The sequence below is a fragment of the Wolbachia endosymbiont (group A) of Opomyza germinationis genome (assembly GCF_964264765.1).
GTDB classification, from domain to species: domain Bacteria; phylum Pseudomonadota; class Alphaproteobacteria; order Rickettsiales; family Anaplasmataceae; genus Wolbachia; species Wolbachia pipientis.
This window is the reverse complement of sequence record NZ_OZ183482.1, coordinates 634385-692055: the sequence shown is the minus strand read 5'-3', so window position 1 is coordinate 692055 and position 57671 is coordinate 634385. Positions and strand designations below refer to the sequence as shown.

Here is a 57671-nt window from a genome sequence, read left to right as displayed (position 1 = left end):
TAATCCATCATACACCCCTGTGCCCCTACCAATTTCATCAAGTATCACCAAGGAACGGTCCGTTGCCTGATTTACTATCGTTGCTGTTTCGATCATCTCTACCATGAAGGTAGAATAACCAGCTGTTATATTATCCGTTGCGCCAACCCTGCTGAATATCTTGTCAATCACTCCAATATGTGCACTCTCTGCTGGCACAAATGACCCCATGTGAGCTAAAATTGCAATGAGAGCGTTTTGCCTCAAGAAAGTGCTTTTTCCAGCCATATTAGGACCAGTAATTAGATGTATACCAGCTAAATTGATGCTATTTGCAATGAATTTATCGTTAACTTCAACCACTGGATGTCTTCCGCTACAGATATTGAACTCTTTGCTGTCATCAATAATGGGTTTTACGTAATTATTTTGCACTGCAAGCTCTGCAAATGCGGTTCTAATATCAAGTTTTGCCAAAGCATTTGCAGCAAGAGCAATTTTTTCAGATTCTTTAGCGACTTCACTACACAGTTCACTAAAAATTTTCATTTCTAAGCCGATTGCAGCATCACGTGCCGTAAGAATTTTATTTTCTAGTTCTTTCAATTCATTAGTAGTGTAGCGCATGCTATTTGCTAAGCTTTGCCTATGAATAAATATATCCGAAGTTATTTTGTGATTTGCCGACACTTCAACGTAATAACCAAGTATGTTGTTGTGTAATATTTTGAGTGCGGCAATGCCAGTAAGATCGCGATAAGATTCACGGAGCTTAGTTACCAACTTGTTACTGTTGTTCAATATATAAGATAACTCAGATAATTCTGAGTTGTATTTTGAGTGAATAAATCCTCCTTCTTTCACGGAACTGAGGTTATTATCGAGTATAGCACTATTTAACAGTTCAAATAGGTCTTTATGATTGCCAAGGCTTTTATGTATTGTGCTTAGTTCACTCTCGTCTGATTTTACTGTTATTCCAGCGCGTGACGCTGGCTGGATCTCAGTTTGGATGACATATTGTTGTGGGAGAGATCCATTTTCACCTGATTCAATTTTACATAAGAACTCAGACAATTCTAAAGTCTTTCCTAGGCCTATTTTCAATAGGTTCATATCCTTTGGTGAACCACGCCCTAGTATTAAGCGCGATAAAGACCTTTCAATATCCGGAATGTTAGATAATATCTCTCGTATTTTTCTGCGTGAATCATGATTATTTACAAAAAATTGAGCGGTGCTGAGCCTCAAATTGATTGCCTTGGAGCAAGCAAGGGGTGAAGCGAGCATTTGTTTGAGCAGGCGTCCACCAGAAGCTGTAACTGTATGATCAATAACTGAAATTAGTGAACCTTTCTTTTCACCAAATTGAGTTGAAAACAACTCAAGATTTCTCCTTGCTGAAGCATCAATAAGCATGAAATTTTGTTGCTTATAGGTTTTTGGGAATTCAAGCCTTGGAATAGAGCCCCTTTGTGTTACTCTGACATATTCAAGCAGTGCACCACACGCCATGATTTCTACTTTGCTGAAATTTCCTATACTCCCAAGTTCCCTGATTTTATAAAACTCGCATAATGTTCTGTGAGATTTACTATACTCAAAAAAGCTCTGTGCGTGTTGCGTAATTGATATTTTATAATTTTTTAAAATCGATCTAATTTTTTCATCCTCAGTGAATTTTTCAGAAATTAATAATTCTCTTGGTGATATACGCAATAAATCACTATCTAGAGCTTTCAAACTCGTTAAAGTGTGAAAAAATTTTCCCGTCGATAATTCAAGCCAACTAATAGCATATTCGTCATTTTGTTCAACTATGGATGCGAGATAATTATTGCTTTTATCCTCCAGTAGTGAATCTTCTATAATTGTACCTGGAGTTACAACTCGCACTACATCACGTTTTACTATGGATTTATAGCCCCTCTTTTTTGCTTCATCAGCAGTTTCTAATTGATCACAGATTGCTACTTTGAATCCTAAATCTATTAGCTTGTGCAGGTAAGATTCACTACTGTGTGCTGGCACTCCACACATTGGTATTTCTTGCCCACACGAATTACCTCTCTTAGTGAGCACTATATTCAGCAATTTCGCAGCTTTAATAGCATCATCGAAAAACAATTCATAAAAATCTCCTAGCCTATAAAATAGCAGATGATCTTTGTATTGAGCTTTCAGGTTCAAATACTGCTCCATCACAGGGGTGTTTTTTTCTTTTACGAAGCTCATAATATTTTTTAATATATTGTATTGATAAACGTTATTATAGATTATATTGCACATGTGAATAACATAAATTTTAAATAGGTGTATAGAGGGGAAAATTTAAAACAATTAAATTTCTTGGATCCAAGTAGTCAGGACACTTGGATGACATAAAGAGTAGGAGTATTTGATGATAAAAAAACAAAAACACAGTTGTCATTCCAGCGCGTGACGCTGGAATCCAGAATATCCTAATTACAAGGTTTATTATTTAGTTTGAAAAATACTATAGCTTTTTCTATGTAAGTTGTGGCCCCTTTTTACCATTTGCGACAGTTGTATCATCAACAGATATTTCAGAGCTAACAGTGCTAATAGTTTTTTCTATCGCTTTAGCCTGTTCATAGTCTTGACTCAAAAAATACATGGCCAGTCCAATAGCTATACTAGCAACAAGAGAAGATGCTATCATTACACCTAGTATCATACCACCAGAAAGACTTACTGCAACACACACACCAGCTCCAAGTACAACACCAAGAAAACCACCAATTATTACGCCAGGCACCAAACTGCCTACCATAGCGCTTTCTTTTTTCGTATTAGCTTGTTTTTTCATACTTTTAATAAGCACTTCTTTTGTTTTTCCTTGAGCTAAATCTGAAGGAACTTTATTATCCGCGTTTTGTATCAAAGGATTTGCACTATATGTAACAAGCAGGGTGGTTATTTCTTCAGTTTTATTACCTATAACTGCATGATGTAGTAATGTATTTCCCTCTTCATCTTTAAAGTTTATATGAGTACGAAATTCTTCATCTAGATTTCTTATTGGGTTGTTTTTTGCATATATCCTAGATTGTATTGCTCCATCTAAGTATTGTATTACTTGTTCTAGTGATTGCTCGCCAGGATTTTGTATAAAATGAAGCAGAATTTCGTGTACTATCGCTTCCTTTGTAGTTTGTGGGCATTGTAAAGCGTAATTAAATGTCTGTGTAGTAATAACTTCTTCTTTTCTTTTTTTAAGAACAACCCTTAAATCTTCAATCGCCTTTTCACCATCTTTTATTCCAAGAATTATTGAATCCAAATTATTTATCATGCTATCCTCCTTGGTTTGATTGTATTACTCATTAATAAATAATATAATAAATCCTGCTAAAAGTCAAGCAATTAATTAATAAGTTAATATAATCCTCCAAAAGGAGCTCCTTACTTTTTGTTCAGCATGTCCATTGGATCAGACTCTTTAAGCTTGCTGTTTGCTGAATTTATTCATCACAATAGCTACAATGTGCTATCGAAGTTCTCTGTAATCTTAGTTGGTTCTTCTAGAATATTCAAAATATCAGTTGCACAATAAACCCGATCTCTCTTTCCTTGAGAAGTTTGTGAAACGATGCCTAAATCTTCAAGCTTTACGATTGCTCTTTGGGCTGTTGTAAATACGACACCTAAGTTTTCAACCACTTTCCTTATAGTAAAGTAAGGGTTTAAAGACTATTCACTAAATCATTGTCCCATTCAAATTTTGGTGGCAAGGGGCTTGGTATAAATGCCTGATAACCAGCGAATACTTTGCCTGATGGTGATCCTTTAATATACATTCATTCAACCTAGCACACTATTTTTATAGTATATATTATTTTCAAATAAAGTCAAAAATGAAAATAAGGCTTTATCTTATTTGCGTGCATGAAAATAAGAAACTCTCTTATTATTGATTTTGCTCAAAAACGAAAATAGAAGAAGCTGCTGAACTTTATATATCCTGTTTTTCTGGAGAACTGCTATAAAACTTCTGAGTGAAGTCACTTAATTTTTACACATCTATTGTAGAGTAAGAAGAACCGAATTTGAAACAAAAATGCTAACTGATGCTTGGACTTTACTGACACTTACACTACTTGAAACTATACTTAGTGTAGACAATTTAATCTTTATTTCTCTAGCAATAGATAAGGTACCAAATGCGCTGAGAGAAAGAGTGCGCCTTATGGGCCTTGGATTAGCACTATTAATGCGTTTTGTAATACTATTTTTTACATCATCTATATTATCAATGCAAAAACCTATATTTCACACTGCATCAGCAAGGGATTTACTTATGATCGCAGGGGGATTATTCCTTATTGTTAAGAGCTCTATGGAGTTACGGGATGACATCTTTGTATGTAAGAAAAATAAAAAGAAAGCAAACGTTAAATCAAAATTTTTTTTAGTTGTGCTACAAATTATATTAATAGATTTAGTTTTTTCGGTTGATTCGATATTAACTGCTATAGCACTAACTTATAACATGGTAATAATTGCTACAGCATTTACATTTTCCATGCTAGCAATGCTGTTTTTATCAAGTTATACCGCCCAGTTAATCAAATCTAACCCAGGGTTAAAAATAATCGCCATTTTATTTGTTTTACTTGTCGGTGTGTACCTCATACTTCATGGATTTCATATAGAATTACCAAAAGGATATTTGTATTCTTCATTTATGTTTGCACTGCTTGTGGAAATTATAAGCAAAATAAAGAAAATTAACCGTCATACCGCGATTCATTCGCGGTATCTCTAGATCCAGCTAACAAGCAGCGGGATCTTTTTGATTTACTCCCACTCAATAGTTGCGGGTGGTTTAGAAGTGATATCATAAACAACTCTATTTACTCCGGGAACATTATTAACAATTATACTGCCGACATTGCGTAAAAAATCCCAAAATACTAGCAAGTGTTGATCCTTATCTTCAAATGGAAATGCATCGGCTGTCATACCATCAGATGATGTTACAGCCCTTAAAGCACAAACATATCCATACGTACGACCATCTCCCATAACGCCTACAGTTTTTATTGGTAATAATACAGCAAAAGCTTGCCATATCTTATCATATAGATCGTAATTTTTCATCGTATTAATATATATTTCATCTACTTCTTGCAATATTTGCACCTTTTCTTTATCGACTTCACTTATAATCCTCACTGCAAGTCCGGGTCCAGGAAATGGATGTTGAAATATTATCTCGTCTGAAAGCCCAATTTCTTTTCCAAGTAGCCTTACCTCATCTTTAAAGAGGTAACGTAAAGGCTCCACTAACTTCAGATTCATCTTTTCTGGCAACCCACCAACATTATGGTGAGACTTAATTGTACTAGTGTTGTCTGAGGCATGCCCTGACTCAACTACATCAGAGTAGATGGTACCTTGCATCAAAAAATCCACATCACCTATTTTTTTTGCTTCTTCTTCAAACACTTCAATAAAAGTGTTACCGATAATTTTTCGCTTTTCTTCTGGATCAGTTATTCCCTTCAACCTACTCAAAAATAAATTTGATTTATCAACGTAATTTATCGGAATCTCTTTCAACATAGCGATGGTTTGGTTCTTGCGTAACAACCCAGTATCGATAAAAATACAGTTCAATTGTTTTCCTATAGCTTTATGTGTGAGAGCCGCTGCAACGCTTGAATCAACCCCACCACTTACTGCAGCGATTACTTTTTTCTCTCCTACTACATTTTTGATTTTTTCCTTTTGCTCCTCAATAAACGACTTCATTGTCCAGTCTCTTTTGCAATTTGCAATATCCAAGAAGTTAGAGAGCAATTTACTGCCATTTGTTGTGGGCTTAACCTCAGGATGGAACTGAGTACAGTAAATCTTCCGCTGTTCGTTGACAATCATTGCAATTGTTTGATTTATCACACCTGATGCGATAACAGTAAATCCCTGTGGTATAGTATCAACACTGTCCGCATGGTTCATTAATACATCCACTTCAGAATTAACATCCCAGGTATCCTTTACAATGGGGGATTCTTTTAGTATCTTGATTTTAGTTCTACCAAACTCCTGTTTGAAACTCTCTTTTACTTTTGCTCCAAAATAATGACAAATGAGTTGCTGTCCATAGCATATTCCAAGTATAGGAACGCTTGTTGCCTCATTAAGTTTTATAATTTCATGTACTACTCTACTTGTTTCAGAACAATCATCATTTACAGATTGTGGTCCTCCAGAGAGAATAAACCCATTGAATTTTGATATTGTTTCAAAACTGATGTTGCTTGGAAATATCTCACAATAAACACCCATTCCTCTTACTTGTCTTGCGATAAGCTGTGTAAACTGTGAACCAAAATCAATAATGGCAATTGCTGACAATTTGCTCCTCCATATTATTTAAAATGATATCTGATAATAAAGAAAATAATGGAGTAAGTAAACCAAGACCTGTTTAAAAGCTTTAACGCGTGGTACAAGTTAGCTATATAGCTAATTTTCCTACACCATACCGCTGCGGCGCTAACTAGTAGCGGAATGACAGCAATCTACGTCATACCGCCGCAGTATCTCAGCCGCTAACAAGTAGCGGGATTATCTTCATGCTGCCACGAACCGTCATACCACCGCGAACCGTCATACCGCGATTCATTCGCGGTATCTCAGCCGCTAACAAGAGATCCCGCTAACAAGCAGCGGGATGACGAGGTATAAACTTTATCGTCATGCCACCGCGAACCGTCATACCGCGATTCATTCGCGGTATCTCAGCCGCTAACAAGAGATCCCGCTAACAAGCAGCGGGATGACGAGGTATAAACTTTATCGTCATGCCACCGCGAACCGTCATACCGCGATTCATTCGCGGTATCTCGGCCGCTAACAAGTAGCGGGATGACGATTGTCGTTTAGCCATAAATATTTAAGAAATTTACCAAATGAAAAAAAAGGCAAAAGAAGCCCCGTAGTTGGCTAATTACTTACATTATACTTTCAAGTATGGCGTTTTTTTATTCTAAACGCTTAATAACCGCGACTCAGCTGCTTTTAAATGCAACTAACCTTAGCTATAAATGTTTAAGAAATTTACTAAACAGAAAAAAAGGCAAAAGAAACCCTAGGGTAGCTAGTTATTCACTATCCATTTTTTAAGTTGGCGTTTTTTTATGTTTTAAACGCTTTATAAGCGCGTTTCAGCTTATGTAGGTAGAAGTTTGATAAAGACATAAGGTGCACATAGTGCAAAAAATTAAACATGAGACGCCAGATACGTGAGTTTTTTTGTCATTTAATCTGTACAGAGAAGATAAATAAATAGCTTCAATTTTATGATAAGAGGGCTGGCGGAGTTTGTCAAGGAAGTTTTTTCGTTTCTATTCCCAATAAAAGTGCGTTATATGGTTATGCAAGAAGTCTATTTACCCATTTGCTTAACTTTCTCTCTACTTTTTCTGAGTAAGGCCGCTATTGGCATGACAGACATTCATCGTAGTCAATATCTGTTTTTTGTTGCAATATTTCACTTTTTTTGAATATGTCATGCGAGACCTTATCGGCTCTCTGCATTGATTGTGATCTGCAGTAATATAAGCTCTTCAATCCTTTTTTCCAAGCAAGCATGTGTATTTTGTGCAAGTAACGTTTATGTACGTTGGCAGGTAAGAACAGATTTACTGATTGAGATTGACAAATATACGAAGTTCTATCACTTGCATGTTCTATAATCCATCTTTGGTCAAGCTCGTACGCTGTTTTAAATGTCAATTTTTCATGCTCACTAAGAAAATCTAAATGCTGAACGGAACCCTCGTTTGTTGAAATTGAAGACCATATTTTATCATTGTCTTGATTTTTTTCTGCTAATAGTTTTTGCAAGAATTTATTTCGCACTACAAATGAGCCTGTAAGTGTCTTTTGTATGAATACGTTTGCTGCGTATGGTTCTATTCCAGGGGAGGTATTACCTGCAATAATGGAGATCGAGGCAGTAGGAGCAATAGCGAGTTTGTGTGTAAACCTTTCCATTAGATCAACTTCTTTGGCATCAGAACATGCTCCCTTTTCTTCTGCTAATTTTTTAGAAACTATATCTGCTTGCTCGCGTAAATACTTAAATATTTTTTTATTCCATTGTTGTGCTGTTACTGATTCAAAAGGAACCATTTTGCTTTGTAAAAATGAGTGAAAGCCCATCACACCAAGACCAATACTGCGTTCTCTGGCTGCAGAATATTTTGCTCGCTGCATTTCATTCGGTGCTTTATTTATGAAATCTTCCAATACATTATCAAGAAAGCGCATTATATCTTCTATGAAGAGTTTATTGTCTTTCCATTCTTCGTAGTACTCAAGGTTTACGGATGATAGACAACACACAGCAGTGCGTGACTTATTCAGGTGATCATAACCTGTGGTTAAAGTTATTTCACTGCATAGATTTGACATCTTGATGTCTAAGTTGAGCTTTTTGTAAGATTCTGGCTTATTGTTATTTGTTGCATCAAGGAAAATAATGTAAGGTTCTCCAGTTTCAACTCTTGCTGTTAATATTTTGATCCATATATCCCGCGCTTTTACAGTTGAAATAACCTTATTGTTGTGAGGGCTTATTAAATTCCATTCTTGATCATTCTCAACAGCCTGCATAAATTTATCTGTTACTATTACAGCATGATGTATATTTAACGCTTTGCGATTTGGGTCACCGCCTGTTGGCTTGCGTAAATCTAGAAACTCTTCTATCTCCGGATGAGATACAGGAAGGTAGACTGCTGAACTTCCTCGCCTTAGGGATCCCTGACTAATTGCAAGTGTTAGAGCATTTTGCACTACAATAAATGGAACAATTCCTGATGTTTTGCCGCTACCCTTTACGCTTTCGCCTATTGAGCGTAAATTTCCCCAATAACTACCTATGCCTCCTCCACGTGCAGCAAGCCAAACATTTTCGTTCCATAGATCAACTATTCCCTGCAAGCTGTCTTCGGTTTCATTAAGAAAGCAAGAGATAGGTAACCCTCTCTTAGTGCCACCATTGCTGAGTATTGGTGTTGAAGGCATGAACCACAAGTTGCTCATGTAGTCATAAAGACGCTGCGCATGTTCTTTATTATCAGAATAGTAATTAGCAATACGTGCAAAGAGGTCTTGATAACTTTCATTTTCTATTAAATACCTGTCTGATAGAACTGCTTTTCCAAAGTCGGTTAATTTGCTGTCCTTTGCGTAATTAATGGTAATGTTATTCATAAAGTTCCTTTTATTCTTTTATTATATATAGGTACTTAAAAGTCATTTTGAGCGATTTTTAAGTTAGGTTTTTCGGATTTTTTTGTTGATGCTGTAATGCAAACAAGATACCGTCAACCTGACTGCCATATATTTTACAGTAACTCATATAACTTATTTGCATATTTATTTCTTTTGCAACATGTTGAACATAACTTTCTGAGTGACGAAAATAGTCTCCTTTGTTTACAAAGTCAATACCTTCACCTTCCTTTCTTCTTATTAAACATACAATAACTCCTTTTTTGCTCGTAGATCTTTTTGCTAATTCCAACTCTTCTTGAAAGTCATGTAGATAATGTAGCACTTCAGCAAAGATAATTACATCATACTGCTGGTTTTTCTCTTGTTTAAGAAACTCTTTCATTTCCATATGTATTAATTCATTGTAAACAGGCTTACCTTTTATAAAGCATCCTCTTGCGATATTTAGCATTCTACTTGAAATGTCAATTCCTGTTATATGGTTTCCAATACTATTTATTTTCAAGAAATGACCACATATTCCAGTTCCACAACCAAGGTCGAGTATATTGAGCTCAGAAGTGGAGTTGTTGAAGATTTTTGTAATTATCATGTGTACAAGTTCATGCCCTCTATATTGTTTGGCAATCAACCAATGCTCAACAAAATATTCACCTGTGTAATCAAAATATTGTCTTATGAGGTTTTTTGGCAATTCTGTAATAGGCGCTGAGTTTGTCATTTTTTTTATATAGTAAGACGCCTCCTCGTGGTCATTATCTAATTTTAGTGCCCTTGTTAAATAATTATAAGCTTTGTTAGTATTCCCTACCGCAAAATGACACCTTCCGATGTTATACCAGACTATAGGTAAATGGGGGTAAAATATGCTAATTAACCAAAATCGTAACTTTGCATCTGATATGCTACCTTTATAAAAGTGATATAAACCGATTTCAATGTTGGTGTTTAACAGGTTCTTAGATTTTTTAAGAAGCACTGTCATTTCTTTATGAAGAGTATTATATTTATTCACAATGAAGTGTTTTACTTTCTTAATATTTAATACGCCAATGAGCTTAGACATACAATTTAAAGCAACGTTTTTTATAAAAGAGAGATTACTTTTCATACGTTAGAAATACTCCGAATGTTTATTATCATTTTTAGGCAATTGATTTTAACACATTTTATCTTACAAAATATCTTTTTTATTAATTTTTACTGTATATATAAGTTTACCACATATTTCTCAGATTATACTGTTTAGGATTGCTAGTATATTGTTGTTGATAATATAAGTAAATGTTTTGTGCAAAAAGGCGTTGACATATTATTTATTAGGTTATAACATATAAAAGATTAATTTAGTTTTTAGATGTTTGACAAGTTTTATGGTAGAGATTAATTTAATCTCAATTCAATTTTAATAATATTTAACTCTGCATATTCTGCATATAGTCGGATAAGTAAATTATTAAGAGCACTTGATGGATGCCTTGGCGTTAAGAGGCGATGAAGGACGTGGCAGGCTGCGATAAGCTGTGGGGAATTGTCAACAAATTTTGATCCGCAGATTTCCGAATGGGGAAACCCAACTAGTTTAGCTAGTTATTACGTACTAAGTATGTAAAGCAAACTTGGTGAACTGAAATATCTAAGTAGCCAAAGGAAAAGAAATCAACCGAGATTCTGTTAGTAGTGACGAGCGAAAGCGGAAAAGGCTAGTGATTTAAGAATAAGAATTAGAATACTCTGGAAATAGTAACCATAGAAGGTGATAGTCCTGTATAAGTAGAAAGTTTTTAAATCCTTGAGTAGAGCGGGGCACGTGAAATCCTGTTTGAATATGGGGGGACCATCCTCCAAGCCTAAATACTCCTTAACGACCGATAGTGAACAAGTACCGTGAGGGAAAGGTGAAAAGAACCCCGGGAGGGGAGTGAAATAGAATCTGAAATCAAGTGCTTACAAACAGTTGGAGCTCTATATCAATTTATTGATATTTAGAGTGACAGCGTACCTTTTGCATAATGGGTCAGCGAGTTAATCTATGAAGCAAGCTTAAGCCGTTAGGTGTAGGCGTAGCGAAAGCAAGTCTGAATAGGGCGTTTTAGTTTTATGGATTAGACCCGAAACCAAGTGATCTAGTCATGACCAGATTGAAGGTGTGGTAAAACACACTGGAGGATCGAACCAGTTAATGTTGCAACATTATTGGATGAGTTGTGATTAGGGGTGAAAGGCCAATCAAACTTGGAAATAGCTGGTTCTCCGCGAAATCTATTTAGGTAGAGCGTTGTATGTATGTTGTTGGGGGTAGAGCACTGGATAGACTAGGGGGATTCACCGTCTTACCAAATCTAACTAAACTCCGAATACCAACAATTAATTATACAGCAGGCACACTACGGGTGCTAAGTCCGTGGTGAAGAGGGAAACAACCCAGATCACTATCTAAGGTCCCAAAATTACAGCTAAGTGGGGAAGGAAGTAGAAAAACCATTACAGCTAGGAGGTTGGCTTGGAAGCAGCCATCCTTTAAAGAAAGCGTAACAGCTCACTTGTCTAAATAAGTTTTTCTGCGCCGAAAATGTACCGGGGCTAAAGCTGTATACCGAAGATGTGAGTGCTTATTGATTTCGATCAATAGGCGCGGTAGCGGAGCGTTCCGTAAGTCTGTGAAGGTGGTTTGTGAAAACTGCTGGAGATATCGGAAGTGAGAATGCTGACATAAGTAGCGTAAAAGAGTGTGAAAAACACTCTCACCAAAAATCTAAGGGTTCCTACGTTAAGTTAATCTGCGTAGGGTTAGTCGGTTCCTAAGGCGAGTCCGTAAAGGAGTAGTCGATGGCAATTAGGTTAATATTCCTAAACCTCTTAAGTGTGACGGGTTTCGTATTTGTATAGATCTTATTGGATTGATCTATGCTTAAAAGAAGCTCCAGGAAATAGCACTTATATTTATGAGGCCGTACCGCAAACCGACACTGGTGGATGAGTAGAGTATACTAAGGTGTTGAAAGAATGATGTTGAAGGAACTCGGCAAATTATACCTGTAACTTCGGAAGAAGGGTAACCTGCTTTTAGGCAACTATGAGTAGGTGGCACAAAATAGGGAGTAGCGACTGTTTACTAAAAACACAGGACTCTGCAAACACGTAAGTGGAAGTATAGGGTCTGACGCCTGCCCGGTGCTGGAAGGTTAATAGGAAGGGTGCAAGCTCCGAATTGAAGCCCCAGTAAACGGCGGCCGTAACACTGACGGTCCTAAGGTAGCGAAATTCCTTGTCGGGTAAGTTCCGACCCGCACGAATGGCGTAACGATTTCTCCACTGTCTCCAACATCACTTCAGCGAAATTGAATTCCCCGTGCAGATGCGGGGTACCCGCGGTTAGACGAAGAGACCCCGTGCACCTTTACTATAGCTTTACATTGCTATTAAAAGTGTGATGTGCAGGATAGGTGGGAGACTTTGAAGTTATGGCGCTAGCTATAATGGAGTCAACCTTGAGATACCACCCTTTACACTTTTGATATCTAACTATGTTTCATTATCTGGAACTAGGACATTGTATGGTGGGTAGTTTGACTGGGGCGGTCGCCTCCTAAAAAGTAACGGAGGCGTGCGAAGGTAAGCTAGAGCTGGTCGGAAATCAGCTTGATAGTATAATGGCATAAGCTTGCCTGACTGCGAGGCTGACAAGCCAAGCAGAGACGAAAGTCGGTCATAGTGATCCGGTGATTCTGTATGGAAGGGTCATCGCTCAACGGATAAAAGGTACGCCGGGGATAACAGGCTGATGGTGTTCGAGCGTTCATAGCGACGACACCGTTTGGCACCTCGATGTCGACTCATCACATCCTGGGGCTGAAGAAGGTCCCAAGGGTTCGGCTGTTCGCCGATTAAAGTGATACGTGAGTTGGGTTTAGAACGTCGTGAGACAGTTCGGTTTCTATCTGCCGTGGGTGAAGGAAATTTGAGAAGGTCTGACTCTAGTACGAGAGGACCGAGATGGATATACCTCTGGTGTACCAGCTGTTATGCCAATAGCATCGCTGGGTGGCTATGTATAGATGGGATAATTGCTGAAAGCATATAAGCAAGAAACCCTCTTCAAAAAGATTTCCCAATTAAGGCCGTGGAAGACTACCACGTTGATAGGCTAGGTGTGGAAGCATGGTAACATGTGAAGCTAACTAGTACTAATAGCCTGATTGATTTATTTGCTTTCTATATGTGTGTATGCAGTGTTAAATATTAAGTTAAAATTGTTAAGTTAGAAATTTTTATTGACTTGGTGGCTATAGCAAAAATGAACCACCCGATCTCATCTCGAACTCGGAAGTGAAACTTTTTAGCGCTGATGGTACTTGAAAAGGGAGAGTAGGTCGCCGCCAAGTTTATAAAAATTTCTTTGTTAATTAGACAGTAGGTATACTTATATTTTAACTTTCTTGTTTTGTTACTATTCTTTAAGTTTTTACTTTAACTACGATATCTTTTTTTTCTTATATGTTCTTGGTCATTTTCTACATTATTTAGCATTGTTCCTACTTCCCCTAATTGATTCCCTTTTGAAGGAGAATTACTGACTTCTGGTAATATTACATTACCTCCCACTTTTTTAAATAATTCTTCTTGTTGGCGAAATGCTGACCTCCAATCTGTTCCTGTTCCTTTAGGAAGAAATAAGAATTGATACATCTGACCAAAGCCTGTGTTATTTACCTCTTTTATATGCTCTACCATTCACCACACCCATTAACTATTTTTAAAAATTTTACCTATATTATCATAAAAAATATAGTTGTAAATACCTTAATTGAGATTTTTTTTATTTTATCTTTTTTAAGCAAATAGTTAGATCTTTTTGTAAATTTTTATAACTTGCTTGCATAATGTTTCTATGAGTTAGTATTATGTAGTAGTGCCCTATATTACTTATATTTAAAATGCTAATTTTAGCAAGCATTCGTAGTTGCCTTTTTATTTTATTTCTTTTTGCTGCTTTTCCGGTTTTTTTACTGATAGCCAGACCTACTCTAATAGTATGAATGTACTTTTCAGGTTCTCTTTCTTTTATAGCGTACAGTGATATATAAAGCCCACGATAAAAAAGACTGTTGAGTGCTAACTTATTTTTGAAAGCAGAAGAAAAATCTTTTTTTTTATACTTACTATGCGCATAATTTGTTACACCCTAATGAACGGCGCCTATTAAGGATTTTTCTTCCAGCTCTTGTTGCCATACGTGAACGAAATCCGTGTCTGCGCTTTCTTATCAAATTTTTTGGTTGAAATGTTCTCTTCATTGTTTTTATATTAATATAATTATTTATTTTAAATTGTTTTACTTTATTGTCAAATAATGGTGAACTTGTATGACATTTTCGTAGAATAAAATTTGATGCATGGAAGAATGAATTCGGTGATAGTCATACCTGTCTTACTAATCCTTTTATTTTGTTTTAGTAGGTTTCAAGAAGTAAATAAGGTTAAATCTTATCTATATCTTAGTTGTGTATGGATGCTAACTTGGTTGTTAGTATTCTATAATAATTGTTTTGTAACTTTTATTTCTATAGCGTTACTTTTTTTCATGCTTGCTTTTATCTTTAAAAATAAAAGAAATAAGATAATAAAACTTTCGTTATTTGTGGCTTTGGCCATATCATTTTTTATCACTTTATTTATAATGCTGTCTATTTTTATTCAATCCATTAGTTTTTTTAATAAAGTAGCTATTTCAGAATTCTTGTTTTGCTTGAAATGGGGCCACAATGTAGTCACTATCAATGAAGAGAAGATAGGATGTTTTGGTATAGCGCCGCTTTTAGTTGGTACATTACTTATAACTATTATAGCAATGTTAGTTGTCGTTCCGCTTGGTTTATTTTCTGCAATATATATTAGTGAATATGCGAGTGAGAAAGTGCGTTATATTGTTAATACAACTTTGCAAGTTTTGTCTGCTATTCCTACGGTTGTATATGGATATTTCGCGGTTGTGTTTTTGTCTTTCTTTATAAAGCAGGTAGCAAATTTTTTTGGTTTAAGTATACACTCAGAAAGTGCCTTAGTTGCCGGTTTATCGATTGGGATAATGATTCTTCCTTTTATTATTTCTTTACTCGAAGATGCCATAAGATCTGTTCCAAAAAGCTTGCGTTATGGCTTCATGGCACTTGGTGCAACTCCAGCGGAAACTATATGGCATATAACAATACCTTATGCAATGCCTACAATTTTAAGTGCAATTTTATTGTCAATTTCAAGAGTGATAGGTGAAACAATGATTGTGCTAATGGCTGTGGGAATCAACGCAAATTTGACTTTTAACCCTCTTAATTCAGTTACTACCATTACCGTGCAGATCGCTACATTACTTACCGGAGATCAGGATTTCAATAGTGTACAAACTCTTGCTGCTTATGCGCTTAGTTTAGTATTGTTTATTATTACTTGGCTATTAAATGCATTTGCATTGTTTGTAATGAAGCGTAACTAGTAAGCGTTTTAATGTTGCAAAATTTCTATTAATAATATAAAATTTATTTTCTTTAGAAGTTCTTTTATGGAATTATAGTGTTAGGTGATAAAAATAAAGAGATGAATATAGGTAGAGCGATTAAGGTAACTCAAGCAGTTGTTGATATAAAATTTGAAGGTGAATTGCCTAAAATATTTAATGCTTTAAAAAGCAAACTAAAATATAAGGATAAGGAGCTGGTTTTAGAAGTTTCGCAGCATATAGGTGACAATATAGTTCGTTGTATTGCTATGGATAGCACAGATGGCATGTCAAGGGGGGATGAATTTGTTGATACAGGTGCACCAATATCGGTGCCAATTGGGCGTTCAACTTTAGGAAGGATTTTTAATGTTGTTGGAGAGCTTATAGATGAGTGTGGTCCACTGAAGGGAAAGTATAACTTAGAGCCTATACACAGAGCACCTCCAAGTTTTACTGAACAGAGAATACAGGAAGAAGTTTTAGTTACGGGAATAAAAGTTATAGATCTTCTTGCACCTTATCTTAAAGGAGGAAAAATTGGCTTATTTGGTGGAGCCGGTGTTGGTAAAACAGTCCTAATAATGGAATTAATTAATAATATAGCAAAAGCTCATAAAGGATTTTCTGTGTTTGCCGGGGTAGGGGAGAGAACGCGTGAAGGTAACGATCTTTATCACGAGATGATCACTTCAAATGTAATAAATATAAATGAGCATGAAAAATCTCAAGCTGTTTTGGTTTATGGTCAGATGAATGAGCCTCCTGGAGCAAGGGCTAGAGTTGCTTTAACAGCACTTACTATGGCAGAGTATTTTCGTGACCGTGAAAACCAAGATGTTCTATTTTTTGTGGATAATATCTTTAGATTTACACAAGCTGGTTCTGAAATTTCTGCTTTACTTGGAAGAATACCGTCAGCTGTTGGTTATCAGCCAACCCTTGCAACTGATATGGGTGCAATGCAAGAAAGAATAGCTTCAACAACTTCTGGCTCTATTACTTCTGTGCAAGCTATATATGTTCCTGCGGACGATTTGACTGATCCAGCCCCAGCAACTACATTCTCTCACCTTGATGCAACCACAGTGTTGTCAAGGCAAATAGCTGAAATGGGAATATACCCTGCTGTTGATCCACTTGATTCAACTTCTCAGTCTTTATCTGCTGAAATCATTGGTGAAGAACATTATAATGTAGCTTCTGAGGTGAAACGTATATTGCAAACTTATAAATCACTGCAAGATATTATCGCAATACTTGGTATGGATGAGCTATCTGATGAAGATAAAATTATTGTTGATAGGGCTCGGAAGATTCAGAAATTTCTTTCTCAACCTTTTCACGTTGCAGAAATATTTACTGGCATGCCTGGTAAATTTGTTTCACTTTCTGATACTGTTTCCAGTTTTAAAGGGATTGTTGAAGGCAAATATGATCACTTACCAGAGGCTGCTTTTTATATGGTGGGGAATATAGATGAAGCAATAAAAAAGGCTGAATTAATACAAGCTGAAGCTAAATAAAAGTTAAAGATTATGAATACTTTTAAAGTGCAATTTTTCTCTCCTGATGATCAAATTTCATTCAGTGGAGTGGTTTCTCTTTCAGTAACTGGGCTCGAAGGGGAGCTTATGATTTTAGCTCACCATGCTCCTTACTTAATTTATTTATTGCCTGGTATGATTACTGTTAAAATGAGTAACCAAACAGAAAAGAAGGTTGTAATTGATAGTGGCGTATTAGAAGTTGCAAATAATAATTGTAGCATTATAACAAGTCAAATTCAGGTTTTTGATCGTGCAATTCATGATGAGAAATCGTTTAAAAATAAGAGAATTAGTATATATTTAAGTTATCTTGATGAGAAGTTTCTTTCTTAGTTATTTTAGGCAAAAAGTCAATTATCATTCAAGTGGCTATAAGATTTTTGCTCAGGGGGCTCTTTTTTGTCATCCCAGAAACCCCGGGGTGTCATCCCAGTGTCGGAGTACTTTAGGTGTATGATCCCAGAGTGTGATGGTATGGGACCATACACCTAATCAAATAAAAATTAAAGAAGGAGAGTTGGTTGTAACGGTTGGAGATAACGACTTTGTTTTACCTGGAATTTACGTTGGATAAACTACAAAAAATAACAGGTAAAAATCAACGTAAATTTAAGATAAATCGATTTTATTAGTATTATTAAATCAAAATCTGTTTTTAATTAATCAATAATACTTTTTTACATATTTTCATCCCCTTTCATGGATTTTTTAATTTTATAGATGATATCTAATATTATTAGAAGCATTGTAAAATATCTTATGAGAAAAGTTATAAAATATATTAGCATTATTGGTATTGCATGTTTAGTATTGTTATTTTTTATATCTAATGTGGAAACACGCGTAAAAACACAGGAAGAACAATTATTCCTAGCTGTAGAAGATGGTAATGCACAAGAAGTAAAACTATTACTCAAAAATGGTGCAGACCCAAATTGACCTTACCCAGAAAAAGTAGAGAGAAAGTTAAGACGTTTTTATCATGAGAATAAATTGTGCAGGAATGCAATAGTTAATAGTAGAATGTCTACGTTATTTGTTATAAAAGATTTCTATGTATTCAAATATGGCAGTTCTGGTTTGTTGAGCGAGAAGTATCAATAAGCAGCTCCCTTTTAAGTGAACTTTTCTGCAACAGAGTTATCGTAACAACAGCCCTTATGGCTCATGCTGGAAATGATGTTTTTTGTATTCAATAGAAATTGGTAATTTTGAGAGGTATACTGTGACCCTTGATCGCTATGTAACAGCAGATTTTTATCGGGTTTGCGTTTATCAACGGCCATCAATAAAGAATCTATAACTAATTATCATGTTACTCATTAACCACCATGCGTGAATATAGGTCAATTATTGCCGCCAACAACCTTCTTTAGTTTTTATGTAGGTAATCCCAAACTTTATTTGGCTGATCAGTAGTAAAATTTTGATCCAATGTGTTCGGAGCCACAACTCGGTTGCTTATTTGCTGTTTTTTATTTTTGAACCTTCGTCTAAACTTGGCTTTAATGCCATTTTCTTGCATAACACTTTGTACTGTTTTAATTTTTGCCTAAAGCTTTTAATTCAGCGTGAATTTTAGGGGCTCCATATCTGCATTTAGAAGCTTGATGTATTTTTTGAATATCTGCTAGAAGCCCTTCTTTTGCTAATTCTTTACTGCTTTTTTCCTTAGCAACCCATACCACCAGTATAAAACCCTACATAGTTCCTGTGTTTTATAGCAATTTCTATATAAAAGAATACTTTACTCTTTTTCTTTGCCCAGGGCTTTTTTTAAGATGTCTCTTTCTCTTATTAGCTCTTTTTTTAGATCAAATCTTTCTTTGTCATAAGGAGCCTTTGCCTGGAAATGCGTATGCTCCAGACATTTTTCCATCATATTTTCTTACTTAACATACTACCATCTATACCTAGATCTTTTGCTATTTTTGTACTTGCTTGACCTGTTTCTTTAACCAGCTTAACAGCTTCTAATTTGAATTCTGCTGTATATTCTCTTCTATTTGTCATATTTTGAAAAAACGTTTTATTTTACTCCAAAAACGTCTTAACTTTCTCTCTACTTTTTCTGGGTAAGGTCACTACTTGGATGACAGATAGTAGTGCGAAAGTCTCTTACAACTTACTTTTAATTAGTCTAACCCATGCGTGCCAATCCCTCTCACCAAGATTGCTTTCAAAAGATAGGAGATCCTTTACAGCTTTTGAGCAAATTTCTTCACTTGGAATTGATAACTCCTTATTCATTGCTAACGTTAAACATTGAGTTTTGCACGCTTGTTCTAAATGATACGAGTAAAACATTGCTTCTTGTATAGTCCGACCACACGTTATAGATCCATGATTACGCATTAACATGACAAAATTTTCTTTCAGATCAGCTATTAACCTCTTTCCTTCTGTATCGCTAAGTGCTAGGGAATTATAATTATGGTAAGAGATTTTATTGTAAAAGTGCAGTGCCCATTGACTTATAGGAAGCAGCCCATCTTTGAGAGAAGAAACCGCTACAATAGAAGGTGTATGCAAGTGAAAAATTGCTTGAATATCTTTCCTTGCTTGATAAACAAAACCATGAATTATATAGCCAGTTCTATTATATTGATATTCTTTGCCTTCAATTACATCTCCATCAAATGATACTTTCATTAACGAACGTTCATCTACTTCATCAAAACGCATACCAAACGGATAAATATAAAACGACTTTTGATCTTCAGAACGCACTGAAAGGTGAGTATATGTATGATCATCGAACTTAAGGTAGGACAAAATCTGATAGGCATAGACTAGATCCCTTTTTACTCTGCTCTTTGTTAACAACACAATCCTCTGTTAGAATCTTCTGAAGGTTTATACGCGAAAAGAGACTTGTAGTAAACTAATAAGTCTATGCCACTCTGTCTTGCTTTCTGAATACCAAACACTTTTGTGTTGTAGCTTGCTTAAAAATAGTTATCGTTATTATAGAGTTTATATACAGAATTTATGTTTTTAAATTACATAATATCTTAACTACAAAAGTAATTTTCTATATAATATTTCATATGTTTTAAAGCTTCATTTTTATGTTATTATAAATGTAAGTTTCAAGATTGAAAATAATATGGTAAATATTAACACAAAAAAACAGCCAGCAGGATTTTTCATATATCTCTCTGGTCTTTCGGGAAGTGGTAAACTTTCCACAGCAATAGAATTATCTAATATGATAAACGCATTAATTGTAAATAGTAAGTTCTATAACAATGTTCAAGCTTGCTCTATATACGATGGTGTCTTTGAACGTGATCAAATACCTAAAGAAGTTCAAGATAGAATATATGGCATTATGCAAATTATGCTTCAGGTAATAGAAAATTATCCGATTCACTCAAAAAATTACATATTTATTGATGAGTTGATGGAAAATAATGACCAGAACATGAGGATGTATGATTCAATAGTAAGGCTTAGTAAAAAAATGAACACAGAAATCCTTCCTGTGGTACTTAGGTGTGATCTACCGACATTACAAAAGCGTATTGCATTAAAAAGGCAAAGAAAAAATAGGAAGGTGATTAATCTAAATAGCATTGTAGAGAAATTTAGGACTGACGATTTATTTATACCACCAAGTGCCATAGAGATAGAAAATTCAGATATGAGTATAAAAGAAGTAGCTCAAGAGATAGTAAACCAGATGCACAAGCTTAGTAACATTGCATGTACGCGAAAGAATAGTCTATAATGATTTCATATACTGAGGCTCATTTAAATATAGAGCTTCAACTTCATTTAATTTTTGCTTGTTCTCTAATCTATAACGGACTAATAGCCCTGCATGGCTAGCATTTAAATTGCAATCCATATGTGTACTGCTTGTAGCGTGACACTGGGATCCAGGTGCAGATAGTGGCAATAAATTGAAATCAAATAACTGCGTATAAAACCCTTGAGCATTTTTGACTATAGCTCTGATATTTTTTTTGTTATTCGTACAAAGCAAAGATATTGCGTAGGCTTGAACTTCCAGCGCACTAACTCCGTATAATGGCTTATTTGTAGCAAGATTTATACCTTGTGCAGCTGATATACCAACTCTAATTCCAGTGAAACTTCCTGGTCCAACTACTACCACTAAATGATCTATTTTATCATAATTATAGTTGTGCTTATCAAACAAAGTATTCAGAATTTGAAAAAATGATTCTGCATGATTGTTGCTGGCGGAATTGTGCTCTACAAAACAGTTACCATCATAATCAACTATTGCTATTGAACTACCAATACCTACAGTATCAATCGCTAAAATAGACATTACTTAAGCTTATCATAGAGTTTTGTAAACATTATAGCAAAGGCACCATTACCCATAACGTTTGCTGAAGTGATTATTGGATCAAACACTATATACAGTGCTGTGATTAACGAAAGCATTTCTGGAGAAAATTTGAGGTATTTCTCAAGAATAGGTAGCATTACCATAATTCCTCCTGCCGGAACTGCCACGATAGCAAACTTAAATAACAAAAAATAGAGAAGGAAAGTTACATAGTCTGTTGTGCACAATGAATAACCGGAGGCAATTATCATTGATAATATTATAATAAAAAAGCAATCACCTACTAAATGAAAGCTAGCAGTTATTGGCACAACAGACGATGCTATGTCAGGTTGCTTTACATTTTTTTTGCTTCCTTCAAGAGTAAGCGGCATAGTTGCATTACTAGACATTGTGCTCATTGCAGTAATAAATGCCGGTATCATATTGCCTATACTAGCTATCCAGCTTGTGATCTTGAATGAATTTGCTGCTCCATATAAGAGGAAAACATAAAGGTAGGTTGCAGATGCTATAATAATGAAAATTATTGAGTAATCCTTAAATATTATAGATAAAACTTGATCATGCTGCATTTTTAAAGCAAGCCCAAGTACAAATATTGGAATAATCGGCGTCAAAAACGTCTTCAAAATAAAGAGAGTTAAATCTAACATTTTGTTCGAAAGCTCTCTGCTTTTTTTGGGTAGCAGTGTGGACACTACTATGCTGGACACAAATCCACAAGCAAGGGCATAAAAATTAGAAAGCAATGCAGGCAGTCTAAACGACCATAAGGGAACAATTGTTTCTTCATACGTTATATCTTGTATTGAATAAGTGTTTTGTATGATAAAATGCCCAACAGAATAAGCTATTAAACTTGAAGCCAGATTCGATAAGAAGATCATTATAATAAGTAACAATATGAACTTTATAGCTGACTGCTTAAGATTGTTAACACTGCTAAAGATTAACGCAAAAATAATAAAAGGCATTATAAATAGCAAAACCTCTTTTATACTAAGGCTCGTTGAGTACAAGAAGGTTTTTACTTCCATTGGAACTAAATGACCAAAGAATGCAGCTGAAGTGATGACCGTGAGTAAGATTAATAGTTGTAGCACGTTCTTATATACCAATGTCCTATGGACATATATATGGTAAGTTAGTTGTTAAGTAAAGCAAAACTGTCTAAACTGCACAGCAAATGGTGTAATGAAAGTGGAATGACAAAAAAGAGTGAAATTAGCATTCACTTATTATTCGTGTCATTTTCAGTAAAAGCTTCTTCCCACGTGCCTTGAGTTGCTGCGCGGCTATACTCTGTTACTCTATTTTCAAAGAAATTCGTATGTTCAACGCCATTTAGTATTTCATCAAGCCACGGAATAGGATTATCATTGACATCATATATGGACTCAAGACCTAATTGCATTAACCGTCTGTTTGCTACGTAGCGTATGTAATTGCGCACTTCTTCTGCGGATAGTCCTTCAACATCTCCTAAATCAAAGGCAAGCTTTATGAATTCGTCCTCAAGTTCAACGATGGTGCGACATGCAGAATATAATTCCTCTTTAAACTCGTTGTCCCAAATTTCATTATTCTCTTTAATAAATGTATTAAATAACATGATAATTGAATTGGTGTGCAAAGTTTCATCACGGGCTGACCAGGCGATTATCTGCCCCATTCCTTTCATTTTTCCAAAACGTTGGAAATTGAGCAAAATTGCAAATGATGCAAATAACTGCAACCCTTCAGTGAATGCACCAAACACTGCTAGAGTTTTAGCTACATGTTTTTTATCGTGTTTTTTGCTTTCCTCGAATTCCAACATATATTCATATTTCTTTCTCATAGCATCATACTTTAAAAATGCTTGATACTCACTTTCTGGCATGCCAATTGTGTCTAAAAGATAAGAATAAGCTGCAATGTGTATGGTTTCCATATTGGAAAAGCTTGCAAGCATCATGCATATTTCTGTTGGCTTAAATATATTTGAATAATGCCTCATGTAGCAGTTATTTACTTCAATGTCTGCCTGAGTAAAAAATCTAAAGATCTGGGTTAGTAGATTTTTTTCTACACTTGAAAGTTTAGTTTTCCAATCCTTCACGTCATCAGCGAGCGGAACTTCTTCAGGTATCCAATGGATTCTTTGTTGCTGCAGCCACGCATCATACGCCCAAGGGTAATTAAAAGGTTTGTATATTGGATCTGCTTCTAACAATGACATAAGACACCTATTATTTTCTAAAGTAAATATTATATTAAGTGATATTGAGAATCAGTCAATTTAACTTTTTTGAAATTTGACGGCAGATAATTTATTAGTGTATTATAGCTTCAAGTAATTTATCAACAGAAATGCGAGTATTAATATCTTTTATTTTATTATTTACAGTGAGCTGCACTCACACTATTCACAATCACGGAGCTCCTGGCATTAGTGTTGAATTGTGGAGCAAGATAAAAGTAGGTGACGATAAAGAAAAAGTGGTTCACACTTTAGGATCACCAACATTAGTATCAAAGTTCGATGACAATGTTTGGTACTATGTCTCATATAAAATTAAACAAGCCAATTTTTTAGGAAAAAGGAAGTATAGTAGTAAGTCTCTGCAAATTTCATTCGACCAGGACGGTAAAGTTGAAGATACAAAAGAAACTGACATCTTAGAGAGATCTTTGGCTGTTTCTGATTGAAAGTTTGCTCAGATCTTCCTACGTCATACCGCGGTTCATTCCATAACTGTACGAACATTGCGATTTGGGCCTACCAGAAGGGTGTCATGAAAGTAGCTGACACTAGTTCCTTTATGACGGCAGTGCCCAGACTACTTGGATCCAGGAAACTTAATTGCAAGTAATGCATTGGGTTTGGTAAGTATGGGTTTTGCGTTATAGAATGAAGCACTTTTGGTGAATTTGTAAAGAAAACTGGATCCCAGTGGGCTTTGTTGCATCGCTAGCTATGATGGATTAAAGATAAAAAAGATAGGGAATATCAGTAGCTTATTATTCTGGTATTTATAACAAGAACGGTCAATGAATACCTAAATTTGAGTAAAAGAAATTTCACTACCATTTACCAATCCGGCTAAAATTCAAGAATTTCAATGCTTTAGCTATTTTCAATAGAATTAAATTTATTAATATAAATAACAAATTACTATTCTTAAATTTGATCAGATTGATTGCAAAAAAACAAGATTTTCAATAGGTTGCTTATAATCCTAACTATAGTTAGCCTTTCATAAGTAGCGATGCAACAAAGCCATCCCAGTGTCAAGCACTGGGATGACACCATTTGTTGTAAACTCACTTTTACTCTATGGTTATACTACCTTGCTGCTATTCTGAACGGATACAGTGGGCTTATTAAATTATAGAATTACTTTAGCTATAGAATAAAATCTAGTGTTACTTCACGCCAAATGTGGTGGTGCTGAGTAGGCAAGCCGGTCAATGGGCTACATTTATATACTGCACGCATTGCATTATCTGCTATCGACCTGAAAAGTGGATTATTTCGATAGGAATCACTGTCTGCTACATCCGCCATAATTATCTCGCCTTGACTGGATAACAATAAGTTAATTTTTATATTAAAATTTTCTTTGTAAGCTATGCTTTCAGGAATGCTCCAGCATTTTGTGAGCTTGTCTCTTATAGAGTTAATAATTTCTGTTACAACTAATTCATCCTTTTTGCTCTCAACGCTTTTTTCGTTTCCTATTTCATTTTTTGCCCCTCTAACATCCCTTCTTAGTTTTTTCTCTACACTTTTTTTTCTTTTTGGAATTGGAATGAATTCTTTACCCTCGTTAATAATGACTTCTTCTTGCATTTCGATAATTTGCCTCGGTTGTGCTACAACAGTGTGCTCAACTATTTCTTTTTTCCTTTGTGGTATAGGAACAGCTAACGTATCATTCGTTTGGGCTTTTGTTGAAGATAACGAAAAAAGCAAAAAACAACATAAAGACAAAAAAAGAATATAATTCGAATAGAAAAAACGCATATGTTAAGCAGCTTGTTTTACTGGTTTAAAGCTAATATTGCACGTAAAGTCAATATATTTTAGTTGATGGACGAGTTTGAAGTCAATAAGGAATCCCTTCAAAGCTGAAGGCAAGCGGAAGATTGTCTTCTCGACAGACAAAGGAATTGTATAATGGATTAAAAGGAACCGTATGACAAAAATTATAGCAAAAGAATATACAGAATTTTTAGAGCAATTGAAGGATCATATTGCAACAAACCGTTATAAAGCAGCACTTGCAGTAAATAGTAAGCTTATTTTGCTTTACCACCATATTGGTACAGAGATCCTAAAACGCCAAAAAGAACATACCTGGGGAGCTAAGGTAATTGATCAATTAAGTAAGGATTTGAGAAGTACATTTCCAGAAATGAAAGGCTTTAGCATGAGAAATCTGAAGTATATGCGTAAGTTTGCCGAAGAATATCCTGATGTTGAATTTGTGCAGGAGCCTCTTGCACAATTAACTTGGTATCACAATATCACTCTTTTGGAAAAAATAGAAAGTCATGAAATAAGATTATTTTATGTAAAAAAAGCTATTGAACATGGCTGGTCACGTAACATTATGGTGATGCAGATAGAACTTGGACTACATAAACGTCAAGGAAAAGCAATAACTAATTTTAAAGAAAAATTACCATCTCCACAATCCGATCTAGCACATTACACATTAAAAGATCCGTATATTTTTGATTTTTTAAGTATAGGTAAGGATGCTCATGAAAGAGAAGTAGAAAAAGGACTCGTAGGGCATATGGAAAAATTTCTGTTAGAACTCGGTGAAGGATTTGCATTTGTTGGTAGACAATTTCATTTAGATGTTGGTAATAAAGACTTTTATATTGATTTATTATTCTATCATTTAAAGTTACGTTGCTTCGTAGTGATTGAACTAAAAGATAAGGATTTTAAGCCGGAATATGCTGGTAAAATGAATTTTTATCTTTCTGCAGTTGATGATTTACTGAAGCACTCGACAGATCAACCTTCTATAGGGTTAATCTTATGTAAATCTAAAGACGATGTACTTGCTAAATATACACTCCGAGACATGAACAAGCCAATAGGGCTAGCAGAATATCGAATAACTGAAAATCTACCAGAGAACATAAAAACAGCTTTACCGACGATAGAAGAATTAGAAGCTGAATTATCCAAAATTTCAGACGAGGAAAAGTAATGTTACTAAAATCATTCAAACAATTATTTAGCAAACCAAAAGCTCAGTATGAAATGCATCAGGCTCAGGAAGAAGAGTGGCAGCCAATAACTTACTCTCTCATAGCCTTGAAACTTTGGAAGCAAACAGTAACGGAGTAAGTGATTTTTATGGATTACACGCTCTAGGTGCACTATCCTATATATCATACGGTCAATACACTCTAAATGAGATGGAAAGATGAAGGCATCATTATAGCTGCTAAAAAATACGGCGATAAAAACTTAATTCTTTCTCTGTTTACAAAAAATCATGGAAAGCGCAGGGGATTAACTAAGCTAACAAACAATAGCAATTATAAGTTTCAGATAAGTAATCTATTACATGCAGAATGGAGTGCTAAGTTACCTGAAAATCTAGGTTTTTTTAAGTGCGAATTAATCGAATCTCCATTCCATCATTTCTTTCAAGATAGGTTAAAAAGCATTACTATTGTTTCTTTCTCCTCTATTTTAGAAAAAGTGCTTCCAGAAAGTGAACCCTGTGCCATGCTGTATGACAATTTTCGATATTTCATCGATGTAATTAAACACAACAATCAGTCTTGGCAAAGCCATTATCTTAACTTAGAGCTTCTGCTTCTTACGCAATTGGGATTCAAGTTAGACTTATCCAAATGCGCTGTAACAGGTGTTAAGGAAAATTTACAATTTATTTCTCCAAAAACTGGTAGAGCAGTGTCAAAAAAAGTAGGAGATTATTATGCAGATAAACTCCTACCTTTTCCACAAATGTTACATGATGTATACAATAATAACCTACAAAACAGCTACTCATTCCAAGAATTTCAGTTAGGACTGAAAGTCACAGGATATTTTTTAAATAAGTATCTATTTTTGCAGTTAAACGTGAAATTTCCAGAGCTGAGAAACCTCATGTTGTCGCTTTAATCTTAGCAGTCCTACGTCATACCGCGATTCATTCGCGGTATCTCTTAGCATAGATCCAGCTAACAAGTAGCGGGATGACGAACTTATCGTCATGCCACCGCGAACCGTCATACCGTGATTTATTCACGGTATCTCTTAGCATAGATCCAGCTAACAAGCAGCGGGACGACGGTTGTCAGGGTGTCATCCCAGCGCCCCTATGATGTCATCCCAGTGCCCAGACACTGGGATCCAGAAAAGTTTGCTTGTGAACAAGCAAACTAGCATGGAAAGTGGTTACAACGTTTTCGATGAGATTATATGGAAAACTGGATTCCAGTGTCAAGCACTGGAATGACAAGGTATAAACCTTATCGTCATGCTGCCGCGAACCGTCATACCGCGATTCATTCGCGGTATCTCAGCATAGATTCCGCTAACTAGTAGCGGAATGACGGTTGTCGGCAAACTTAAGCCACTTTAGCTATAGCCAGTAACCACTCTATTTCTACCACTGTTTTTTGCTTTATATAAATATTTGTCGGCACGTACTATAAATTCTTTAATATTGTCAAGGTCAGATTCTTGCATTTCTGCAATTCCAATGCTCACAGTTACATCGTGGGTTGTATTTTTATCCGCAAGTATAAAAGGTTTTTTAGCAATAATTTTTCGTATTCTCTCCGCAATAGTATACGCATCTGATACATTGGTATCTGGCATTACAACAACAAACTCCTCACCACCAAACCTAGCTAGTAAATCTGTCACTCTGATATTTTCAGAAATTCTTTTCTGTATTTGCTTTAAAAGTTCATCTCCAGCACTATGCCCAAAACTGTCATTCACTATCTTAAAATAGTCTATATCAAGTATCATAAGAGACAACCTTCTATCCTTTTCCACAGAGTCCTTAACAATGTTTCTTAAGTGTGCATCAAAATATCTTCTATTATAACAGTTAGTTAATGGGTCCTTTATAGACATTTCCGCATTATTAAATAAATTCATTCTCAAGGCATCTTGATATCTTTTGCGTTTTACTTGCGAATTAACCCTTGCTATTAGCTCACCCTCATCCAAAGGTACTGTTAAATAATCATTAGCACCTACATCAAGTGCTTTTACTAAATTGTTTTTATCATAATCCTCAGAAAGAATCAGAATTGGTGTATAACGTGTTTCCACCTTACTACGAAACTCAGAACACAAACGCAAGCCGTCAGTTTTTGAAAATTGCATATCAGAAATGATCAGGTCGTAACCATTCTCAATACCAACCTTCAATGCTTCCATTGGATCACTCAGTATTTTAATTGACCTAAAGCGTTGCTTTAATATATTATATATCTGCTCTGCTTGATGAACATCCTCATCTATAACAAGTACGTTAGCATCAAAAATCTGATTGGAATAATCCATAATACTGTTTCCTGCGACTCCACCAATCTCAGCGTTAGTTTCTCCTCTCAAACGCAATTCATCGATAATCATCTTTAAGCGTGTGAGAGACTTAATTCGTGAAGATAAAGCAGTTTCGTTTATTGGTTTAGTCAGAAAATCATCCGCGCCAGCATTAATACCTTGCACTCTATCATGAGTATCATGCAGCGCAGTTACCATAATTATTGGAATATGGGTTGTCAAGGGATCACTCTTTAGCTCCTTACAAACTTCAAAGCCATTCATCTTTGGCATCATGATATCAAGTAATATAATATCAGGCTGCTGCTTTGCTACTAAATCTATAGCTTCTTCACCATCATGAGCTACGATAACCGTATAGTACTCTGCTTTTAGTCGAGCTTCTAAAAGCTTGACATTAGATAGTACATCATCTACTACCAGAATCTTCGCTGTCATTATCTTTAGATGTATTATCTATATCGTAAGTAGGATAAAGCTTACCATTTTTACCAACTATGTAATTTACTTTCTCAGTATTACACTCTTTATATAAGTCTTCAATTCCGGCATCCTTCAATAACCTTCTGGCTTTTAACCTTACAATTGTAAAATACCTATATATAGTCTTAATAAAATCAATAAATACAGGTACCTTATTTTTATCAAGAACAATTATGCTCACTAAAGCTACAACTAAAATTTCTGAAAGACCTATATTGAACATTTTCCTATGAAGCAAGTACTTTAATCCTTCTGATTATAAATATTAATTTGCTTAAATCAAGTTTAGAAGCAACCATCTCATCTAAAAAACTATTATAACGTTCTATGTAGTCCTTATCATTACAAGCCCAGGTTTGAACCTTATCTTCAGGGTTATCAGTAGCTTTTATGACTTTAACAGCTAGCTTGTGATGGTAATTGCTTAAATCGTCCAATAAATCATTAACTAAGCTGCGATCCCAATAAGAAGAGCGGCTTTTCATCTTGATGGCAATTGTCCTAATCAGATCGAATCTTAACAGCGACTTTAACTCAAAGTATATTTTACCAGCATCAAGAATGGACAAAGATGTCTGTTCAGCAACAGATATAATATCCAGTGCATAAGTAAGAACGCACAGGTCAGCAATTTTTTTTGCTAGATCTTTATCTATATTAAGTTCCACTAAAGAAGTGTATCCATGATTATAGACCTTTAACAGGTGTTCATCTAAAACATCATGGCCTAAAGTTTCAATTGCATCTTTAAATTTTGTAACATCATCCAATTCTACAAAGCTAAGATTTTTTACTAACCAAAACGATACTCTGCCAATAAATTTCTGCACATTTCTCACTATTTGCAAGTATGAGTTAATATCAATTTTTCCATCCAATTCATCAATTTTCTGCCACAGGTTATTTAAATCATATAGGTGGTTAACAACGATATATATGTTAACTGCTTCGTGTACCTTAATTCCAGTATTCTCAACTAAATTATTAATAAATATACAGCCCATCCTATTTACAACATCATTTGCAATGCAAGTGGAGATAATTTCTCTACGAAGTTGGTGTTTTAATATGAAATCCTTAAACTCTGTTAACATCTTTTTAGGAAAATAACCTAGCAAGTAGTCATTAGATATAAGATCTTTTTCAGGCAGATCGGAATGTATAATTTTATTTTTTATTGCTGTTCTAGCATAAGATATTAGAATAGAAAGCTGAGGAGAACTGAAACCTTCTGCACCGGTTAACATCCTTGCTACCTCTTCGTCAGCTGGAAGAAATTCTACGCTTCGGTTTAACAGCCCAGATTTTTCTAAACTGAGCAGTAACCTGTGGTCCTGCTCCAATCTCTCTTTAGCTTGCAAACACTCAAGAAGTAATGCTTTTGTTTCAATTCTGTTGTGGTTCTCAAGCACCTTGGATGCAACTTCATCCACCATACTTGCCAGTATTTCATTCCTTTTTTCTAAAGAAATACCCCCTGCTTTCATAGCTGAAACAAATGCAATCTTAATGTTAACTTCAAGGTCCGAACATATCACTCCGGCTGAATTATCAATAAAATCTGCATTGATATGTCCACCTCTTTCAGCATATTCTATTCTCCCAAGCTGTGTACAACCAAGATTTCCACCCTCTATAAACATAGAAGCTCTAATATCCTTACCGTTTACTCTTAATTCATCGTTTGCTTTGTCACCGACCATGCTATGACTTTCACTCTTTGCCTTAACAAACGTGCCGATTCCTCCGTTCCATATGAAGTCCACTTCTGCTTTGAGTAGATATCTAATCAAATCACTTGGAGATAACGTATCTTCCGTTATGTCAAAGCATTTTTTCATTTCTTGAGAAAGATTTACTTGCTTGCTGCTACGCTCAAATACCCCGCCACCCTGAGAGATCAAATCTTTGTTATAATCCATCCAGGTTGAAAATGGTAACTTAAAGAGACGTTTACGTTCTGTGAAACTCTTTTCTGCATCAGGATTTGGATCAATAAAAATATGCATATGGTTAAATGCGCCGATTAAATGTATATTTTTTGAAAGCAGCATACCGTTTCCAAATAGATCGCCAGCCATATCCCCAATTCCAATAACAGTTGCATCCTGGTAAATATCCTTATTCATTTTCCAAAAATGCCTCTGTGCTGCAATCCATGCACCTCTTGCTGTAATACCCATTTTCTTATGGTCGTAACCTACTGATCCACCAGATGCAAATGCATCGCCAAGCCAAAAGTTATATTCAGAGGCTATCTGGTTGGCATAATCAGAAAATGAAGCAGTTCCTTTATCAGCAGCAACCACGAGATATGGATCATCTTCATCATACCTAATCACATTCTCTGGTGGAATTATTTTACCATCAACCACGTTATCAGTAATATCAAGCATTCCTCTGATAAAACTCTTATAGCACTCAACACTTTTCTCTCTTAAAATATTCTTATCTTTATAAGCTTGCTTTATTACAAACCCACCCTTTGCACCAACAGGGACAATAACCGCATTTTTTGTCATCTGAGCTTTCATGAGCCCCAAAACTTCAGTGCGAAAATCTTCCGTCCTATCCGACCACCTTAAGCCACCACGGGCTAATTTCCCTCCTCTTAGATGTATTCCCTCAAAAAGGTTTGAATAAATATACAATTCACGATACGGACGAGGATCAGGTAAACCATTTATTTTACTTGAGTCAAATTTTGTAGATAAATATGGTTTATCGTCTTGATAATAACTGGTCCTTAAAATAGCCATTATCAAGTTAAATATCGAGCGCAAAACGTAATCATGTGAAACATTGCTGATCTCTTTTAGAAGTTCCTCAATTTTTTCTCTGACAATGTCCGTAGTTTCTGCTCTATCAATGTCTATGTTAGGATCAAATCTTGCATGAAATAGTTGTATCAAATACTTTACTATTTTTGGATGCTCTGAGACTACCTTTTGGATATATTCTGGATTGTAGTTAAATGACGTCTGCTTTAGGTAAGCACTTAACGCTCTAACCAGAAGCACTTCTTTCCACTTGAGCCCAGCAATAATGATCAAACTATTGAAATAGTCATTTTTAATTTCCTTGCTAAACACTTTCGCAAGTGTTATTTCAAATTGCTCTTTTAGAGTAATGTTGTCTATTAATTCATCGACTCTTGACAACACAAAATGGTGTATCCATATTCCACCGTTAATTTCTATGTAATAGCCATTATGAGATAGAATTTTAGCTCCCAAATTCTTAGTGATCCTTAATATCTTCGATAATTCAAGGCCTCCATTGTTTGGAGTATAAACCTTTAATTGATAATTAAGATTATCACGAGTAAGTCTTAAATCGACCTCGCTAACTCCTTTCTTCCTCACTATCTCCAATTTTTTCATATCGTAATATGCGTCATGAGGTTCGAAACTCTCTTGATAGCTTATTGGAAATGCCTTGCAATAACGGATGAATATATCCTCAACAGTGCTAAAAGTATTGTATAAATTGTCTATAAAACGATCTTCCCACTTTTCTGTAATGTTTCTTAATTTGTTTTCGATACGCAAAACTTCATCATCAAGAACGCTAGCATTTTTGGTCTTTAGCACTACATGCAATTTCATCAAATCATATTCATTGATAATGTGATTGTTATAAATATCTGAACTTCCTGCACTTGTCTCATCCTTCAATATGTCACGTATCTTGAACATTAGCCTAGCGCTAGCATAACGCATCGGTATCAGCACTATGCAACTAATAAAATCCCCGACTCTTCTTAAAAATAATCTGACCCTTGGCCTAATCGCAAGAGACATGATCGAAATGCAAATTTTAAATAATTCGTCTTCATTTGATTGGAATAATTCATCACAAGAGAACACTTGCAAAATAGAAATCAAAGCTTTGTTATTGTGGCCCCCGGTTACAAACCCTGCATTTTTTTCTATAACTTTAACTTTATCTCTTATTATTGGAATAGTTCTAATATCTTGGACCTCCGCTACAGAAGTAAATAGCCCGAAAAAACGCCGTTCCTTTACCACATTACCCTGGTCATCAAATTCTTTTACTCCTATACAATTCATGTATGTACGCCGATGGACTATTGAGATTAGATCTGATCTCAATATGTATAGGGAATCAAGGTTTGCAGAAGGAATCAACGTACTTTGACCTACTCTCATCAGGCCAAGGTCCTTTTTGCTGTCACAGACGAGTTTTTCATCTTTACCAGCAATATATTCTTGATAACCTAGAAATACGAAGTTATTATTCTTTAACCAAACTAGAAAATCTTTTTGCTCTTGATTTCGGTCTGGTGTCATTCCAGTGCGTGACACTGGAATCCACGTGTCCTTTTCCTGGATCCCAGCTGGGATGACAGAAAGACTTGCCTCATCAAGTTTCTTGAGCATTAAGTGCCAATCTTTCACAACGCAATTAACCGCTTTCAGCGTTTTCTGTAGAGATTCTTTTAATGTATCAACAAAGCTGTCACTTATACCTTTGATAATTACATATATGACTGACTCTTTGACTCCATTGCTTTCTTCCAAAGAGTAAATCTCGTCTATTAGGCCATCTTTTCTTTTAATGTTAATTATGCTGTTGCTGTAATAGCATATGGTTAAATCGTGCGACTTAATAGTTGCAATAACGGAGTCAACCAAAAATGGCATATCATCGTTTGTTATCTTAATCGTGGTAAAATCGCCTTCTATTCCTGGTATATCATCTATATTGCTTACTACTAACTTACTTTCATCTTTCTCTTTTTGAGAAACAAAATTGTAAGCATCGTTTACAATATATAGCAAAAACTTATCATTGGCTTTTAGGTCGCTTTTATAAACAAAACTATAAAAATACTTAATAAATTTTTTAATTTTTTCTTTATCTTGCTGATTTTCTTGATCAGCTAACTTAAATAAAGACTCAGTGTCAACATTATGATCTATACACATTTTTTTTAACAAAAATACACAGTGAACTTAAACCTTTTTAACTAAGATTTCATTATCAAGAGCGTACACTATTAGCTCATCATTTTCTACTACTTCCCCTGATAAAACTAATTTAGCTAAATTATTTTGAATACACTCTTGTATAACCCTTTTTAAGGGCCTTGCTCCATATTCAGGGTCATAGCCAGTTTGTGCTATTAGTTCTTTAGCTTCCTGCAACAAACTTATACTCAGTTTACGCTTAGCAAGTGTTTTTTGTAAATAAGAAAATTGAACATCTATAATTTTATAGATGTCATCTCTGGTTAAACTGTGGAATATAATAATTTCATCCAGCCTGTTTAAAAATTCTGGACGAAATGCTGATTTAACTATTTGCATCACTTCATTTCTTACAGAATCAACATTCCCTTTTAGCATTATCTCAGCGCCAAGGTTAGAAGTTAAAATCAGTATGGTGTTGCGAAAATCAATTAATTTACCATGACTATCAGTGAGTCTACCCTCATCCAAGATTTGCAGCAATAGATTAAATATATCTGGATTTGCTTTCTCGATTTCATCAAACAGAATAACCTGATATGGCCTTCTTCTTACCGCTTCAGTTAATCTGCCACCTTGTTCATAGCCAACATACCCTGGAGGCGCGCCAATTAACTTTGAAACAGAATGTTTTTCCATATATTCTGACATATCAAAACGCAAAAGCGCTGATTGATCGTCAAACAGAAATTCAGCTAAGGCTTTCGCAAGTTCGGTTTTACCAACTCCAGTTGGACCTAAAAATAAAAATGAACCAAAAGGCTTATTGGTATCTTGCACCCCAGAGCGGGAGCGCCTAACTGCATTACTTATCGCTTCTATTGCATCTTTCTGCCCTATTACTCTTCTTCCTATTTCATTCTCCATGTTAAGGAGTTTTTCCTTTTCACTATGCATCATATTATCAACTGGAATTCCCGTCCACTTTGAAACAATGTTTGCAATATCATCTCCAGTCACTTCTTTCTTTAAGAAACTATCAGTAACCTTTTCCTGATTTTTTAATTCATTCTCAAGCTGAGGGATCACACCATACATCAGCTCTCCTGCCCTTCCCAAATTCCCACTACGCTGAACTAATTCCAACTCTTTTCTAGCGTTATCTAATTTTTCGGCTGTTTCTTGTATTCTAGCTATTTTATTCTTTTCCATCTGCCATTTGCTGTTCAAGTCAGCAAATTTACTGTTTAGATTTTCGATCTCTTCATTTATCTTTTTTAAACGCTGTTTAGAATTTTCATCACTTTCTTTTTTTAGAGCCTCTGCTTCAATCTTTAGCTGTATAACCTTTCTCTCAAGTTCATCAATAACTTCAGGCTTGCTATCCATTTCAATTCTCACCCTACTTGCTGCTTCATCAATCAAATCAATTGCTTTATCAGGTAAAAACCTATCTGTTATATATCTATTGGATAACGTTGCAGCAGCAATTATTGCACCGTCTGTAATTCTTATACCATGATGCACCTCATATCTTTCCTTCAAACCCCTGAGTATTGAAATGGTATCAGTTTCAGTTGGTTGAGAGATAAACACAGGCTGAAAACGCCTTGCAAGTGCAGGATCTTTTTCTATATGCTGACGATATTCATCTAAAGTTGTGGCTCCTATACAGCGAATTTCTCCACGCGCAAGAGCAGGCTTCAGCAGATTCGAGGCATCCATTGCACCACTTGTTGCTCCTGCTCCAACTAAAGTATGAAGCTCATCTATAAACAAGATAACTTTTCCCTCCGCTCTCGAAAGCTCATTAATAACTGCTTTTAACCTTTCTTCAAATTCTCCTCTAAACTTAGTGCCAGCAATTAGTGCTCCAAGATCCAAAGCTAAGACCTTTGCATCATGCAAACCAAGTGGTACATCGTTTGCAACAATTCTATTTGCAAGCCCCTCAACTATTGCAGTTTTTCCAACACCAGGTTCACCGATCAGCACTGGATTATTTTTTGTCCGCCTCAGTGATACCTGCATAGTTCTTCTGATCTCTTCATCACGACCAATTACAGGATCAAGCTTTCCTTGCATAGCAAGCTCTGTAACATCTTTTGTATATTTCTTTGCCGCATTTAATTTTTCCTCACTGTTTGGCGAGTCCGCACTGCTGCCCTTTCTCATTTCTGCAACAACTGAGTTCAGTTTTTGTGGAGTCACACCATTCTCTGCCAGAATTTTGCCTACAGTATCATCTTTTTGTGCAGTGAGGCCCTGCAGTAAACGCTCGACAGCAACAAATGAATCTTTATTTCTCTTTGCAATACCAATTGAATCTTCAAAAACTTTTGCTATTTCTCTTGAAAGTTGAAGGCCACCACTTCCTGGACCTTCAATTACTGGCAACTTTTTTATTGCACTATCCACAGCATCGGAAATACTCTGCACATTTCCACCACAAGCGTTTATCAAATCCTGAACTAAACCTGATTCATCTTCAAGCATCACTTTTAGTAAATGCTCAGGCATAAAAATCTGATGCCCAGCTCCCAACGCTTTCATTTGAGCACTTTGAATTAGACTTTTTGCTTTTTCGGTAAATTTATTTAAGTCCATAACACCAGTTAAATTCGTATTTGCTGATGTATATAACAACTGATTTCATAAATTTAAACCTAAAGTTGTTTATTGTTAGGTATGAAATTTAAAACTTTCTTAAAAAAGGAACTATCATAGTAACCATACAAATATCTTGTATCTCAAGACCTTTGGTTTTTGTTGCTGAAAATGGTTGTATTATTTAAGTTATTAACAATATACAATACTAAGTTAATGTAATTTATTTGGAGATGACAGGAAAATTTATTGTAACTTTATATTTTAAATAGAATAAAGTTCTTTTGTTAGTATTGTCCTTTTTGTAAAAAATATTCCTAATTTCTTCATCATTTCTGTGGGTAAGGTCATCTGCTTCTCTACCTCAAGTGGTTAACAAAGTTTCTTGTCACGAGGGACCAAATGGAAATCTGCTCGTTTTCACGCGAATTAATGTTACAAATTCTATACATTTCGTTACAAAATGGCATTCGCTTTCTCCATTATCCTTTACCTGCATTTTCATCAGCGTTCCTTGCGGTTTGCTTGCCATATAGGCGGAAATACAGGCTTACCCTGTTCCTTCTGTCATACAACAGTGGGTTAGGTGACTTCTCTATACCGGTGATTTGCGTACATCCAGAAATGAAAAATGTCACATTACCTTTTGGTCGGAGCTTATCAGCATCTTTAGCTCTTTAATCGTTACGATACTTATGAAGCTTCACTTACGTTCACCATACCACTAAGCCTAGCTCTCCAACCACATGATGCTTGTAGTTTATGCTCCTTTCACGATTGAGCATCTTCTTTTTCAAGAGGAGGTTCATTGTCCGCATCGCTTGGCACCAACCGGTTACCCGATTCGCACTGATGCATAGACTCAGATGGCAAAACATCTGGTTTAATAAGTTTTAGAACTCTTTTAGTTTCTTTCTGAAGGAATTCCTCTCCTTTTAAACAATATGACCGAAGACTTTCAGGTCGCACCATTTCAATAATTAGCTGGGTTCCAGCAGAATCAGTACAGAAAACATCAACAATACTTTGTTTTTTAGAGGCAATCTCAGCATCCATGATAGTGCTGAGAAATTCTATTTCTTCTATTTCATCTTTGCCAGCGAAGCCCAATATATCATTGAGAAAGTGAATGAGAATATCTTTATTTTTCTCAGTGCCAAATATTCTCTTGAACGCGAAATTGTTTTTTGGATCGAGAAATTTCGAAAAGGCCATAATTAAATACAATTAGGAGACGAATAATTATACACTATTTTTCGCAAATGTTCAACCTCTGATTACTCCTTATTCTTTGCCCTTCCTGCACGCTTACGTTCATTTGGATCAAGGAATTTCTTGCGTAAACGTATAGATTTTGGAGTTACTTCCACCAATTCATCATCATCTATATACGCTATCATATCCTCCAGTGTCATTATCTTTGGTGGAGTGAGCTTTATAGCTTCATCACTACCTGAAGCTCTTACGTTTGTTAATTGCTTACCCTTTAACACATTTATCTCCAAATCATTGTCACGGCTATGCTGGCCGACAACCATGCCACAATATACCTTATCCTGTGGCTTAATAAACATAATTCCCCTGTCTTGCAAATTGAAAATTGCATATGCCACAGCCTCACCCTTATCTGTAGAAATTAAAACTCCATTGCGCCTTCCAGAAATTGGACCTCTATGTGGAGCATAACTGTGAAATAAACGGTTAATTATGCCTGTGCCACGAGAATCAGTTAAAAACTCTCCTTGATAACCGATTAATCCTCTTGATGGCACTAAAAACGTTAATCTTGTCCTGCCATTACCAGAAGGTCTCATGTCAGTTACTTCACCTTTACGGAAGCTGAGTTTTTCCATGATGATTCCACTATATTCATCATCTACATCAATTACTACTTCCTCTATAGGTTCAAGTTTTTTACCGCCTTCTTCTTTAAATAACACGCGAGGGCGTGATACCGAAAGCTCAAAACCTTCTCTCCTCATATTTTCAATTAACACTCCAAGCTGTAACTCACCACGCCCACCTACTTCAAATGCTTCACCGCTTGGTGCCAAAGTCACAGTAATTGCAACATTTGTTTCTGCTTCCGCATATAAACGATCCTTTATAGCAGTTGAAGTAAGCTTTGTACCTTCTTGCCCAGCAAAAGGTGAATCATTAACGCTCAGAGTAATCGCCATTGTTGGCGGATCAACTGGAGTTGAGCTTACTGCAGTTGTAACTTCTGGTGCTGCTATAGTATCTGAAACCGAAGCTTCCTCAAGTCCTGCAATTGCAATTATGTCTCCCGCCACAGCTTGTTCTACTGGAATGCGTTTCAAGCCAGAAAATGAGAGCAACTTAGTTAATCTTCCTCGTTCAATTACTTTGCCATCGAGGTCAAGCACCTTAAGATCTGAATTGACTTTTGCAATGCCCTGATAAACCTTTCCTGTCAATATTCTGCCAAGAAACTTATCAGACTCAAGTAGAGTGACCAACATAGCAAAAGGTGCATTTTGATTATAAACAGAAGGTTTTATATAATCTATAACCGTTGAAAATAATGGGCTTAAATCTTTTCTTTCATCAGAAAGCTCCTTAGCACACCAGCCATTTCTACCTGAAGCATACAACACTGGAAAATCTAGCTGCTCGTTGGTTGCATCAAGGTTAAAAAATAACTCATATATTTCATTTAATACTTCATCAATTCTGCTATCTGGTCGGTCGACCTTATTGATTATCACAATTGGCTTCAAATTTGCTTTTAGTGCTTTTGAGAGCACAAATTTTGTTTGTGGCATGGGACCTTCTGCAGCGTCAACCAGCAGCAACACACCATCTGCCATGCACAATACCCTTTCCACTTCCCCACCAAAGTCCGCGTGCCCTGGCGTGTCAATAATATTGATCTTTTCATCGCCCCACATTATTGATGTACATTTTGCAAGTATTGTAATTCCGCGTTCACGCTCTTGATCACCACTATCCATCACTCGTTCTTGAACTTCTTGATTCTCGCGGAATGTGCCACTTTGTTTTAACATGTTATCAAGTAAAGTAGTTTTACCGTGGTCAACGTGTGCGATTATTGCTATATTTCGGATCGATTTAAATTCGTTCATTTTCTATCATTTCAAAATTAATTTAGTAATAAGTATACATAAAATACACTTGGAGTAAATAACTAAAGCTGTGTATAAATGCTGTGTTTCCAAGATATTATAGGATTACTTTGTTAAATATTCCCTACTCCCAGGTTTTGTTATGGGTAGTTGTTTTAATTCACTTGGAAGTTCTTCCTCACTGTAGTTTTTGATGTTCAGTTCAATCAAAGATATGACAGGAAAAGGCAGTTTCGTTTCACTATTTCTCTTTATCAAAGAAGCTTCAGCAACAACTTTACCTCCTTCCCCTTCTGCACATTCCACTGCTTCAAGTGAAGATTTACCTGTGGTTATTACATCTTCAATGAGCAATATTTTCTCACCCTTTTTGATCTTAAATCCACGGCGTAATTCAAACTTACCATTAACGCGCTCGCAAAACATTGTCTTTATTCCAAGCTGCCTGCCAATCTCATAACCCACAATTATTCCACCAATTGCAGGAGATAATATTAAATCTATGGAGCTATTTAATTCTTTTTTTATTTTATCTGCTAATAATGCGCAAACTTTCATGGCTCTGCTTGGATTTTCAAAAATCTTCGCACACTGTATGTATGTGTCACTATGCAGCCCGGATGATAAAACAAAATGCCCATGCAAAATTGCTTCTGCTTCTTTAAATTCTTTTATTATTAGGTTATTTTCGTCTAATATCATTTTTTAAGTTTCACTATTACATTCTTTATTAATTATCTGAGTGATACAAACATCAGACCACACATTTATTGCAGTTTCAAACATATCGATGATTGTATAAATAGGCAAAATCAGTCCCATAATATGCAGAGGAACATTCATCGACATGAGATAACTGGTTGCCATAAAATAGCACCCCATCGGCACTCCAGCGTTACCAATTGCAGCCCCTGTAGCTAAAAAAATCCATATCAACATTTCGCTTAAGGAAAATACGTATCCGTTCATTTCTGCAACAAACATTACAGTGATTAGTATAAATGCAGCACATGCATTCATGTTAATTGTTGTGCATATTGGTAAAATAAAAGACGATAATTTCTTTGGCACCTTTAGCTTGTTCTGCACACATTCTATAGTTGTTGGCAATGTTGCACTGGATGATTTAGAAAAAAACGCAAGTGTGAGTGCTGGCATAACCCCTTTCAGCGTTTGAATTGGTGATATGCCTTTATACCACATAAATAGCGGTAAAATCAGAAATGCCTGCACAAAATTTGCAGACATTATGCAAACAAAATACCATAAAAGATTGTAGAACTCACTACCGCCTTTTAATTCATGCAAAAAACATGTAATAAAAGACCAAACAGCAAGCGGAATAAATTTTAATAACCCTTGAGCAATTTTAAGTAGCGTATCAAAAAGTGCAGAGAATACTTGATATAATATATCCTGCTTTTCTTTTGAAAGTGAAACAATAGCTCCACCCATCAAAAAAGCGATTAATATGCTACCAATCATATTATTTTCAAGAAAAACTTGCACAAAATTAGAAGGAATGAGTGATTTTAAATATGAAAAATAACTGTGGTTATTGCTGTTAATACTCCCTATTGTATTACTTATGAAATTTTTTCTTGCTGGATCTATTAACAAATAAAACGATAATGCAACAAACGCAGCTATAATAGTTGTAAGCAGAGTATAAAATAGTGTTTTCTTAACTAAGACTTTGATTTCAATTGAGTCTTTGAGCCCGGAAATTGTGGAAACTATGGATAAAAAAACCAGAGGTAAGCTTATTAATTTGAGCAAGCTGATAAAGATATCACTAAATAGCTTTGCTATTTCAAATATGATTTCATTGTTTAGGTAGTAAGCAACTATTGCAAGCAGTATAGAAAAAAGTATTGCAAACTTGTGCATTGAAAATAAAACTTCAAAGTAACATTATACAATAATTTTGCTGTTTTGGAATCAGATTGATAGACAAAATAACTTTACAGATTAGGGAAAGATAAGAGGATGTGTTTATTCGGAGACAGTGTAAGATTTCTTAATTTAAATTTAGGTGCACTTAGCCCATTCTGGTGATAACAAATTGGAATAGATAAGATATGATAACTAACTCTTCTGCGAGTATATAGTTTTGCCGGACACAACAGTACGTACTACGTGTCCTTTTACTTTGCGACCATCGAAAGGAGAATTCTTTGATTTACTAGCAAAGTTGTCAGTTTTAATTTCCCATTCATGATTGAGGTCAACTAAAATTAAGTCTGCAGCAAGGTTTTTTTGTATACGACCACGTGGTATGTGTATTATATCTGCAGGCTTATATGTCAATTTTGCAAGCACATCAAGTAGACCCATTTGCCCACTGTGATAGAGTTCAAGTGAAAGGGGCAGCATTGTTTCAAGACCAACAATACCAAATGCAGCATTTTCAAGTGGTAGATCTTTAGAACTACGATCATGCGGAGCGTGATCAGTTGCAATGCAATCAATCACACCTGTCTTTAAACCTTCAACCATAGCTAAACGATCTTCTTCAGTGCGAAGCGGCGGATTCATTTTTGCAATTGCTCCATGTTGTTTTACTATATCTTCAGTCAAAGTGAAGTGATGAGGGGTTACTTCGCACGTAACATTTAATCCCAAATCTTTTGCACGTTTAATAGCATCAAGTGAATCTTTTGAAGAGACATGTAGAATATGGTAGTGCACATTTTCCATATCCTTCATTAGCAGTATATCACGATTTACCATAACCGATTCTGACGCACTCAAGATCCCCTTTACTCCCAATTCTTCAGAAATTTTACCTTCGTTGATTGCGCCACCAGCAGATAAATTTAAATCTTCTGCATGTTGAGCAATAGGAACATTCAGCATACTTGAATAAAGCAGCGCCTGTCTCATAATCATTGGGTTCATAACTGGCATGCCATCATCGGTGAACCCAACCGCACCTGCTTCCTTTAAAAGTGCCATTTCAGTCAGGTGTTCTTCCGAAGTGGTGATTTTAGCGTAAAATTCAACGTTTACATGTGAAGTTTCAAGTGCTCTATATTTCAAATATTTAGCCAAAATAACGCTATCAATTGCTGGAACAGTGTTTGGCTGACAAACTACAGTTGTAACTCCCCCCGCAGCTGCAGATTTGCTGCCTGTATATATAGTTTCTTTATGTTCCTGGCCTGGTTCACGAAAATGTACGTGAATGTCAATAAGGCCTGGCATTAGAACAAGCCCTTTACAGTCTATTGTTTCATCAACTCCACTTGTTGAAAATAATGATTCACCAAAGTCAACAATTTTATCCCCTTCAGTCAATAATGAACCTTTTATATCAAGTTTAGTTTCCGGGTCGATAATACGAGCATTAGTATACGCAATTTTATAGCCTTCCTTTTGCCCTGTTTGCAACAAATCCCAAGTTTGAGTCATTATATTTGAGTATCGATTATAAAATAAATCTAAAGTTTTTTTAATAAAACACAACCAAATTAAAACACAGACTAAGAGCTGTCTTGAATTAAAGTGCTTTCATTACCCTAAAGATTTGGTTCTTATAACCTAGTTAGCTCAGTTTTAACGTTAATGTGTGAAGCTCTGAGTTCTGTTGAAGGATTTTCCAGCTGAATATCTAGCTCATTCTGTATGTTCGATAAACAAATTAAAGCTGAATCAAAAATTTCATCACACTGCTTTGCTTCATGTATATCATCAATTATTTCCTCGAATTCTTCCACATCATCCATTTCTTGCGGCGCACTTTTTAATATCGCTTTTATTTGGTTTAAGTTTTGACGAATTTTCTCCTGATATCCAACAATTCTCTCTTGATATATATCAATCATTTTTTGACATGCGTTGCCTCTAAATGGATGTTCTTTTTTCTCTTTTATGTAAGAACTTTGAAAGTCTTTACAGTTAAGGATTGCTTCTCTATGTTTTTTTATGTCATTAATTGCGCTGATTATCGACTTATCTATTTTCTTTAAATTTTCTTCCCGTTCTTCTCTTTTAATTATACTTTTGGATTCATTTTTTATCTGGTTCATTTTGTCATACAGGTTTCTGCATCCTTTGTAAGATGCCATTGGTTGTAACATTCCTTCTTTTACACCTTTATTGTAAAAATTCTTCAACTCATCACTTGATAGTATTGTTATAGCATCTTCCCTTTTACCTTGTGATTTAGGATACTTTTTATTCAATAAACTAACATGATTTAACAAGAAATCTCTAACTAGCCCTTCTTTTTTTACTTCGGATAATCTTTCTAGTGTTTCTATATATTTCAGAGTTTCCGCAAAGAGCTGTCCACCAGAGGGAGCAAATCCTTGAAGTGATTTACTCTGTGCTTTACAAAAATCGGTTTGTAAAAAATCTTCAGCTTGTTTTTTTATTACTGAAAGTTCATTAAAGGCTTTTTCTGGATTGATTTTTCTCAAAATACTAATAGCTTTTCTAATCGCTTTTTCTCTCTTTTTATTATCTTGCTTTTCATTTAATATGAGATGTTCAGTTTTGGTAAAAGCATTACCTTGATCACTCTTTGCAATGTTACAAACGATGTTTTTTACAACTTCTTCGGTTGCTGCATAATCTATTTCTTTTGCAAAGCAGTCAACAAATGATTGCCAAACTTTTTTATTAACAAGTTTACTTGTCTTATTTTCAAAATCTTCTATATCTTTGAATCCTAAAATAGTATAGAGATTTTTTTCGATTATTGGTTCGGCATGTTGTTTTGCCACTTTACCTTTTATATTGAATGGAAATTTACTAATCTTAGTTGTACCCACAATATTACCTCAATATTAACGCTATCTATAAAAGTATAAAGATTTAATATTTAATTTTTAATTAATACTAGCACAGCTAACTACGGGAGCATTATGCTAGCATCAATTAACACTTTAACTTCTAACTTGTCATCAGTAATATTGTTTATATAAAAACTATAATTTTTTATGCCTGAACTTGGGAATATATTGCTATTGCTAGCCTGCTTATTGTCTTTGACATATTTGTTTTTACCGCTTAGTTCTTGTCGGTTTATTACCACTGCCATATTTTTTTGTGTATCAGCGTCAATGGCTATTTTGATCTACTGCCACATTACAAATGATTTTTCACTTGAAAACGTATACTACCACTCACACACAACAAAACCTTTGATCTACAAGATTTGTGGTGTTTGGGGAAACAAAGAAGGGTCCATGTTGCTTTGGACCTTAGTGCTTGTCATGTATTTATTACTAATGGATATTTATATACCTTCTGTCATCCCAGTTTCCCCCTCTGTCATCCCAGTCTCTTCTTCTGTCATCCCAGTGCCCAGACACTGGGATCCAGACAATTTAATTGCAAATGAGTACATCAAATGGCAGTGTAATAAAAACTGGATTCCAGTGTCAAGCACTGGAATGACACCAGAACGAACTAATGGTAGTAAATTAAAAAAAATATCTCTTATCACTCATGGGCTGATTTGCTTTTGTTTTTTGCTGTTCACTTTAATTGAATCCAGCCCCTTCACTAAAATGCCAGGCATTGAAACAGATGGATTGGGTTTTAATCCGATATTGCAGGATATAGGCCTTGCTATTCATCCACCGATATTATATTTGGGGTACCTTGGATTTAGCGTTCCTTTTTCGCTCTCTATAGCTGGATTAATTTTAAATACTGAAGGAAATGTTTGGGCTAAAATTGTCAGGCCTTGGGTACTTATTTCTTGGTCGCTGCTCACTTTGGGCATCAGCTTGGGTAGCTGGTGGGCATATCGCGAACTTGGGTGGGGTGGATTTTGGTTTTGGGATCCAGTGGAAAACGTTTCTTTGATGCCGTGGCTAATTGCAGTAGCGCTGACACATTTGTTGCTCGTGGTACGGAATTTCAATGTTTTAAGGAACTTTGCTATTTTACTTACGCTTACAACTTTTATATTGAGTGTGACTGGAACATTTCTAGTCCGCTCAGGAATACTTACCTCAGTGCACACGTTTGCAGATGACCCAAGATATGGACTATATATATTAGCTCTACTTGGTGTAATTACAGTCAGTAGCTTAGTAATATTTGTAGTATTTACGAGAAAAAATCACACGCCTGCGATGTCATTCCAATGCTTGACACTGGAATCCAGAAAGAAACTTGCTACTCAAGTGACAGAGGGTAGAAGATTCTTTTCACGCTTTACGATGATACTGATGAACAATTTATTATTCATCACTGCCTTTTTCATCGTGTTCGTTGGCACTTTATACCCTACAGTGCTTGAGTATTTAACCGGTGAATTAATTTCAGTTGGAGCACCATATTACAATTCTTTATTTAACTCTATTGCACTAGCTATTCTAGTGCTCACCATGATCGGGCAATACTGCAGTTGGCAGGGAAATAGTCTATTGCCAATATTCCGTGAATATAGATTTTCATTCTGCAGTGCTGCAGCTATTTTGCCGTTTATCTTTCACATGGAGCTAATAATTGTGCTATCAATTACTATCTCCATAGCATTATTAATCTTTGTTTTAGAAGCATACAGTAAAAGAATTCGTTTATTTAAGGTAGCATTTGGTGAATCAATTTTATTAGCAAGAAGAGTTTCTAAGTCCTACTATGCAATGATGCTTGCTCATGCTGGAGTGGCAATTCTAGTGCTTGGTATAGCTTATTCAGTTGGTTGGCAGGAGAAAAAAGAAAATTACTTAAAAATAGGGGATAGCATAACAGTCAATAAATTTAAAGTTACTTTACGCAATATTGAGCTAATAAAAGAAAAAAATTTCCATGCAGTGAGGGGTACAATGGATATCAGGAATTTGCTGAATAATAAGATATTAGGTGAAGTAACTCCTGAATATAGATTTTACCTTGCGGAAGGTCAGAAAAATGTTGAAAGCAGTATCTACCACAATTTGCTTTCTGATATTTATGTTGTAATTGGAGAGATTGATAAGAGTAAGAGCAAAATCGCAGCCAAAGTGCACTATAAACCTGGAATGTCTATAATCTGGCTTGGATCCTTTCTTATCGCTTTTGGTTCGCTCCTTGCTGCTTTTCCTTTTAGTGGACGAGCAAGGATTGTCTAGCTGTCGTGGATTTATTAACAACGCTCCTAGGTCCAGAGTGCAACGTATGAGAAATTACCGAGCTATAGATACTGATTTGCAAAGGTTAGAACCAAAGAAAGTTATATTTTTTTATTGACAGACCTATATATTACGATATTCACTAAGGGATTAGTGAGTAATGGTTATACAATATGAATGGTGGGGTATCAGGCAAGGAAAAAGTTATACGCACTCCTTTCGATTTTAAGGAGCCTTACAGCGATTGGCGTCAAATTTTTAAACGTCCTAATCAACAGTATAACCCTTCCAACTATGATTCGTCGAGCGAAATAAATGAACACGATATAGAAACTCAAAAGATTGAAGAAGGTGATGGCCATGATTCAGGTATTAGTTCCGATGATGAGGATGACCGGACAACTTATACAGCAGTACAATTAACTAATGATTCTCTTGATAGCCAAAGATATACAGGAATATGCATTCCAACACCAACTGATGGTTGGGTAGGTGAAAATAATCATCAGACTGGTTTATCAGGTGATTTGCCAGACGTGAGTAATAATCCACAAATTTTTGAAAGTACTGATTCAGTACAGCTAGATAATATTGTTTTTAGCAATCTAATTCAGCTTTCCTTGATTAGTCAAGAGCATAATTCTACCTGCAATGATCATGTAATTTGTGATTCAGGTCACAATTCTGACGATGAGGATCAGATTCCAGAGGACTTTCCTTCAAGGAAACGAGTACGATCGATTGAAATTGATCAGTTTGAACCGTTGTACAAGAAGAGGAAAATAGAAGCACAAAATAATCAAAAATATACAGAAAATGTATGTAATCCAACAAATGGTGGTTTGTTAGGTGAAAGTGATAATCCACAAACTTTTGAAAGCGATCCTTTACAGCATGGTAGTAATGGTTTAGGTTATAACTTCAATGGTTATAGTCAAGCAACTTATAGTAAATTAAGTGCTTCAGATCAAGAAGAGGGTCAAGGCTATTCTTTAGGTGGTTCTTGTGAAAATAAAGAAAATTTGACAAAGGGCGCTGGTGGTAGTAATCAGACTTTTGAAGGTGAACAGAAAAGCTCAGAATTTCCGAAAGTTGACAATTGGTCAGATAGTGATGGGAACTCAGAAGATAGTTCGGACTCAAAAAAGGGTTCGTACTATAGTTCAGGTAATCTTGATTCAATGGAGTTAACAGATGATTTGGATTCAGAAAATGATCGGGACCTAGAAGATGATAATCCTTTTCTAAAAGACTCACTTTTTATGAAACTAAAAATGTCGTTAACTCAAAGTAAACAGGATCTGATTGATAAATGCTGTGGGGAGGTGAGAGGTATAACAGAACAAAATGAACAAAAAGATATAAAAAATACTCCAGAAAGTATTAAGTGCATAGTAGCTAAATACTTAGAAAAAGAAGTAATGTTAAATTTAAAATGTAGTTGTTGTAACAAAACTGTAACAAATACAGTATTTGAAGAAATAAAAGATCTTACTAGTGGTAGTCATATAAGTAACAGAAGTAACACTTTTGTATTTGATAACTTTCCCTATCAAAGTAAAGATAAAAACTGTAACAAAGAAAGTAAAGGTCAAAACTGTAACAAAGAAAGTGAAGATCAAAACTGTAATAAAGAAAGTGAAGATCAAAACTGTAACAAAAAAAATGAAGTGTCCGAAGAGGACATTATCAAAAGCATTGTTAGTAATTTATTGTTAGAAGGTGGGAAAGTAAAACGCCATAATTTTTTCGATGGGAATGAGTTTGAGCAGATAGTTACTTGTAATGGATTTGATGATGGTCTTTCTGAGAAATGTAAGGAAATTGAAAGCAAGCTAAAAGGTTTAGCATATGAAAGTATTGTAAACAAAAGCAAGCAGACTCAAAATGTATTAGGAGTAGACAAGGATAATAGATATTTTTGTATAGAGTACTCGCAAGATAGTATTGTTGAAGTTGCAGAAATCCTAAACAATGAAAAAGCCAAAGACTTAAATTTAAGAGTTGGCATACTCAAAATTGGAGAAAGTGTAGTAAGAGTTGAAAATGTAGAAGAAATAGGGGGAAAAAGAAATTACATGGATGTCTCAAAAGGTGGTATTGAAATGTCTTTTACTACTGAGGTAGGAGAGATAAGTATTTATCTAAGTCCTAGTGAGAAAGGCAGCAATAAAATAAAAGTGGAGATTGATGGGGAAAACAGAGCAAGGCTTAATGAGTTAAAAAATAGGGGAAAAAGTTTAGGGGAAAACTGTCTTTTAGGAGGAAAAAGTGTTGAGGAAGCTATAGAGCATGAAAGTTTTGAAAGATATGGCAGTGTACCTAACACTGCTATGAAGGAACCTAGCTTAGGTTGCGTTGCTAACATAGCAAGGGGGGGATAAGCTTGCAGAGATAAAATGATGGGCCAAATTGGCAGTATTTCGCTTTTGTAATGTACTTCAAAATGGTAGTATGCAAGCTAGATAGAACTTAATTGACAGACAAGAATTAACTGATGGAAAAATTGACATAATCAAACAATCACAGAATAAACTAGTGAATTTTTTGAAAAGTATATAAAATTCAAGTTTAAGTAAATAGCATGGCACTTAGACTCATTCCAGACAACCTCGATATCAAGTTTAGTAAATATAGGGATTTGACTGCATTAATTAGCATTATTCTTATCATCTTTTCAATATTCACTGTTGTGCTGCATGGAGTGAACTTAGGCATAGACTTTGCAGGCGGAATTTTGATAGAGATAAAATCTTCAGATGAGAATCACTCTATTCTCGATGCATTAAAAGAAAATGGTTTTACAGTGCAGAGTTCAAAAGCGGGTGATAATTTAGTCATGCGTTTTAAAGATGAAGGAGATGAAGATAAAATCAAAAAGATAAAAAGCATACTAGAAGAAAAGCTGGGGAGCTCAATAAGCTATCGTAAAATAGACTATGTTGGCCCACAAATAAGCTCAACACAAATATTTGAAGGAATGTTATCCATGTTGATCGCGATTGTTGGAATATTTTTTTACGTTTGGTTTAGATTTAATTGGCAATGTGGATTCAGTGGAATAACAGCACTGATTCATGACGTGATTTTAACTGTTGGTTTTATTAGCCTAACTGGCATTGAGTTTAATATTTCATCAGTTGCAGCTCTCCTTACTGTCATTGGTTATTCAATCAATAACTCAGTAATTATATATGATCGGATTCGAGAGTATCGCAGGAGTGGTAAAAGTGGGCGGATGAGTGAGGTAGTAGATGCAAGTATCAACGCTACATTATTTCGCACTATATTAACTTCTGGTACAACCCTTCTTGCTGCTCTTCCTTTGGTATTAATCTGCACAGATGCAGTGAGAGACTTCAGCTTGATCATTTTTTTTGGTATTTTGATTGGCACTTGTTCTGCAATATTTATTTCTGCTCCTATATTGACCTACAGAGCTTTGATAAGTAGATTGTAGAAGTGTTTAGTCGCGGTATAATATCAACTTATTATCTCTTATAGTGAAATGAAAATACCTTAAAAAGCTCATTCCAAGTAGTGAATGAGACATAGAATGAGTGTTAACGCTTGCCTGTACATCATTAATCAAAAAATTTCCTATTTTAACTTGAGGTATTTGAACCACTCCAGCTTTTATTTGACCTTTCGCAGTTTCATATATTTTAAAATCCTGAACATTTTGTAAGTTAATACCAACATGTAATGCGTCTTTTTGTGATAGAACAATATCGGTTGCTCCAGTATCAAGCAAAAACGTTATATTGCGATCATTGACTTGAGCCTGAATATAAAAGTGTCCATCATATGACTTCGTAAATTCAATACTTCCACTATTCTGACCGCTATTTTGAATTCTTCCTTTATATGGTAAAAAAGTACTGAGAAATCTATCGCTTAGTTTGTCCCTTTGTGAATCAATAAGCATTGCAGTAGTGGCTATTATTAGCAACCAAATAACTAGATTTTTCACCGCGTTCATATTGTTAAAATTTGAAGCTATTAAAATAAATTTTAAAGATCAGCGTTAAAAGTTATTATTAAAAATAAGTAAATTTCATTGTTTTAGTACAATATTTAGTATACACTTTAAGAAGATATGTTTGATTTAATTTCATGTCAGAAGCAAAAAGTTTAATTTTGGCAGCTATCCTTTCCATGTTAATCATGGTGTCTTGGCGTATTATTTATGATAATTTTTTTAGTACAAACCAAAACCAGCCATTGATTGAAAATATTGAACATATCGAATCTTTTAACGACCTTGCTCCTATAATATACCAAAATCGTTCTGAAATTATTAATTCTACTCGAGAACAGAGGGTTAGTTTAACCAATAACATGATTAAAGGATCAATTTCTCTGAAAGGTGCAAGGTTTGATGACTTAATTTTAACTAATTACCACTTAGAACCGAGTTCTTCTTCTCCACAAGTGGTGTTACTGTCACCTGCAGAATCAAAAGATGTATATTTTGCAGAATTTGGGTGGCTCGATCCGAGTAACAAGATTAAAGTTCCAGATTCTAAAGCAGTCTGGCGAGCAGATAAACTTAATCAAAAAGAGGTCAATTTATCTTGGGACAATGAGAATGGCATTTTATTTAGAATGAAAATTAACCTCGACGATAATTACATGTTTAAAGTTGAGCAAGTTGTTGAAAATAATACAAAGGATAATGTAGTTTTGGTTCCTTATGGTAAAATTAACCGTAAACGTGACAATATCAACGAATCTTATTGGATATCCCATGAAGGAGTACTGGGTGCATTTGATAATAAACTAGAGGAGTGGACATATAAGGATATTTCCAAAAAACATTTAATAAAAGCAAGCACGAGTGAAAAAAATTGGTTTGGTTTTGCTGATAAATACTGGCTCACAGCCATCATACCTGAAAAATCTGATAAAATAAATGTAAGCATTAAACACACAAACGTTAATAATACTGATAAATTCCAAGTAGATTTTGTCAAACCTTACAAGAGCATACTTCCTGGTGCAAGCGTTTCTAATGTGAATTATTTTTTTGCTGGAGCAAAAAAGTTGAATTTACTGGATTCTTATAAGGACACTCTCAATATACCCCTGTTTGATAAAGCTGTAGATTTTGGTGTTCTTTACTTTATAACTAAACCAGTGTTTTTACTGCTTGAATATTTTAACTTCGTTTTAAAAAATTTTGGCTTAGCAATATTATTGCTGACTTTAGTAATCAAATTTTTGATGCTTTCCTTATTTAATAGATCATATATTTCGATGTTTAAGGTAAAAAGCCTGCAGCCTGAATTAACTCGTATAAAAGAGTTGTATAAAAATGACAGCTTAAAGCAGCATAAAGAGACAATTGCATTGTTTAAGAGAAACAACGTAAATCCAATGTCGAGCATTTTTCCCATGCTAATACAAATACCGGTATTTTTTGCTCTATATAAAGTATTATTTGTTACTATAGAGATGAGGCATGCTCCTTTTTTTTTATGGATTAAGGATCTTTCAGCTCCTGACCCAACGAACATCTTTACATTATTTGGGTTGTTTAATTATAACTTTCCTATTTCTATAGGCATTTTACCTATAATTTTCGGTGCCACCATGATAATTCAGCAGAAGCTAAGTGAGAAAGATCAAACCAGTAAAGATGATATTCAAGTAAATGTTATGAAGTTTTTACCTTACATTTCTGTCTTTATTTTTTCTTCTTTTCCTGCCGGCCTGGTAATATATTGGATATTTAGTAATATTATAACTCTAATTCAACAGTCATTAATAAAGTTGTTTTTAACAAAAAAAGTGGTAGTAAATGTCGAGAATACTAATAGTTAATTCGATTTATTATACTGAAATAGCGAACCTTTTGCTTGAAGGTGCAATTGATAAATTAAAAGGCAGTAATGCCAGTTACGATGTAGTTGAGGTTCCTGGTACATTTGAGATACCAGCTACAATTCTTTTTGCAGTCAAGAGTGGGCATACTAATTATGATGGTTATTTAGCTCTTGGGTGCGTAATTCGCGGTGAAACCGATCATTATCAATATGTTTGTAAAGGAGTAATTGAAGGCTTAAATGAGGTTGTTATGCATTATGCAATACCCCTTGGTATGGGTGTAATTACCGCTGACAGCAAAGATAAAGCACTAGTTAGAGCTGATAAAAACAAAAAGAACGTTGGTGGCCATGCAGCCTCAACTGTTTTGCGTATGATAGATTTACACAATAAATTAAAATAATGGAGGAAAAACCAGTAGATAAAAAGTGGCGCATAAAAAGAAGCACGGCAAGATTTCTTGCTGTACAAATTGCTTATTCAAATATTTTCGTAGGTTACAACAAAAGCACTTTTAAACTGGAAAATTGTGAGCTTAAGGACTACATAAATAAGTTGAAAGATATATTTGAATGTGAAGAATTTGAACATCAGTTCTTAGAAAACTTGTTATATAAGGTTATAAAAAGCAGTGAAGAATATGATAAAATAATAGAGTCTTATTTACACCCAAGTTGGTCCCTTTCACGGTTAAATCTTATAAGCTTATCTATTTTGCGTGTTGCAATATGTGAGTTAGCTAATTGTGATACGCCAGTTCCAGTTGTCATTAATGAATATACTAACATTGCATCTGATTTACTTGATAAACCAAGCGAAATTGGTTTTATTAATGGGTTATTGGATAAGGCAAAAGATGCAGTTAAATTAAATAAAAATCCTTAGCAATTATAGCCAGCAAGCACAAGGTGTCATCCGAGTAGCTGCTGTATGAACATTGTCTACCAGATCCCAGTGCTTGACACTGGAATGGCTTTGTTGCATAGCAACTGAAAAAATCTGGTGGCTACTGACAAAATTCATTATAAAATAGCCATTTAACCTTGAAAGAAAAAATATGCCACAAAAAATGAGGGTCAGTAACCATAGCGAATATAACAAATTTCTAGAAAAAAGAGGAAATATTTTTCATTATATCAACGAAGCCATAGAAAAGTGGTACGAGAATGGTCCAAAAATACCAGGTGGCAACAATATTTATAGCGATAAAGTTGTAATTTTGGTGCACATAATAACTTGTTTATTTAGAATAGGCCTGAGGCAAACAGTTGGGTTTATAGCAGGATACCTTGAGCAAATTGGGAAAAATTTGCAAGTTATCAGCTATTCACAATCATCAAGAAGGTTTAAGAAACTCAATATTAAGATCAATGATTGCAGAATTGATAAAAATAATATGGAAGATATCGAAATTGCTATAGACAGTACAGGAATTAGTATATACAACAACACTCCTGGTCATAGCAAAGAAAATAGCGAAGATAGAAAGTATCGCAGCTATGAACAGACAAGAAAATTGCATGTAATGTTGAATACAAACAGCAAAAAAGCCATAGCTGTGAAATACAGTAACGGTGTCTACTCTGATCACTATGGAGCTTGTGATTTGCTAAAAGAAGTCGATTTTCAGTATGTCATAAAAGTACTATATGCAGATAGGGCATGTGATAGGCACAAGTTTTATAAGTTGTGTAACGAATATGATATAAAGACAAAAATTCCACCAATAAACAATGCGGCAGAACATCCAGAAATAGATTATATGTCTGACAGGAATGCTGCTATTAGGTTAATAAAATTATACGGTGAAGATGGCATGAAAGAATGGAAAAAAGAAGTAAATTATGGGAAAAGATCTTATATTGAAGGGTTTTTCTCAAGATTAAAGCAAATATTCGGATTTAGTTTTAGGAATAAATCTGAGATAAATCGAGAAAAAGAACTGCTAATCAAATGCTATTTGCTTAATAAATTCACTGATATTGGTATGGCTAAATTTGAGATAGTTACATGAATTTACCATAAATCACCATCTCATAAAGTGTGATGCAACAAAGCCATCCCAGTGTCAGCTACTTGGATGACAAGAAAGGGAGCACTGGAATGACATTATCTGTTGTGCAATTTACCTTCAAAAATGAATGTTTGTACAGTTATGTGTCAAGCACTGGGATGACAAGAAAGGGAACACTGGAATTTTTGTTTCAGCATTAGCCATGCATCTAAACAGATACGTTGCCTTGAGAATCGCAACATCCATGCAGTTATGCGCGTAACACTAAAAATCAAAAAAAACAAAGAGGCAGACTTAATCTACCTCTTTTATTTCACTTGGCTATACTGTCTGTTGTTGAGAAGCAACTTGTTCAACAATAAGTGAGCCTAAATAAGTGTTAACCCCTTTAGCACCATCTTTGTCTAAACCTAATGTTTTATTCCACTTTGTTTCATTTACTGCCTCGAACTTACCTTCATCGTTTTTCTCTTTTAGTGAACCTATCTCGAAGAGTAAAGTATTGCCTAGCGTATTGGTAAGCTGATTAATATCAACAATAATACGGTAGTTCTTGCCTTCTAAGCTGAAGGCTATATAATGTTTACCCTTTTCTACCTTACCTTCTTCATCTTTAACTTGGTTATTCCTTGCCATTTCCTTAAATGTGTCTTTTGTTACTAGCAATGCTGTTTCTTTACCGTTTTTTCTATCGTTATTAACAACAATCTTCGGAGCTCTCAACTCAGATATTTCATTGTTTTTGCTGATAGCGTACATTGCTGAACTAACCAGTGCAACAGCAACAATTGCTAATATACCGATTCCAAGTGGTGTAGCTGCAAAAGCTGCAAGTGGAGCAAGCGTGCAAGTTGAAGACACCCAATATGGTGCTGAAAGTGCTACTGCTGCGCCTATGACATACAAAGAAGTAAGTGCAACAAGTGCAGTATTTGTTTTGTGGAATTGACCACAGTGATTTTTGAAAGTTAGCATAAACGACCTCAAATATTAATATGCTTAAATAAAAAAACTGTCATAGTCAAGCTTTTTCGTAAGCTACCTGCCGCTTGAGCCAAAGCCCCCTGCATTGCGACCGGTTTCTTCTGCGCAGAATTCTTCTCTGTCATCCCAAATTACCTGAGATACAGGAGAAATAAGGATTTGTGCGATTCTATCTCCTCTTTTTATTTCGTATGGCTGATTACTTAGATTAATTAGACAAATTTTAACTTCACCTCGATAATCAGAGTCTATAGTGCCCGGAGAATTTAAGACAGTGATTCCATGTTTTGCAGCAAGACCAGAACGTGGGCGGATTTGCCCCTCAAAACCGTTTGGTATTGCAATCACAATTCCAGTTGGAACAAGTAATCTTTCAAGTGGATTTAAAACAGCAGAATCATTCAATGCAGCATAAAGATCCATGCCAGCACTCTGCGTAGTTGCATAACATGGAAGAGACAAGTCTTCTCCGTGTGATAATCTTTTTATTTCTACTTTAATTTTACTTCTTTGCACTCCAATTTACCATCTATGAAGACTCAATTATAGCATGTAAATTGTATCTGCAAAAGTGATAAATGTAAATGATGTCATTCCAGCGCGTGACGCTAGGCCATAAAATTCCTTGACAAGTTCAGTGCTCCTTTTTTTGTCATCCCAGTGCCTCTATGATGTCATTCCAGTCTGGAATCTAGTCCTTATTATGCAGCCACTTGGTTGAAATTAAGTCTTCTGGATCCCAGTGTCTGGGCACTGGGATGACATCATAAGGGCGCTGGGATGACACCCTGACAACCGTCATCCCGCTACTTGTTAGCGGGATCTAGAGATACCGCGAATGAATCGCGGTATGACGTAGATTGTTGTCATTCCAGTGTCAGCTACTTGAATGACACCCTCTTGGTATTCGTGTAGTTGCAAGCAGTATAGCTATAAATCACTCACAATCGATATGCTTGAATTACTCTCAGTAAATAAATCAAGCATAATGTTAGATATTCTACCATCAACTATGTGAACAACTCCAGCACATTCCTCCGCCATTTTAACGTATGCCATAAGCCTTTCAATAAATTTTTCCCCTTTAATTTTCCCACAATCAATCGATGCATTTAAATTTTTAACAGATATCTTCCTGCCACCAATTTTATCTATTTCTTCATCTGTGTCACTCAAGATTATCATTTTAGATGCAGAAACTGCGATTGCGATTGCGCTTGCAGTGCTATCGGCATCAATATGATATGTTTCCCCATCTTTTCCATGACCAATTGGTGCAATAACTGGTATAAAATCTGATTCTTCAATAAAAAATAATATATCAGGATTGATTTCAGTGGGTCTACCGATGAACCCCATGTCTAATATCTTTTCGATATTATTTGATCTATCTTCTCTAAGCGTAGCGGTTATTTTTTCGGCTTTAATTAAGTTACCATCTTTTCCACATAATCCAATAGCTG

General features: G+C 35.2%; 52 protein-coding genes, 2 rRNA genes and 2 pseudogenes (2 of these 56 running past the window's edge). 21 read left to right on the top strand and 35 right to left on the bottom strand.

Going from position 1 to position 57671, the window contains the following annotated elements:
* The 3 genes from mutS to ACFEL3_RS03330 form a co-directional block, all read right to left on the bottom strand.
* On the bottom strand, window positions 1–2214 hold the 5' portion of the coding sequence (gene mutS / locus ACFEL3_RS03340; RefSeq protein ID WP_095742633.1) for a DNA mismatch repair protein MutS. The gene continues 282 nt to the left of window position 1, outside the view; only the first 2214 of its 2496 coding nucleotides appear in the window; the start codon lies at window positions 2212–2214; the stop codon falls past the left edge of the window.
* Window positions 2215–2488: 274 nt separating this feature from the next.
* The gene (locus ACFEL3_RS03335) at window positions 2489–3295 is read right to left on the bottom strand and encodes an ankyrin repeat domain-containing protein (protein ID WP_010962425.1); all 807 of its coding nucleotides are present in this window, start codon (window positions 3293–3295) and stop codon (window positions 2489–2491) included.
* A 185-nt stretch (window positions 3296–3480) separates the two neighbouring features.
* A complete protein-coding gene (locus tag ACFEL3_RS03330; protein WP_006279522.1) occupies window positions 3481–3663 on the bottom strand; it encodes a hypothetical protein in 183 nt (60 codons plus the stop codon).
* A gap of 397 nt (window positions 3664–4060) precedes the next feature.
* Between ACFEL3_RS03330 and ACFEL3_RS03325 the strand changes: the two genes are divergently transcribed.
* A complete protein-coding gene (locus tag ACFEL3_RS03325; RefSeq protein WP_010082284.1) occupies window positions 4061–4768 on the top strand; it encodes a TerC family protein in 708 nt (235 codons plus the stop codon).
* Window positions 4769–4800: 32 nt separating this feature from the next.
* Here the strand turns inward: ACFEL3_RS03325 and guaA are convergent, their stop codons facing one another.
* From guaA to ACFEL3_RS03310, 3 genes are all read right to left on the bottom strand, one after another.
* Window positions 4801–6363, bottom strand: a complete 1563-nt coding sequence (guaA, locus tag ACFEL3_RS03320) for a glutamine-hydrolyzing GMP synthase (RefSeq protein WP_010962427.1) — start codon at window positions 6361–6363, stop codon at window positions 4801–4803.
* 1083 nt (window positions 6364–7446) lie between these two features.
* Window positions 7447–9231: a ribonucleoside-diphosphate reductase subunit alpha gene (locus tag ACFEL3_RS03315; protein WP_006280151.1), complete on the bottom strand. Its 1785-nt coding sequence runs from the start codon at window positions 9229–9231 to the stop codon at window positions 7447–7449.
* Window positions 9232–9289: 58 nt separating this feature from the next.
* A complete protein-coding gene (locus ACFEL3_RS03310; protein WP_010082287.1) occupies window positions 9290–10366 on the bottom strand; it encodes a methyltransferase domain-containing protein in 1077 nt (358 codons plus the stop codon).
* A gap of 335 nt (window positions 10367–10701) precedes the next feature.
* Between ACFEL3_RS03310 and ACFEL3_RS03305 the strand changes: the two genes are divergently transcribed.
* Together ACFEL3_RS03305 and rrf are read left to right on the top strand one after the other, a co-directional pair.
* Window positions 10702–13467 (top strand): 23S ribosomal RNA (locus tag ACFEL3_RS03305).
* A gap of 66 nt (window positions 13468–13533) precedes the next feature.
* Window positions 13534–13640, top strand: a 5S ribosomal RNA gene (gene rrf, locus ACFEL3_RS03300).
* Between the two features lie 85 nt (window positions 13641–13725).
* Here the strand turns inward: rrf and ACFEL3_RS03295 are convergent.
* The 3 genes and pseudogenes from ACFEL3_RS03295 to rpmH form a co-directional block, all read right to left on the bottom strand.
* A complete protein-coding gene (locus ACFEL3_RS03295) occupies window positions 13726–13989 on the bottom strand; it encodes a hypothetical protein (RefSeq protein ID WP_010082134.1) in 264 nt (87 codons plus the stop codon).
* An 85-nt stretch (window positions 13990–14074) separates the two neighbouring features.
* Window positions 14075–14350, bottom strand: a pseudogene (gene rnpA / locus ACFEL3_RS03290) (ribonuclease P protein component); the annotation flags it as partial.
* Between the two features lie 67 nt (window positions 14351–14417).
* Complete coding sequence (gene rpmH, locus ACFEL3_RS03285; RefSeq protein WP_006279898.1) at window positions 14418–14552, bottom strand: 50S ribosomal protein L34; 135 nt, start codon at window positions 14550–14552, stop codon at window positions 14418–14420.
* A 344-nt stretch (window positions 14553–14896) separates the two neighbouring features.
* Between rpmH and pstC the strand changes: the two genes are divergently transcribed.
* The 4 genes from pstC to ACFEL3_RS03265 all read left to right on the top strand — a co-directional run bounded on the left by pstC (window position 14897) and on the right by ACFEL3_RS03265 (window position 18240).
* Window positions 14897–15748, top strand: coding sequence for a phosphate ABC transporter permease subunit PstC (gene pstC, locus ACFEL3_RS03280; protein ID WP_236515219.1), 852 nt, complete (start codon window positions 14897–14899; stop codon window positions 15746–15748).
* Window positions 15749–15849: 101 nt separating this feature from the next.
* A complete protein-coding gene (gene atpD, locus ACFEL3_RS03275) occupies window positions 15850–17277 on the top strand; it encodes a F0F1 ATP synthase subunit beta (RefSeq protein WP_010962432.1) in 1428 nt (475 codons plus the stop codon).
* A gap of 12 nt (window positions 17278–17289) precedes the next feature.
* Window positions 17290–17634, top strand: coding sequence for a F0F1 ATP synthase subunit epsilon (locus tag ACFEL3_RS03270; protein ID WP_006279902.1), 345 nt, complete (start codon window positions 17290–17292; stop codon window positions 17632–17634).
* Window positions 17635–18060: 426 nt separating this feature from the next.
* Window positions 18061–18240, top strand: a complete 180-nt coding sequence (locus ACFEL3_RS03265) for an ankyrin repeat domain-containing protein (protein WP_223823054.1) — start codon at window positions 18061–18063, stop codon at window positions 18238–18240.
* A 176-nt stretch (window positions 18241–18416) separates the two neighbouring features.
* Here the strand turns inward: ACFEL3_RS03265 and ACFEL3_RS03260 are convergent, their stop codons facing one another.
* From ACFEL3_RS03260 to ACFEL3_RS03240, 5 genes are all read right to left on the bottom strand, one after another.
* Window positions 18417–18587: a DDE-type integrase/transposase/recombinase gene (locus ACFEL3_RS03260; RefSeq protein WP_080717647.1), complete on the bottom strand. Its 171-nt coding sequence runs from the start codon at window positions 18585–18587 to the stop codon at window positions 18417–18419.
* Window positions 18588–18842: 255 nt separating this feature from the next.
* Entirely contained in the window at window positions 18843–18989 is a 147-nt protein-coding gene (locus ACFEL3_RS03255; RefSeq protein WP_080717648.1) for an IS3 family transposase, read from the bottom strand.
* Between the two features lie 59 nt (window positions 18990–19048).
* Window positions 19049–19183 carry a hypothetical protein gene (locus ACFEL3_RS03250; RefSeq protein ID WP_007548509.1) on the bottom strand — a complete coding sequence of 45 codons (135 nt, stop codon included), beginning with the start codon at window positions 19181–19183 and terminating at the stop codon, window positions 19049–19051.
* A complete protein-coding gene (locus ACFEL3_RS03245; protein ID WP_007548354.1) occupies window positions 19180–19314 on the bottom strand; it encodes an IS3 family transposase in 135 nt (44 codons plus the stop codon). The genes ACFEL3_RS03250 and ACFEL3_RS03245 overlap by 4 nt, the downstream gene beginning before the upstream one ends.
* Window positions 19315–19419: 105 nt before the next feature.
* Window positions 19420–20130, bottom strand: coding sequence for a class II aldolase/adducin family protein (locus ACFEL3_RS03240; RefSeq protein ID WP_010082280.1), 711 nt, complete (start codon window positions 20128–20130; stop codon window positions 19420–19422).
* 280 nt (window positions 20131–20410) lie between these two features.
* Between ACFEL3_RS03240 and ACFEL3_RS03235 the strand changes: the two genes are divergently transcribed.
* Window positions 20411–21034 (top strand): AAA family ATPase, encoded by a 624-nt coding sequence (locus ACFEL3_RS03235; RefSeq protein ID WP_010082279.1) that lies wholly within the window; start codon window positions 20411–20413, stop codon window positions 21032–21034.
* Here ACFEL3_RS03235 and tsaB read toward each other — a convergent pair.
* From tsaB to ACFEL3_RS03220, 3 genes are all read right to left on the bottom strand, one after another.
* On the bottom strand, window positions 21029–21604 hold the full coding sequence (tsaB, locus tag ACFEL3_RS03230) for a tRNA (adenosine(37)-N6)-threonylcarbamoyltransferase complex dimerization subunit type 1 TsaB (protein ID WP_010962437.1): 576 nt from the start codon (window positions 21602–21604) through the stop codon (window positions 21029–21031). The genes ACFEL3_RS03235 and tsaB overlap by 6 nt on opposite strands.
* Window positions 21604–22734, bottom strand: coding sequence for a cation:dicarboxylate symporter family transporter (locus ACFEL3_RS03225; RefSeq protein ID WP_006280118.1), 1131 nt, complete (start codon window positions 22732–22734; stop codon window positions 21604–21606). The genes tsaB and ACFEL3_RS03225 overlap by 1 nt, the downstream gene beginning before the upstream one ends.
* A gap of 128 nt (window positions 22735–22862) precedes the next feature.
* Entirely contained in the window at window positions 22863–23852 is a 990-nt protein-coding gene (locus ACFEL3_RS03220; RefSeq protein WP_006280119.1) for a ribonucleotide-diphosphate reductase subunit beta, read from the bottom strand.
* Window positions 23853–23983: 131 nt separating this feature from the next.
* Here ACFEL3_RS03220 and ACFEL3_RS03215 point away from each other — a divergent pair, with 131 nt between their 5' ends.
* Window positions 23984–24322: an outer membrane protein assembly factor BamE gene (locus tag ACFEL3_RS03215; protein ID WP_006279908.1), complete on the top strand. Its 339-nt coding sequence runs from the start codon at window positions 23984–23986 to the stop codon at window positions 24320–24322.
* A gap of 472 nt (window positions 24323–24794) precedes the next feature.
* Here the strand turns inward: ACFEL3_RS03215 and ACFEL3_RS03210 are convergent, their stop codons facing one another.
* Window positions 24795–24941: a hypothetical protein gene (locus tag ACFEL3_RS03210; protein WP_155975170.1), complete on the bottom strand. Its 147-nt coding sequence runs from the start codon at window positions 24939–24941 to the stop codon at window positions 24795–24797.
* Between the two features lie 78 nt (window positions 24942–25019).
* Entirely contained in the window at window positions 25020–25640 is a 621-nt protein-coding gene (locus ACFEL3_RS03205) for a hypothetical protein (protein ID WP_022626225.1), read from the bottom strand.
* A 172-nt stretch (window positions 25641–25812) separates the two neighbouring features.
* On the opposite strand from ACFEL3_RS03205, the gene ACFEL3_RS03200 reads away from it, so the two are divergent.
* The 4 genes from ACFEL3_RS03200 to ACFEL3_RS03185 all read left to right on the top strand — a co-directional run bounded on the left by ACFEL3_RS03200 (window position 25813) and on the right by ACFEL3_RS03185 (window position 28110).
* A complete protein-coding gene (locus tag ACFEL3_RS03200; protein WP_038199734.1) occupies window positions 25813–26844 on the top strand; it encodes a YhcG family protein in 1032 nt (343 codons plus the stop codon).
* Window positions 26845–26920: 76 nt separating this feature from the next.
* The gene (locus tag ACFEL3_RS03195; protein WP_007548499.1) at window positions 26921–27067 is read left to right on the top strand and encodes a hypothetical protein; all 147 of its coding nucleotides are present in this window, start codon (window positions 26921–26923) and stop codon (window positions 27065–27067) included.
* On the top strand, window positions 27051–27773 hold the full coding sequence (gene recO, locus ACFEL3_RS03190; protein ID WP_010082260.1) for a DNA repair protein RecO: 723 nt from the start codon (window positions 27051–27053) through the stop codon (window positions 27771–27773). Before ACFEL3_RS03195 ends, recO begins: the two co-directional genes overlap by 17 nt.
* 172 nt (window positions 27774–27945) lie before the next feature.
* Window positions 27946–28110 (top strand): hypothetical protein, encoded by a 165-nt coding sequence (locus ACFEL3_RS03185; RefSeq protein ID WP_010962440.1) that lies wholly within the window; start codon window positions 27946–27948, stop codon window positions 28108–28110.
* A 122-nt stretch (window positions 28111–28232) separates the two neighbouring features.
* Here ACFEL3_RS03185 and ACFEL3_RS03180 read toward each other — a convergent pair whose 3' ends face one another.
* The 12 genes and pseudogenes from ACFEL3_RS03180 to ACFEL3_RS03125 all read right to left on the bottom strand — a co-directional run bounded on the left by ACFEL3_RS03180 (window position 28233) and on the right by ACFEL3_RS03125 (window position 45355).
* Window positions 28233–29615, bottom strand: coding sequence for a PleD family two-component system response regulator (locus tag ACFEL3_RS03180; RefSeq protein WP_010082259.1), 1383 nt, complete (start codon window positions 29613–29615; stop codon window positions 28233–28235).
* Window positions 29587–29883, bottom strand: coding sequence for a hypothetical protein (locus tag ACFEL3_RS03175; protein ID WP_010082258.1), 297 nt, complete (start codon window positions 29881–29883; stop codon window positions 29587–29589). Before ACFEL3_RS03175 ends, ACFEL3_RS03180 begins: the two co-directional genes overlap by 29 nt.
* A gap of 4 nt (window positions 29884–29887) precedes the next feature.
* Window positions 29888–34612 (bottom strand): NAD-glutamate dehydrogenase, encoded by a 4725-nt coding sequence (locus tag ACFEL3_RS03170; RefSeq protein ID WP_265018089.1) that lies wholly within the window; start codon window positions 34610–34612, stop codon window positions 29888–29890.
* 27 nt (window positions 34613–34639) lie between these two features.
* Window positions 34640–37201 carry an ATP-dependent chaperone ClpB gene (gene clpB, locus ACFEL3_RS03165; protein WP_095742641.1) on the bottom strand — a complete coding sequence of 854 codons (2562 nt, stop codon included), beginning with the start codon at window positions 37199–37201 and terminating at the stop codon, window positions 34640–34642.
* Window positions 37202–37589: 388 nt separating this feature from the next.
* Window positions 37590–37733 carry a hypothetical protein gene (locus tag ACFEL3_RS03160; RefSeq protein ID WP_173862872.1) on the bottom strand — a complete coding sequence of 48 codons (144 nt, stop codon included), beginning with the start codon at window positions 37731–37733 and terminating at the stop codon, window positions 37590–37592.
* Between the two features lie 437 nt (window positions 37734–38170).
* Window positions 38171–38416 (bottom strand): annotated as a pseudogene (locus tag ACFEL3_RS03155) (PD-(D/E)XK nuclease family transposase); the annotation flags it as partial.
* A gap of 62 nt (window positions 38417–38478) precedes the next feature.
* Window positions 38479–40308 carry a translational GTPase TypA gene (gene typA, locus ACFEL3_RS03150; protein WP_010962447.1) on the bottom strand — a complete coding sequence of 610 codons (1830 nt, stop codon included), beginning with the start codon at window positions 40306–40308 and terminating at the stop codon, window positions 38479–38481.
* A 105-nt stretch (window positions 40309–40413) separates the two neighbouring features.
* A complete protein-coding gene (pyrE, locus tag ACFEL3_RS03145; RefSeq protein ID WP_006279657.1) occupies window positions 40414–41010 on the bottom strand; it encodes an orotate phosphoribosyltransferase in 597 nt (198 codons plus the stop codon).
* A gap of 3 nt (window positions 41011–41013) precedes the next feature.
* Entirely contained in the window at window positions 41014–42198 is a 1185-nt protein-coding gene (locus tag ACFEL3_RS03140; RefSeq protein ID WP_010082165.1) for a dicarboxylate/amino acid:cation symporter, read from the bottom strand.
* A 198-nt stretch (window positions 42199–42396) separates the two neighbouring features.
* The gene (locus tag ACFEL3_RS03135; RefSeq protein WP_022626228.1) at window positions 42397–43722 is read right to left on the bottom strand and encodes a dihydroorotase; all 1326 of its coding nucleotides are present in this window, start codon (window positions 43720–43722) and stop codon (window positions 42397–42399) included.
* 122 nt (window positions 43723–43844) lie between these two features.
* Complete coding sequence (locus tag ACFEL3_RS03130; RefSeq protein ID WP_095742638.1) at window positions 43845–45086, bottom strand: hypothetical protein; 1242 nt, start codon at window positions 45084–45086, stop codon at window positions 43845–43847.
* A gap of 80 nt (window positions 45087–45166) precedes the next feature.
* Window positions 45167–45355, bottom strand: coding sequence for a hypothetical protein (locus tag ACFEL3_RS03125; RefSeq protein WP_022626229.1), 189 nt, complete (start codon window positions 45353–45355; stop codon window positions 45167–45169).
* Window positions 45356–45377: 22 nt separating this feature from the next.
* On the opposite strand from ACFEL3_RS03125, the gene ACFEL3_RS03120 reads away from it, so the two are divergent.
* From ACFEL3_RS03120 to secF, 3 genes are all read left to right on the top strand, one after another.
* Window positions 45378–47381 carry a heme lyase CcmF/NrfE family subunit gene (locus ACFEL3_RS03120; RefSeq protein WP_022626230.1) on the top strand — a complete coding sequence of 668 codons (2004 nt, stop codon included), beginning with the start codon at window positions 45378–45380 and terminating at the stop codon, window positions 47379–47381.
* A gap of 173 nt (window positions 47382–47554) precedes the next feature.
* On the top strand, window positions 47555–49765 hold the full coding sequence (locus tag ACFEL3_RS03115) for a hypothetical protein (RefSeq protein WP_375316779.1): 2211 nt from the start codon (window positions 47555–47557) through the stop codon (window positions 49763–49765).
* Between the two features lie 200 nt (window positions 49766–49965).
* Window positions 49966–50841 (top strand): protein translocase subunit SecF, encoded by an 876-nt coding sequence (secF, locus tag ACFEL3_RS03110; protein ID WP_265018030.1) that lies wholly within the window; start codon window positions 49966–49968, stop codon window positions 50839–50841.
* A 6-nt stretch (window positions 50842–50847) separates the two neighbouring features.
* On the opposite strand, the gene ACFEL3_RS03105 is transcribed toward secF, so the two are convergent.
* Window positions 50848–51363, bottom strand: a complete 516-nt coding sequence (locus ACFEL3_RS03105) for a TIGR02281 family clan AA aspartic protease (protein ID WP_006279648.1) — start codon at window positions 51361–51363, stop codon at window positions 50848–50850.
* A gap of 134 nt (window positions 51364–51497) precedes the next feature.
* Here ACFEL3_RS03105 and yidC point away from each other — a divergent pair, with 134 nt between their 5' ends.
* The 5 genes from yidC to ACFEL3_RS03080 all read left to right on the top strand — a co-directional run bounded on the left by yidC (window position 51498) and on the right by ACFEL3_RS03080 (window position 55424).
* Window positions 51498–53207, top strand: a complete 1710-nt coding sequence (yidC, locus tag ACFEL3_RS03100; RefSeq protein WP_265018031.1) for a membrane protein insertase YidC — start codon at window positions 51498–51500, stop codon at window positions 53205–53207.
* The gene (locus ACFEL3_RS03095) at window positions 53185–53613 is read left to right on the top strand and encodes a 6,7-dimethyl-8-ribityllumazine synthase (RefSeq protein ID WP_006279647.1); all 429 of its coding nucleotides are present in this window, start codon (window positions 53185–53187) and stop codon (window positions 53611–53613) included. Before yidC ends, ACFEL3_RS03095 begins: the two co-directional genes overlap by 23 nt.
* Window positions 53613–54095: a transcription antitermination factor NusB gene (nusB, locus tag ACFEL3_RS03090; RefSeq protein WP_007549265.1), complete on the top strand. Its 483-nt coding sequence runs from the start codon at window positions 53613–53615 to the stop codon at window positions 54093–54095. Before ACFEL3_RS03095 ends, nusB begins: the two co-directional genes overlap by 1 nt.
* A gap of 172 nt (window positions 54096–54267) precedes the next feature.
* Window positions 54268–55224 (top strand): IS5 family transposase, encoded by a 957-nt coding sequence (locus tag ACFEL3_RS03085; protein ID WP_264329805.1) that lies wholly within the window; start codon window positions 54268–54270, stop codon window positions 55222–55224.
* A gap of 32 nt (window positions 55225–55256) precedes the next feature.
* Complete coding sequence (locus ACFEL3_RS03080; protein ID WP_167471207.1) at window positions 55257–55424, top strand: hypothetical protein; 168 nt, start codon at window positions 55257–55259, stop codon at window positions 55422–55424.
* Between the two features lie 121 nt (window positions 55425–55545).
* Here the strand turns inward: ACFEL3_RS03080 and ACFEL3_RS03075 are convergent, their stop codons facing one another.
* From ACFEL3_RS03075 to argB, 3 genes are all read right to left on the bottom strand, one after another.
* Window positions 55546–56199, bottom strand: a complete 654-nt coding sequence (locus ACFEL3_RS03075) for a hypothetical protein (protein ID WP_182282568.1) — start codon at window positions 56197–56199, stop codon at window positions 55546–55548.
* Window positions 56200–56262: 63 nt separating this feature from the next.
* Window positions 56263–56724: a dUTP diphosphatase gene (gene dut, locus ACFEL3_RS03070; protein WP_006279458.1), complete on the bottom strand. Its 462-nt coding sequence runs from the start codon at window positions 56722–56724 to the stop codon at window positions 56263–56265.
* Between the two features lie 414 nt (window positions 56725–57138).
* A protein-coding gene (gene argB, locus ACFEL3_RS03065; protein WP_010962459.1) for an acetylglutamate kinase crosses the window boundary here: on the bottom strand, window positions 57139–57671 show its 3' portion. The gene runs 379 nt beyond the window's last position; 533 of the gene's 912 nt are visible here — the last part of the coding sequence; its start codon lies off the right edge, out of view — the gene reads right to left on this strand; the stop codon is at window positions 57139–57141.

Coding starts and splice junctions, on each gene's coding strand:
- rpmH (WP_006279898.1), bottom strand. CDS start 14,552: ATGAAGAGAACATTTCAACCAAAAAATTTGATAAGAAAGCGCAGACAC.
- ACFEL3_RS03140 (WP_010082165.1), bottom strand. CDS start 42,198: ATGCACAAGTTTGCAATACTTTTTTCTATACTGCTTGCAATAGTTGCT.
- ACFEL3_RS03325 (WP_010082284.1), top strand. CDS start 4,061: ATGCTAACTGATGCTTGGACTTTACTGACACTTACACTACTTGAAACT.
- ACFEL3_RS03265 (WP_223823054.1), top strand. CDS start 18,061: ATGAGAAAAGTTATAAAATATATTAGCATTATTGGTATTGCATGTTTA.
- ACFEL3_RS03270 (WP_006279902.1), top strand. CDS start 17,290: ATGAATACTTTTAAAGTGCAATTTTTCTCTCCTGATGATCAAATTTCA.
- atpD (WP_010962432.1), top strand. CDS start 15,850: ATGAATATAGGTAGAGCGATTAAGGTAACTCAAGCAGTTGTTGATATA.
- ACFEL3_RS03160 (WP_173862872.1), bottom strand. CDS start 37,733: ATGGCAAGCAAACCGCAAGGAACGCTGATGAAAATGCAGGTAAAGGAT.
- typA (WP_010962447.1), bottom strand. CDS start 40,308: ATGAACGAATTTAAATCGATCCGAAATATAGCAATAATCGCACACGTT.
- ACFEL3_RS03200 (WP_038199734.1), top strand. CDS start 25,813: ATGACAAAAATTATAGCAAAAGAATATACAGAATTTTTAGAGCAATTG.
- ACFEL3_RS03075 (WP_182282568.1), bottom strand. CDS start 56,199: ATGCTAACTTTCAAAAATCACTGTGGTCAATTCCACAAAACAAATACT.
- ACFEL3_RS03235 (WP_010082279.1), top strand. CDS start 20,411: ATGGTAAATATTAACACAAAAAAACAGCCAGCAGGATTTTTCATATAT.
- yidC (WP_265018031.1), top strand. CDS start 51,498: ATGTCAGAAGCAAAAAGTTTAATTTTGGCAGCTATCCTTTCCATGTTA.
- tsaB (WP_010962437.1), bottom strand. CDS start 21,604: ATGTCTATTTTAGCGATTGATACTGTAGGTATTGGTAGTTCAATAGCA.
- ACFEL3_RS03215 (WP_006279908.1), top strand. CDS start 23,984: ATGCGAGTATTAATATCTTTTATTTTATTATTTACAGTGAGCTGCACT.
- ACFEL3_RS03250 (WP_007548509.1), bottom strand. CDS start 19,183: ATGATGGAAAAATGTCTGGAGCATACGCATTTCCAGGCAAAGGCTCCT.
- ACFEL3_RS03105 (WP_006279648.1), bottom strand. CDS start 51,363: ATGAACGCGGTGAAAAATCTAGTTATTTGGTTGCTAATAATAGCCACT.
- pyrE (WP_006279657.1), bottom strand. CDS start 41,010: ATGATATTAGACGAAAATAACCTAATAATAAAAGAATTTAAAGAAGCA.
- ACFEL3_RS03095 (WP_006279647.1), top strand. CDS start 53,185: ATGTCGAGAATACTAATAGTTAATTCGATTTATTATACTGAAATAGCG.
- ACFEL3_RS03085 (WP_264329805.1), top strand. CDS start 54,268: ATGCCACAAAAAATGAGGGTCAGTAACCATAGCGAATATAACAAATTT.
- ACFEL3_RS03170 (WP_265018089.1), bottom strand. CDS start 34,612: ATGTGTATAGATCATAATGTTGACACTGAGTCTTTATTTAAGTTAGCT.
- ACFEL3_RS03310 (WP_010082287.1), bottom strand. CDS start 10,366: ATGAAAAGTAATCTCTCTTTTATAAAAAACGTTGCTTTAAATTGTATG.
- ACFEL3_RS03125 (WP_022626229.1), bottom strand. CDS start 45,355: ATGGCAGTGGTAATAAACCGACAAGAACTAAGCGGTAAAAACAAATAT.
- recO (WP_010082260.1), top strand. CDS start 27,051: ATGAGATGGAAAGATGAAGGCATCATTATAGCTGCTAAAAAATACGGC.
- ACFEL3_RS03260 (WP_080717647.1), bottom strand. CDS start 18,587: ATGGCCGTTGATAAACGCAAACCCGATAAAAATCTGCTGTTACATAGC.
- ACFEL3_RS03180 (WP_010082259.1), bottom strand. CDS start 29,615: ATGACAGCGAAGATTCTGGTAGTAGATGATGTACTATCTAATGTCAAG.
- ACFEL3_RS03135 (WP_022626228.1), bottom strand. CDS start 43,722: ATGACTCAAACTTGGGATTTGTTGCAAACAGGGCAAAAGGAAGGCTAT.
- ACFEL3_RS03080 (WP_167471207.1), top strand. CDS start 55,257: ATGCAACAAAGCCATCCCAGTGTCAGCTACTTGGATGACAAGAAAGGG.
- ACFEL3_RS03295 (WP_010082134.1), bottom strand. CDS start 13,989: ATGGTAGAGCATATAAAAGAGGTAAATAACACAGGCTTTGGTCAGATG.
- ACFEL3_RS03175 (WP_010082258.1), bottom strand. CDS start 29,883: ATGTTCAATATAGGTCTTTCAGAAATTTTAGTTGTAGCTTTAGTGAGC.
- ACFEL3_RS03205 (WP_022626225.1), bottom strand. CDS start 25,640: ATGCGTTTTTTCTATTCGAATTATATTCTTTTTTTGTCTTTATGTTGT.
- nusB (WP_007549265.1), top strand. CDS start 53,613: ATGGAGGAAAAACCAGTAGATAAAAAGTGGCGCATAAAAAGAAGCACG.
- ACFEL3_RS03315 (WP_006280151.1), bottom strand. CDS start 9,231: ATGAATAACATTACCATTAATTACGCAAAGGACAGCAAATTAACCGAC.
- ACFEL3_RS03120 (WP_022626230.1), top strand. CDS start 45,378: ATGGCTATTTTGATCTACTGCCACATTACAAATGATTTTTCACTTGAA.
- secF (WP_265018030.1), top strand. CDS start 49,966: ATGGCACTTAGACTCATTCCAGACAACCTCGATATCAAGTTTAGTAAA.
- ACFEL3_RS03115 (WP_375316779.1), top strand. CDS start 47,555: ATGAATGGTGGGGTATCAGGCAAGGAAAAAGTTATACGCACTCCTTTC.
- ACFEL3_RS03245 (WP_007548354.1), bottom strand. CDS start 19,314: ATGACAAATAGAAGAGAATATACAGCAGAATTCAAATTAGAAGCTGTT.
- clpB (WP_095742641.1), bottom strand. CDS start 37,201: ATGGACTTAAATAAATTTACCGAAAAAGCAAAAAGTCTAATTCAAAGT.
- ACFEL3_RS03220 (WP_006280119.1), bottom strand. CDS start 23,852: ATGTCATTGTTAGAAGCAGATCCAATATACAAACCTTTTAATTACCCT.
- ACFEL3_RS03335 (WP_010962425.1), bottom strand. CDS start 3,295: ATGATAAATAATTTGGATTCAATAATTCTTGGAATAAAAGATGGTGAA.